The 52,765-nt window shown below is 74.0% G+C and carries 25 protein-coding genes; 7 read left to right on the top strand and 18 right to left on the bottom strand.

Annotation, left to right across the window (positions count from 1 at the left end):
- The first annotated feature begins 489 nt into the window (after window positions 1–489).
- Window positions 490–1,134 (top strand): FMN-binding negative transcriptional regulator, encoded by a 645-nt coding sequence (locus ACIBCJ_RS15510; protein WP_362103158.1) that lies wholly within the window; start codon window positions 490–492, stop codon window positions 1,132–1,134.
- A gap of 76 nt (window positions 1,135–1,210) precedes the next feature.
- Here the strand turns inward: ACIBCJ_RS15510 and ACIBCJ_RS15505 are convergent, their stop codons facing one another.
- On the bottom strand, window positions 1,211–1,891 hold the full coding sequence (locus ACIBCJ_RS15505; protein WP_362103159.1) for an LmbU family transcriptional regulator: 681 nt from the start codon (window positions 1,889–1,891) through the stop codon (window positions 1,211–1,213).
- Between the two features lie 726 nt (window positions 1,892–2,617).
- Here ACIBCJ_RS15505 and ACIBCJ_RS15500 point away from each other — a divergent pair.
- Entirely contained in the window at window positions 2,618–3,760 is a 1,143-nt protein-coding gene (locus ACIBCJ_RS15500; RefSeq protein ID WP_365981515.1) for a transposase, read from the top strand.
- Between the two features lie 64 nt (window positions 3,761–3,824).
- Here ACIBCJ_RS15500 and ACIBCJ_RS15495 read toward each other — a convergent pair whose 3' ends face one another.
- The 9 genes from ACIBCJ_RS15495 to ACIBCJ_RS15455 all read right to left on the bottom strand — a co-directional run bounded on the left by ACIBCJ_RS15495 (window position 3,825) and on the right by ACIBCJ_RS15455 (window position 14,432).
- Window positions 3,825–6,065: an MMPL family transporter gene (locus ACIBCJ_RS15495; protein ID WP_362103161.1), complete on the bottom strand. Its 2,241-nt coding sequence runs from the start codon at window positions 6,063–6,065 to the stop codon at window positions 3,825–3,827.
- Window positions 6,066–6,144: 79 nt separating this feature from the next.
- Window positions 6,145–7,371 (bottom strand): ABC transporter ATP-binding protein, encoded by a 1,227-nt coding sequence (locus tag ACIBCJ_RS15490; RefSeq protein WP_365981516.1) that lies wholly within the window; start codon window positions 7,369–7,371, stop codon window positions 6,145–6,147.
- A complete protein-coding gene (locus tag ACIBCJ_RS15485; protein ID WP_365981517.1) occupies window positions 7,368–8,543 on the bottom strand; it encodes a cytochrome P450 in 1,176 nt (391 codons plus the stop codon). The genes ACIBCJ_RS15490 and ACIBCJ_RS15485 overlap by 4 nt, the downstream gene beginning before the upstream one ends.
- 337 nt (window positions 8,544–8,880) lie before the next feature.
- A complete protein-coding gene (locus ACIBCJ_RS15480) occupies window positions 8,881–9,645 on the bottom strand; it encodes an alpha/beta fold hydrolase (protein ID WP_362103164.1) in 765 nt (254 codons plus the stop codon).
- 146 nt (window positions 9,646–9,791) lie between these two features.
- Window positions 9,792–10,790: a 3-oxoacyl-[acyl-carrier-protein] synthase III C-terminal domain-containing protein gene (locus ACIBCJ_RS15475; RefSeq protein WP_362103184.1), complete on the bottom strand. Its 999-nt coding sequence runs from the start codon at window positions 10,788–10,790 to the stop codon at window positions 9,792–9,794.
- 22 nt (window positions 10,791–10,812) lie between these two features.
- The gene (locus ACIBCJ_RS15470; protein ID WP_365981518.1) at window positions 10,813–12,999 is read right to left on the bottom strand and encodes a 2-oxo acid dehydrogenase subunit E2; all 2,187 of its coding nucleotides are present in this window, start codon (window positions 12,997–12,999) and stop codon (window positions 10,813–10,815) included.
- Window positions 12,996–13,226 carry an acyl carrier protein gene (locus ACIBCJ_RS15465; RefSeq protein WP_362103166.1) on the bottom strand — a complete coding sequence of 77 codons (231 nt, stop codon included), beginning with the start codon at window positions 13,224–13,226 and terminating at the stop codon, window positions 12,996–12,998. Before ACIBCJ_RS15465 ends, ACIBCJ_RS15470 begins: the two co-directional genes overlap by 4 nt.
- A complete protein-coding gene (locus tag ACIBCJ_RS15460; protein ID WP_362513590.1) occupies window positions 13,223–14,170 on the bottom strand; it encodes a thiamine pyrophosphate-dependent dehydrogenase E1 component subunit alpha in 948 nt (315 codons plus the stop codon). The genes ACIBCJ_RS15465 and ACIBCJ_RS15460 overlap by 4 nt, the downstream gene beginning before the upstream one ends.
- 43 nt (window positions 14,171–14,213) lie before the next feature.
- A complete protein-coding gene (locus ACIBCJ_RS15455; RefSeq protein WP_362103168.1) occupies window positions 14,214–14,432 on the bottom strand; it encodes an MbtH family protein in 219 nt (72 codons plus the stop codon).
- A 386-nt stretch (window positions 14,433–14,818) separates the two neighbouring features.
- Between ACIBCJ_RS15455 and ACIBCJ_RS15450 the strand changes: the two genes are divergently transcribed.
- The 4 genes from ACIBCJ_RS15450 to ACIBCJ_RS15435 are packed head-to-tail and all read left to right on the top strand — an operon-like array spanning window position 14,819 to window position 18,143.
- Window positions 14,819–15,091 (top strand): acyl carrier protein, encoded by a 273-nt coding sequence (locus ACIBCJ_RS15450; RefSeq protein ID WP_362103169.1) that lies wholly within the window; start codon window positions 14,819–14,821, stop codon window positions 15,089–15,091.
- A gap of 28 nt (window positions 15,092–15,119) precedes the next feature.
- Window positions 15,120–16,073 carry a chlorinating enzyme gene (locus ACIBCJ_RS15445; RefSeq protein WP_365981519.1) on the top strand — a complete coding sequence of 318 codons (954 nt, stop codon included), beginning with the start codon at window positions 15,120–15,122 and terminating at the stop codon, window positions 16,071–16,073.
- A gap of 30 nt (window positions 16,074–16,103) precedes the next feature.
- A complete protein-coding gene (locus tag ACIBCJ_RS15440; protein ID WP_365981520.1) occupies window positions 16,104–16,820 on the top strand; it encodes an alpha/beta fold hydrolase in 717 nt (238 codons plus the stop codon).
- 9 nt (window positions 16,821–16,829) lie between these two features.
- Complete coding sequence (locus ACIBCJ_RS15435; protein WP_362103172.1) at window positions 16,830–18,143, top strand: cation:proton antiporter; 1,314 nt, start codon at window positions 16,830–16,832, stop codon at window positions 18,141–18,143.
- A gap of 416 nt (window positions 18,144–18,559) precedes the next feature.
- On the opposite strand, the gene ACIBCJ_RS15430 is transcribed toward ACIBCJ_RS15435, so the two are convergent.
- The 7 genes from ACIBCJ_RS15430 to ddaH form a co-directional block, all read right to left on the bottom strand.
- On the bottom strand, window positions 18,560–21,415 hold the full coding sequence (locus ACIBCJ_RS15430; protein WP_365981521.1) for an amino acid adenylation domain-containing protein: 2,856 nt from the start codon (window positions 21,413–21,415) through the stop codon (window positions 18,560–18,562).
- Between the two features lie 77 nt (window positions 21,416–21,492).
- Window positions 21,493–23,541 (bottom strand): alpha-hydroxy-acid oxidizing protein, encoded by a 2,049-nt coding sequence (locus tag ACIBCJ_RS15425; protein WP_365981522.1) that lies wholly within the window; start codon window positions 23,539–23,541, stop codon window positions 21,493–21,495.
- Window positions 23,538–29,987, bottom strand: coding sequence for a type I polyketide synthase (locus ACIBCJ_RS15420; protein WP_365981523.1), 6,450 nt, complete (start codon window positions 29,985–29,987; stop codon window positions 23,538–23,540). The genes ACIBCJ_RS15425 and ACIBCJ_RS15420 overlap by 4 nt, the downstream gene beginning before the upstream one ends.
- Before the next feature lie 22 nt (window positions 29,988–30,009).
- The gene (locus ACIBCJ_RS15415; RefSeq protein ID WP_365981524.1) at window positions 30,010–42,981 is read right to left on the bottom strand and encodes an SDR family NAD(P)-dependent oxidoreductase; all 12,972 of its coding nucleotides are present in this window, start codon (window positions 42,979–42,981) and stop codon (window positions 30,010–30,012) included.
- A gap of 82 nt (window positions 42,982–43,063) precedes the next feature.
- The gene (locus tag ACIBCJ_RS15410) at window positions 43,064–44,227 is read right to left on the bottom strand and encodes a cytochrome P450 (RefSeq protein WP_362103177.1); all 1,164 of its coding nucleotides are present in this window, start codon (window positions 44,225–44,227) and stop codon (window positions 43,064–43,066) included.
- A 26-nt stretch (window positions 44,228–44,253) separates the two neighbouring features.
- Entirely contained in the window at window positions 44,254–45,417 is a 1,164-nt protein-coding gene (locus tag ACIBCJ_RS15405; RefSeq protein WP_362103178.1) for a pyridoxal phosphate-dependent aminotransferase, read from the bottom strand.
- 362 nt (window positions 45,418–45,779) lie between these two features.
- On the bottom strand, window positions 45,780–46,616 hold the full coding sequence (ddaH, locus tag ACIBCJ_RS15400; protein ID WP_362103179.1) for a dimethylargininase: 837 nt from the start codon (window positions 46,614–46,616) through the stop codon (window positions 45,780–45,782).
- A 647-nt stretch (window positions 46,617–47,263) separates the two neighbouring features.
- On the opposite strand from ddaH, the gene ACIBCJ_RS15395 reads away from it, so the two are divergent.
- The gene (locus tag ACIBCJ_RS15395; RefSeq protein WP_362514262.1) at window positions 47,264–48,469 is read left to right on the top strand and encodes a cytochrome P450; all 1,206 of its coding nucleotides are present in this window, start codon (window positions 47,264–47,266) and stop codon (window positions 48,467–48,469) included.
- Window positions 48,470–48,638: 169 nt separating this feature from the next.
- Here the strand turns inward: ACIBCJ_RS15395 and ACIBCJ_RS15390 are convergent.
- On the bottom strand, window positions 48,639–52,765 hold a 4,127-nt coding region (locus ACIBCJ_RS15390; RefSeq protein ID WP_365981525.1), incomplete at its 5' end, for an amino acid adenylation domain-containing protein.

The raw sequence follows: 52,765 nt of genomic DNA, 5'->3' as shown, positions 1-52,765 counted from the left end.
CCGCCCGCCGCGCGCCCCCCCCCGCGCCCCCCCCCCCCCCCCCCCCCCCCCCCCCCCCCCCCCCCCCCCCCCCCCCCCCCCCCCCCCCCCCCCCCCCCACGGCTGTTCGCCGTCCGCCGTGTCTGCGGGGACCGCGGACGAGGCGGGCGGTGCGTGTGCCGTCACGACCATGCGGGAGGCGCGGTCCGGCGGGGCCGCCGCGTGCGCCGCGAAGGCGGCGTCGTCGGTTCCCGTCCGACTCGGCCCGGCCGACGGTGCGGCCGGGCCGAGTCGTTCTCGACGCCGGCCTGCCCGATATCACTTTTCGCACACTCTTAACGGCGCCATTTCAGTGCGCGGCACCTTCCGCAATTGAGGTCCGGGGCCGATGCTTCTTCAATTGCCCCCGGCGACCGAGCGGGCCACAATGAAGCGCGCACATGTCCCGCCGACAGGACAGTACTGCGACATTGCCGAGCACTCACTACACCGTTGAAAGGTGGGTTCCGCATGTTCGTCCCCAGCCATTACCGGCAGCCGGAAACGTCGTGGATGGTCGATCTGATGCGCTCCAACCCGCTGGCCCTGATGGCCAGCAACGGCACTTCCGAGGCCGGACCGTTCGCCACCCACCTCCCCGTCATCTTCGACCCGGAGGGCGGGACGGAACCGGCCGACGACCTCGCCGGACTGCCGCTGCTGGGGCACATGAACCGAGCCAATCCGCACTGGTCGGCACTGGAGGACGAGACGGTCGTCCTTCTCTCCTTCACCGGCCCGCACGCCTATGTCTCGCCCACCGTCTACGATGTGACCCCCGCCGCCCCCACATGGAATTTCACCTCCGTCCACGTGCACGGAGTGGTGGAGAAATTCGATTCGATCGAGGAGACCCTGGAGGTCGTCCAGGCCACCGTGCGGGCTTTCGAGGAGAAATTCGGCGACAACTGGGACATGACCGAGTCCATCGACTATTTCCACAAGATCGTTCCCGCTGTCGGAGCATTCCGCATTCGCGTCACCAAGGCCGAGGGCATGTTCAAACTCAGCCAGGAGCAGGATCCGGAGATCCGGGATCGCGTGGTCCAGTCGTTCGCCGGGCGCGGCTGCACGCGGCACTCCCAGACGGCCACGCTGATGAGCCGCCTGCCGTGACGGTGCCCTCCGACACGAGGGGTCCGCATCCCCTTCCGGATGTGCGGACCCCTCGACCGGTGACGCCGGCGTACCGTTACTCCAGGGCGGCCTGCCGCAAGCCGCCCTCTTTCAGCACCCGGTCGGCCGCGGCGTCGAGGGTGTGCATCACCCACTCCGCCAGCTCGGCGCCGGACTGCTCCGCCGCCTTGTGCCACCACTGGAGCCGGTTGTCGGGCACGGCGAGGCGGCGCGTCGACGCCTCGCCGGCGTCGGCGGCGGGCGGGGTGCCGTCACGGTGGGCGCGGAGCGCGTTGCGCAGTTGCTTGGTGCTCCACTTCATCCGCTCGGCGCGGTCCAGCCACGTCTCCTGCTCCTCCAGGGGCAGGGACGCCAGCTCGGCATGGTGCTGGAAGCTGAGCGCGGAGCGCCGGCGGTACAGCTCGAAACGGCGGGACACCCAGGCGTAGTTGCGCAGCGTCTGGTACTGGAGGCCGGCGGCGCGGATCCCTCGTTCGTAGCGGTCGGCGTAGTGGTCCTTGCCGTAGACGAGCCAGTCGCCCAGCCACCAGGACGACGAGTTGAGCAGTCCGGACAGCTGGCGCCCGGCTCGCTCCCACTCCTCGAAGGCGAGTCCGGCGGGTATGTGCAACCCCACGTTCGTGGTGAGCACCTGGTCGCGGCGCGACTCCGGCGCTCCGGCAGTCCGCGCCTTCTGCGCGGCCCGGCCGAACGGCAGCGCCCTGGAGCCTTCTACTTCAGTGACCTGATTTCTCATCACGCCCTCCATAACAACGCCTTCGTCAGCCGTACCGGTTCGCGGTGGCTCCTTATCGCATACAGAAAGCGTTCACCCCGTCTTAATCGGACAGCACCGAAATCAGTGGCCACGGTCGGGCACCAGGGGTAGACACCCCTGCTCCAGCGGAACCCCGCGTACGACGCCCCGGCCAGTCCGGTTGCCCAAACGCCGCGCTTCTCGAGTAGATCCCGACACCGGATCCAAATTCAAGGATCTTGGCGCCACCGAGCGCGACTTTGCGGAGTCCGAGCTTCCTCTCGACTCCAAAGGTCCAGTCCACTGACTGGCGGGTTTCGTTCGCCCCGCCGGTTCGGCCGCACGCCGCGGGCCGAGGTCGTCCGCGACGGAGCGCCTGCTGCGGGGATACGGTGCTTCACCTCGAACGATCAAGGAAGTTGCAGTACAGGGAGGCGCCGAGGAGGACGGCGCTCGCACCCGCACCCCGGACGGGCGACCGGGCCCGGACGGTGGCCGGAACGGAATCCGGTCGTCCTCGGCCACTCCGACGTCCTGCTTCCTTGCGCCACCGCAGGCGCCAATACAAGCCAGGCCCCCACCAGGGAGTGGCGCCATTGCGACACGCCGCTTAGACTGCGCCGCATCACCGCTCGGTAACATCGGGGGAGTTATTGCGGCATGGATATGGCTTATGCAGGCATGTCACCAAGATCAAATCTTGCCCCACGCGACAGCAATTCTGCATTGTCACTGGCCGATTTCAGCTCGACGATATTCCGTAGTTTACGTCGGGCCGACCAGCGCAAGTGGGCCTACACCTATCTGCACGGTCTGCTGATCACGCCCGGGAAGAAATCGGTGCGCCGGCTGGCGGCCGCCGCCTCGAGCGATCCGTCCGTCGCGCAGGCGCTGCGGCAGTTCGTCAGTCTCAGTCCGTGGGACTTCGACGCCGTGATGGAGGAACTGACGCACTGGGTGGAAGGCCGTGCGTCCGAGCCGGTGTGGAACCTCGGCCGGGCGGTCCTGCCCAAGCGCGGCAACCGCTCGGTGGGAGTCGACCGGCACTTCGACCTGGAGTCGGGCCGGTCCGTCAACTGCCAGCTGGGGCTGGGCGCGTTCCTGTCCGTGGGCGCCGTCCAGTTCCCCGTCGACTGGAGTCTGTACCTGTCCCCGGCCTGGGTGCAGGACCCGGACCGGCGCAGCGACGCGCGCATTCCCGACTCCGAGCAGTACCGTCCGCTGTGGGCGCTGGCACTGCGTCTCGTCGACCGGCTCGCGGCCCGGACGTCGTCGTCCCCGGTCGTCGTGGCGGACATGGGCGACGAGCCGGACGTACGGTACCTGCTGAGCGGACTCGCCAAGCGACGGTGCGACTTCGTCGTGGCCGTGCCTCCGCACCTGCCGGTGCTGCCCGTCGGCAACATGGCAGCCACTCCCGCGCCGGTCAGCGCGAGAGCGAGGCTCTCGGCGCAGAGCACGGAACCGGCCGTGGTCACCGCACCCGACGGGCGGCAGCGCGCCGCCTCCTTCCAGACCTCGCTCGTCCACGTGCCCGGGCTGTCGCAGGGCCACTCCCCCGGTCCGCCCTACCGGTTGTTCGCCGAGATGCGCGAGCCCTCGGTCACCGGTCCGCTGTGGATCACCAGCCTCGCCCATCACGGCCTCCCCGAGGTCGCCTCGATCGCCGCCGCGCACACCGGGACGGCGGACGCCGTGGCGCACTTGGAGCGGGACTTCGGACTGCTCGACTTCGAAGGGCGTTCGTTCCCCGGCTGGCACCACCACATGGCCCTCGTCTCCGCCGCGTACACCTATCGGCATCTCGGCGCGCCCGCCGCACCCGCCCGCTCCGGCAAGCGGTGCGGAGCGGCCGGGCGGGCGCCGTAGCGCCCGGGCCGGAGCCCGCCTGCCGGCCGTGGGGCCGTCCCGGACCGGGACGGCCCCACGTCGGTCAGCGGCTGTACTCGGGTTCCTGGGTCCGCCTCGGGTGGGGCGGGGCACCGAGTCGGCGCGCAAGCTTCCCGCCCTCCACGTCCATGTTCGGCAGCACCCGGTCGAGCCACTTCGGCAGCCACCAGGCCCGGTCGCCGAACAGGGCGAACAGGGCCGGGATGACGGCCATGCGCACGACGAACGCGTCGAAGAGCACGGCGAGGGCCAGACCCAGGCCGACCATCCGCACGAAGTCGTTGTCCTCCATGACGAACCCGGAGAACACGCTCGTCATGATCAGGGCGGCCGCGGCGACCACCCGCCCGCTGTGCCGGAAGCCGGTGACGACGGCCTGGTGGGTGGACTCGCCGTGCACGTAGGCCTCGCGCATCCGCGTCACCAGGAACACTTCGTAGTCCATGGCGAGGCCGAAGACCACACCGATCATGAAGATGGGCATCGTGGACATGATGGGCCCCGGCTGGTCCACGCCCACGATGTCGGCGAACCAGCCCCACTGGAAGATGACCACGACCACGCCGAGTGCCGCGGAGACCGACAGCAGGAAGCCGAGGGCGGCCTTCAGCGGGACGAGGAGCGAGCGGAAGACGAGGATCAGCAGGACGAAGGCGAGGCCGACGACGAGCGCGAGGTACGGCACCAGCGCATCGTTGAGCGTCCTGGAGAAGTCGATGAACATGGCGGTCTGACCGCTCACCAGTACCTCGACGTCGTCGGCCCGCCCGACGTCGTGCAGGTCGCCGCGCAGGGTCTTCACCAGCTCTTCCGTCGTGCCCTCCGTCGGCCCGGTCTCGGGTACGACGTTGACGATGGCGGTGTCACCGGCCTCGTTGGGCGTCGGGGAGCCCACCTGGGCGACACCGGGCCGGCCGGCGAGTTCGCCGGCGACGTCCTCGGCCACGGCCTTGGCGTCCTCGGCCTCGACGGTCACCAGCAGAGGGCCGTTGAAGCCGGGGCCGAAGGACTCCGACAGCATGTCGTAGGCCTTGCGCTGGGTGGTGTCGGGGGCCATGGTGCCCTCACCGGGCAGGCCCAGTTCCAGCCTGGTGGCGGGCGCGGCGACGGCGCCGAGGCCCAGCACCCCGAGCAGCAGGACGGCGGCGGGGCGGCGCAGCACGAGTCCGGCCCAGCGGGCTCCGAGGTTCGGCCGCTGCCGGGCCGCCCGCTTCTCGCTCTTGCGGCGCTGCCGGGCGCTCAGGCGCTTGCCGGCGATCCGCTTGCGCTCCCGGCGGGGCAGCACCCGGTAGGGGGCGAAGCCGAGCAGCGCGGGCACCAGGGTGACGGCGACGAGGACCGCGATGGCGACGGTACCGGCGGCGGTGAGGCCCATCTTGGTGAGTATCGGGACGTTGACGACGGCGAGGCCGGCGAGGGCGACGATCACGGTGAGGCCGGCGAAGACGACGGCGGATCCGGCGGTGCCGACGGCCCGTCCCGCGGCATCCCCGCGGTCCCGGCCCTCGGCCATCTCGGCACGGTAGCGGGAGACGATGAAGAGGGCGTAGTCGATCCCGACGGCCAGGCCGATCATCATGGCCAGCGTGGTGGTCGTCGAGGACAGACCGAGGGTGCTGCCGAGCGCGCCGATCGCCGAGATGCCGATGCCGACGCCGATGAGCGCCGTGATCAGCGGCATGCCGGCCGCCACCAGCGAGCCGAAGGTCAGGACGAGGATGACCGCGGAGACGCCGATGCCGATGAGCTCGGCGGTACCGCCCAGCGCCTGGTCCACGGGGACCGCGTCACCGCCCATCTCCACCGTGAGCCCGTCCGCCCTGGCGTCGGCGGCGGCCCGGAGCAGCGCGTCGTGCGCCCGGTCCGAGACCTCGGCGGCGGCCACGTCGTAGGTGACGACGGCGTAGGCCGTCGTGCCGTCCTCGCTGACGGCTCCCCCGGCGAAGGGGTCGGAGACCCGGACGACCTCCGGGGCCTCGGAGAGGTCGGCGACGAGGGCGGCGACCTCCTTGCGGGGCCCGGTGTCGGAGATCTTGCTGTTCTCCGGGGCGCGGACCACCACCCGGGCCGAGGCGCCGTCGGCGCTGGCCGCCGGGAACTTCTCCTTGAGCAGGTCGAAGGCCTTCTGGGACTCCGTGCCGGGCATGGAGAAGGTGTCGGCGGGCGGGGCGGGCGCGGTCGAGGCGGCGAACGCGGCACCGCCGAGTGCGAGCAGCCACAGCAGGACGACGACGCCTCGTCGCCGGAAGGCGAACCGGCCCAGTTTGTACAACAGGGTGGCCACGGTGCATCAACTCCAGGTGTGTCATGGGGGAAAGCGAGGTGGGCGAGGAGCGGGACCGGCGGCTCGGGCTGCGCCCCGGTCAGGGCGGCCCGGCCCGGTCGGGCGACGGGGCGGTGCGGCGTCGCCGCGGTCCGGCGCGGGCCTGGGTCGTGAGGAGCGGCACGGCGCACAGCGCGATCACCGGAAGCGCGCCCAGCAGCACGCGGGGTCCGGCCTGCGCGAAAAGGGCAAGGGTCAGCAGCACCGCGGCCGTCACGGGCAGGGCACTGTGCCGCCGCCACCGGTCGCCGCGGGTCTCCCCGTCGGCAGCCGCCCGTCCGGCGGGAACGGCACGGCCCGCGGGCGGTGCGGTGGTGAGCGCGGTGACGGCGTCCTCGATGCCGGGGCTGCGCACGGACAGCCGACGGGGGACGAGGCGGGCGTCGTCCAGGACGTCGAGGACGGCGCGCACCAGGCCGGCGCTGCCGTCGCCGGGGATCTGCAGGCTGAGCGCGGCGGGATCGAGCTCGGCGGTGTGCAGCCGGAACAGCCCGGCCGCGGTGGCGAGGTCGGCGGCGGTGGCGAAGTGGAGCCGGACGTGTCCGCCGGGCACCAGCCGCAGCAGTTCCTCCCGGGTGCCCTCCGCGACGATCCGGCCCCGGTGCAGTACGCCGATCCGGTCGGCGAGGCGGGCCGCCTCGTGCGGGCAGCGCGTGGTGAACACGACGGCGGCGCCGTCGGCGGCGAGGTCGCGCACGACCCCGCGCACGAGCCGGCGGCCCACCGCGTCGAGGCCCTCGGTGGGTTCGTCCAGCAGCGCGACCTCGGGTTCCCCGGCCAGCAGCACCGCCAGCGCCAGCCGGCGCCGCAGGTCGGCGGAGAGGGTGGCCGCGGGTACGGCCGCCGCCCGCGCCAGTCCGAGCTGTTCGACGAGGCCGGCGGCCCTGGCCCGGGCGCTCGGCGCCGACAGCCGCCGCAGCCGGGGGGTCAGGAGCAGGTTCTCTTCGGCGGTGAGGCGGCCGTCCACCGCGGGGGCCCGGCTGAGCAGCCCGGCCGCGTCCCGCACGGAACGAGGGTCGGACACGGGGTCGTACCCGGCGATCCGTATGCGGCCGCCGTCCGCTGGGGTGTGCGCCGCCAGGACGCGCAGGGCGGTGGTCTTGCCGGAGGATCCGGTGCCCAGCAGTGCGAAGGCGGTGCCGTGCGGGACGCTCAGGTGGAGACCGTCGAGGGCGGTGCGACGCCCGTACGCCTTGCGCAGCCCGCGCACCAGGACGGCCGGCGCGTCCGTGCCGGACGGCCCGGGACCGGCCCGGTGACCGCTCACGCCGCCCTCCCGCCGGTGAGCAGCGGCAGGAGCCGCGGTCCCGACACCTGCGGGGAGGACAGGAAGACGGGCGGGTTGTCGGGGTCGGTGCGCAGCCGGGGGAAGCGGTCCAGGAGGGCGCCCAGCGCGATCCTGCCTTCCAGCCGGGCCAGCGGGGCGCCCAGGCAGAAGTGGATGCCGCGGCCGAAGCCGAGGTGGGGGTTGGGATCGCGTGCGGGGTCGAACACGTGCGGCCGGGAGAAGACCTTCTCGTCGCGGTTGGCCGCGCCCAGCCAGAGCGCGACGATCTGACCCGGCAGCAGCCGCTGCCCGCCCAGTTCGACGTGCTCGGTGACGACGCGGTGGAAGACGGCGAAGGGGGTCATCAGACGCAGGGACTCCTCGATCGTGGCGGGAATGCCGCTGCGGTCGGCACGCAGCCGGGCCGTGTGTGCGGGGTGTGCGTCGAGGCAGAGGGCGGTGTTGCCGAGGAGCAGGGCGGTGGTCACGTATCCGGCGAGGAACAGCAGTTCCACGAAGGCGGTCAGGGCCGTGCCGCTCAGCCGTTCCCCGTCCGTCTCCGCGTGGACGAGCCGGCTGAGCAGGTCCTCTCCGGGGCGCCGGCGACGTTCGTCGATGTGCGCCGCGAAGTATTCGCTCATCCGCCGGGACAGGTCGTACGCGGCGTCGACGTGCCGGTTCTGCTCCGGGTTGCCGCCGACCGACGGCGGCTCGGTGCCCGGGAACAGCTCGTCGGCCCACTGCCGGAACAGGGCGTGGTCCTCACGCGGCACACCGAGCAGGCAGGCGATGACGGTGATGGGCAGCGGCTGGGCGAAGTCCCTTATCAACTCGATCTCGCGCCGGCCGTCCACGGCGTCGAGCAGCTCGCGGGTGAGCGAGGCGACGCGCGGCTCCAGGGCGGCGACGGCCCCCGGAGTGAAGGTCTTGCCGACGAGCCGGCGCAGGGCACGGTGCTCGGGCGGGTCGAGCTGGGTGAGCACGCCGTCGACGTCGTAGTCGTCGGGCTCCGGCAGGAAGTGCCGGTTCGTGTCGGAGGAGAACACGCCCGGGTCGGAGAGGACCCGGACCGTCTCGGAGTGTCCGTAGACGTTCCACACACCCTGGCACTCGTCGAAACCGACCGGCCGGGCGGGCCGGTCACCACGGAGCCAGAAGTGCTGTTCGGGCACTCCCCATCCGTCGGCGAGCCGGGCGATCGGAGAGCGCGGCAAACACGGAGGAGCCATAGCGCCATCATGACATCACATGGCGCCATGACCAAGCGGGCGCGGGTCACGATGGCGCACAGTGTGCGGTTCACGGCCGAAAGGGCGCGCATTTCCTTCCGCATTCAACAGCTACTACCTGGGAAGCAGCAGGTCATCGAGGGTCGGGCAACGGGCGAGTCAGAATGACGCCATTGTGGGGCCGCTTCGTCCGTCGACTGGCGCCGTGCGGCATACGTGCGACGACCCGGGTCCTCGTGGAAGCAGGACCCGGGTCGTCGGGAGGTCGTCGGTGGCGGTGTCAGCCCAGTCGGGCGCGGACCAGCTCCGCCACCCGGCTCCAGTGGGAGGCGAGGTAGAAGTGCCCGCCCGGCAGGACCGTCAGCTCGTGCCCCCCGGTGGTGTGCGTGGCCCAGTCGCGCGCCTCGGCCGGCGAGAACTGGGGGTCGTCGTCGCCGGTGAGGACGGACAGGGGGCACCGCAGCGGCGGTCCCGGCGTCCACCGGTAGGTCTCGGCGGCCCGGTAGTCGGCCCGCATCGCCGGCAGGATCAGCTCCAGCAGCTCCGGGTCACCGAGGATCCGGTCGTCCGTGCCGCTGAGCCGGGCGAGGTGCGCGATCAGCGCCTCGTCGTCCGCCCGGTGGACGCCTTCGTCGCGGACCATGCGCGGAGATCGCCGGCCCGACACGAACAGGGCCGCCGGAACAGCGCCCTCCGCTTCCAGCCGCCGCGCCACCTCGAAGGCCACGGAGGCGCCCATGCTGTGGCCGAAGAGGGCGAGGGGGCGGTCCTGCCACTGACGCAGCTCCCTCACGACGGCGTCGGCGAGGGCCGGGACACTGTCCACGCACGGCTCGCCACGGCGGTCCTGGCGCCCGGGATACTGCACGGCGAGCACCTCGGCGCCCGGCGCCAGGGCGGCCGACAGCGGGAAGTAGAAGGAGGCCGCGCCGCCCGCGTGCGGGAAGCAGACCAGCCGCGGCGCGTCGGTGTGTGCGCGGTGGAACAGCCGCAGCCATCCGGTTCCGGCCGCCGGCATGGTGGTGCCCGTCGCTGTCTCGCTCATGTGGGTCCTCTCGTCCCGACCGCGCCGTACGGTCTCGTCGTCCGCTCGTCTCGTGTGCGCTCGTCTCGTGTGCGCTCGTCTCGTGTGCGCTCGTCTCGGGTGCGCTCCCGGGTCGCCGGGAACGGGCAACGCCGCGCCCCGGCCGGTCAGCACCGCACGACGGTGCATCCCCAGTGCATGCCGCGGCCCATGCCGGCCAACGCCACCAGGTCCCCGTCCCGCAGGTCGCCCGACGCGACGTGGTGAGGCAGCGTGAGGAGGTGGTCCGCCGCGCCGAAGTGGCCGTGCTCCATGGAGAAGTCGAGATTGGTGCGGTCCAGTGGCACGTCGAGCCGCTCGGCGAGCGCGGTGAGCGTCTGCCGGTTGTCGTTGAGCAGGACGACCCGGGCCAGATCTCCGGGGTCGACGCCGGCCCGCTTGCAGGCCCGGGCGACCACCTCCCGCACCCGGTCGTTCATCAGGTCGATGAACGCCTCGAAACGGTCGGAGTCGTAGTCGAAGAACTCCATCATGTCCCAGGCGTCCCGCGCCGCCGGGCTCTCGTCTCCGGGGGTGAACGGCAGGGCCGCACCGCCCTGTTCCATCAGGAAGAAGTCGGCGTAGCGTCCGTCGGTGATCACCTCGCTCGCCAGCCAGCGGAACCGGTCGTGGCCGCGGTCCGCGACCGTGGCCGCCGCGCCGTCGGAGAAGAGCAGCGAATGCGTCGCCATGCGGTTCCAGTAGGTCTCGCAGGTGCGGTTCGCGCCGACGAACAGGGCCCGCCGGTAGTCCGGATGGGTCGCGAACCGGCCCGCGAGCGTGTCGAAGCCGGTGATACCGCCGTGGCAGCCCTGGCTGATCAGGACCGCCTCGGCGCGGTGGGCGCCCAGCCGGGCCTGGAGCTCGGCCGCCGGGTCCCAGTACAGGTACTCGGGGACGTCGGTGATCGCGAGCACCAGCAGGTCGAGGTCGGCCGGGTCGGTGCCCGACTCCTCCAGGGCGCGGCGGGCCGCGTCCTCCGACAGGTCGGTGAGACCGACGTCGTCGCCGGCGCGGTGGACGGCGCGGTAGCCGTACGCCAGGACCCGTTCCACGTCAGGGGTGTACTCCGACACGACGTCGGCCACCGGGACTCGTTCCCCGGTCGCCGAGCCGAACGACATCATCCCGAACACCGCAGCTCCCTCGTCATGGTCGGTCGCTCCCGTCGTCGAGCAGGGTCCGCAGCTGGTCCGGCTGCTCCAGGCGTTCCTTGAGGCGGGTGAGGAACAGGACGGCCTCCCGGCCGTTGACCACCCGGTGGTCGTAGGCGAGCCCGAGGTGCACGGTACGGACGGGAGTCGGTGTGCCGTCCTGCCCCGCTCGGTACTCCTCGCCGACGGCGCCCACCGAGACCATGCACAGCTGGGGCCACAGCACGATCGGGTGCACCAGGACGACGCCGGGGTCCGGGTTGAGCGAGACGGAGATGGCACCGCCGTCCAGTTCGGCGGCGGAGAACCCCTGGGTCAGCGCCTTCATCCGGAAGTCCATCAGGGTGTCGGCGATGTCGGCGAGGGACTGCCGGGCCGCGTCGCGGACGACCGGTACGTACAGCCCTCCGCCCGCGTCCACGGTGACCCCGACGTGCGGGGCGTCGGCGACGACGACGGTGCGCTCGTCCACCAGCGAACCGAAGAAGAGGGGAAACTCGTCGTACGCCGCGGCCACCGCCTTGATCACCGCCTCGGCGAGTCCGAACGCCTCTCCGGTCTCCTCCTCGATCCGGCCGAGCGTGTCCAGGGCCGCGTCCACCTCGGCCCGGACCACGGTGAACCCGGCCGGTACCTCGCGATGGCTCTTGGCGACCACGGCGGCGGTGCCCTGCTGGGCACGGTCGAGCGTGTGGACGGCGCCCGGTCCCGGCGGCCCTGCGGCGGGCGTCACCTCCGGCGCCTCGGCGGCGGGGGCCGCGTCCGGCGCTTCGGCGGCGGGCGCCACCTGCGGCGCCTCGGCCCGGGGGGCCGGTGCCGCCTGGCCGGGAGGCTGCGGCAGGAGGAGGCCCAGGAGCGCGCCGACGCCCCGTTCCTCCCCTTCGGACACGCGTTGCCGGAGGTAGCCGGAGACGGGCGCCGTGACGTCCTCGATGGCCTTGGAGGTCTCCAGGGACACGACGGGGTCGTCCTCGTCGACCCATGCGCCGTCCTCGGCCAGCCATTCCACGACGAGGTAGGAGGTGTCGTTGTTGTTGAGCTTGGGCACGCTCAGCGCGACGCCGTCCGCCGCCTCGTCGGTGGGCCGGACCCCGCTCGGGGCCCCGTCCCCGGCTGCGGCCGCCGGTGCGACGTCCCAGCCGGCCGCGGCCCGCACGGCGGCCTCGATGTGGTCGCGGCCCAGCAGCACCCGACTCTCCAGGTGGGCGGCGGTCGGAATGATCGAGTCGGCGGAGTTCAGCAGGATCACCGGTCCGGTCAGCGACGACCAGATCCGCTCGTACAGCAGGCGTGCCACCTCGGCGCCCCAGGTCCCGCCGGCCGTTCCCTCCTCGACGACCGCGATCCGTCCCGCCCCGGCGAGCAGCGGCAGCACCGGGTCCAGGTCCAGCGGGTACAGCCGGCTGGGGGTCAGCAAATGCACCGACCTGCCGTAGCCGTCCCGCAGCGCGCGGGCGGCGTCCAGGGCGCGGTGGGCCATGCCGCCGGGGGCGATCACGACGAGGTCGGCGGTGCCGCGCTCTCCCTCGGGGAAGGTGTGCGCCCAGCCGGTGCCGGCCGTGCCCAGCATCTCGTAGCGGTAGTCGTCACCGGCCCGGCCGTCCTGGTACATCCGCCGGGTGTAGAGCACCTTGTCCTCGAAGAAGACGGCGGGCGCGCCCTGTTCGAAGGCGGAGTCGAGCACGGCGCCGGCATCGTGGTAGGGCGAGAGCTCGTAGAGGGAGAGGTTGGGGATGCCGACGAAGTGCTTCTGCGGGCTCTGGCTGTGGGTCGGCCCGTAGCCGCGGTTGCCGCCCACCGGGCAGCGGACGACCAGCGGCACGGGGACCTCGCGGCCGTACATCGACACCGACTTGGAGGCGAAGTTCAGCACCTGGTCGAAGCCGAGGGCGATGAAGTCGCCGAACATGATCTCGACGATGGCCTTGTCACCGGCCAGGGCGAGCCCTCCGGCCACGCCGAGAATGCCGCCCTCGCTCAGCGGGGTGGACAGCACGCGGTCCGGGAACCCGGTGGAGAGACCCTTGGTGATCTTGAATGCGCCGCCGTACGGGTCGGACACGTCCTCGCCGAGCAGGTGGAGCCGCTCCTCGCGGCGGAACAGGGCGTGCAGCGCGCGATTGAGGTGCTGCGCCACACGGGGCGCGACGGTGCCGACGGCGTCGGCCGCGACGGTGGTCATACCAGATGTCCTCTCTCCGCCAGGACCTGGCGCAGGTCGCCCACGGTGCGGCAGGAACGGGCCTGCCGGGGGGTGAGTCTCACCCCGAACTGCCGGTTGACGGCGGCGACGATCTGCACGTGCCGGAGGCTGGTCCACTCCGCGTTGACGGCCGGCCCGGTGTCGTCGGTGATCTCGTCCTCGCCGATGCCCAGCACCTCGGCGACGGTCCTGTTCAGCGTGCTCACGCGGCGGCCCCCGGGTACGCGTCGACCAGGCCGGGCCACCGCGACGGCGGCCGGGCGGACACCTCCGCCACCAGATCGGCCATCAGGGCCTTGGCCCGGGCGTCCGCCGCGGCGAACCGGTCGCCGTAGTGCCTCGCGTACCGCGCGCTCCACTCCCGGGCCCGCACGTCGGCCAGTTCGGCCTCGGAACGGGTGTCGTCGCCCTTGCTGTGCGGGCCGAGCCGCAGGCAGTGGAAGTGCACGACGGCCGGGACTCCCCGTCGCACGTCCGCCACGACCGGAGCGAGTTCGGCGCGAATGGCGTTGACGTCCGTGCCGTGGATCGAGTGGTACTCGACGTCGAACGCCCGGGCACGGTCGGAGACGGTGCCGGCCAGCTGCCGCTCGGTCGGGGTCGACTGGGCGATGCCGTTGTCCTCCACGACGACCAGCAGGGGCGCCTGCCACAGGCGCGCCATGTTCAGCGCCTCGTAGACGGAGCCCTCGCCCCAGGTGCCGTCCCCGATGTGCGCGACGGCGATGCGCTCCTCGCCGGTCCGCCGGTAGTGCAGGGCGACGCCCACGGCCACGGGCAGGCTCTGCCCCTGCACTCCGGTCGACAGGAAGCCGTCCCGGTAGATGTGCTGGCTGCCGCCGACGCCGGCGCACACCGCGCCGGACCGGCCCATGATCTCCGCCAGCAGCCCGGCGGGGTCCCGGAACCGGGCGAGGTAGTGGCCGTGACCGCGGTGGTTGCTGAAGACGAAGTCGTCACGGAGCAACGGAGCCAGGGCGACCGGCACGTACTCCTGCCCCAGGCAGGTGTGGGTCGTACCGTTGAGCTGGCCCGCGGCGAACAGATCCAGCAGAGCCAGCTCGAAATTCCGTATCAACAGCAGGAGTTCGAGGTCGTCATCGGCCAGCTCGGTGATTTCCGGCGCCATCTCGGCCGCCTGAACACGCATGTCTTCTCCGCTTTCTCGACAATGTGGCGGGATGCGAGGCTGTTCAGGCCAGGTCGGCCGCCATGGCCTCGGCCAGGCTCTTCGGACGCATGTCGGTCCAGTTCTCGTTGATGAAATCGAGGCAGGCCTGACGGCTGTCCTCACCCTTGGCGACGGTCCAGCCGGCGGGTACGTCGGTGAAGGACGGCCAGAGGGAATACTGCCCCTCGTCATTCACGAGCACCAGATACACGCCGTTTTCATCCTCGAAGGGATTCGCCATTTGTTTCCCCTTCCCAGAAGGAAGTCGTCGGTAAGTCAGGCGGGTTCTCGAAGGCTATACGGCCTTCGAACGCGGTGACCATCCTCGGCCCGGCGGTGTCCTGGCGACGGGACACCCGGCGTCGGTGCGGGCCTTGAAGCACCTGCGTCCGCCGGTCTAGCGTGACGACGCCACGTTCTCCGACGACGGCGACGATTCCGCTCCGGAAGCGTCCGGGCCGCGTCATTCACGGACACCGGACTTCGCGGCCGAATTCCTTGCCCCCGGCAGGGCGAGTCGCGGGGCCGACCGGCACCACCACACCCGTCCCGGACTCCGGGCGACGCATTTTCGGCACGCCCGCAAGACCTTTGAACGCACCTGCGAGAACGACAGGAGGAACTCCCATGCAGGTTTCCGCGGCGAGCGACGAGACGGCCGGCGAATACAGCCGGCCGGACATCGAGCGCTCCGTCGTCGAGTGGCTGCGCGCCGAGCTGGACGATCCGGAAATCGTCGGGTCCGACAACTTCCTCGACATCGGAGGTCATTCGCTGACCTTCGCGCATTTGAACAGGTACCTCGGCGACACCTTCGGCATCGCCCTGGACAACAGGATCACCTACTCCGAGCAGCTCAGCACGGCCGTCGCGCAGGCGCGGCCGGCCGAGCAGGGCTGACCGCGAACCGCAACTGAGGGGGCAGGACATGACCACCACCGCACGGAGCGAATTCTCCCTGTCGGACGAGGAAGTGGCGTCGTTCCACAAGAACGGCTACATCGGCCCGCTGACCATCTACACCCCCGAGGAGATGGACGAGATGTGGAAGGAGGTCCGGCGCGAGTCGCTGGACCGCACCCACGCCGCCTATCCGGAGGTGGACAAGGGCGTCGGTGCACCCAACATCTTCAACTACGACCGGCACCTCGACGTCGACCTGCTCGCCCGGCACGCGTGCAACCGCCGGATCGTCGAGCGCGTGGCGTCCCTGCTGGGCCCCGACCTGCTGTGCTGGCGTTCGGAGTTCTTCCCGAAGTACCCGGGCGACGAGGGCACCGACTGGCACCAGGCCGACACCTTCGCCAACGCCAGCGGCAAACCGCAGCTGCTGTGGCCGGGCGAGACGGAGGACAACTTCGGCGCCGGCACGCTGACGGTGTGGACGGCGTTCACCGACTCCACCAAGGAGAACGGCTGCCTCCAGATCATCCCGGGCACGCACCGCCAGATGAACTACGACGAGACCAAGCGGATGGACTTCGACGAGAGCCGCATCAACTCGGAGGTCAAGGACGGTGTGCCGCGCGGCTTCTTCGGCTACGACTACCGCCAGCTCCAGCACGACCCGGACTGGAAGCCCAACGAGGAGGACGCGGTCTCGCTGGTCATGGAGCGCGGCCAGTGCGTGATCTTCCTGTCGACGCTGATGCACGCCTCGCTGCCCAACATCAGCACGGGCAAGAAGTACCGGATGGGCTTCGCCACCCGCTATGTGCCGACCAAGGTGCAGATCTACCCCGGTACCGACCACATCGAGGAGTACGGCGGCAGCATCTCGCTGGAGAAGTGGTCGGCCTTCCTGGTCAGCGGCCGTGACGAGTACGGCCACAACAAGATCACCGACAAGACGCTGCGGGGCACCCCGATCCACGAGGCGTGAACCCCGTACGCGTCGGATGATCGGACGTCCATGACACAGGAGCACCGGCCGGTGGTGGCCTTCGTCCCGCCCTCGTGCTGCGGCACCGGCTACTTCCGGCCGCTCAGGCGTGCCCTGGGCGACCGGATCGAGTTCCGGCCCGTGGAACTGCCCGGACACGGCCGCAGGTTCGAGGAGCCGTGCCTGGTCACGGCGGACGACGCGGTGCGCGACGCGGCCGGGCAGCTCGGCGGTCCGGTCGACGCCGTGTACGGCGAGAGCCTCGGCGCGTACGTCGCCCTGGCGGTGGCGGCGACGCTCCGGCAACCGCGGCCGCCGCTGCTGTTCGCCGTGTCCAACTCACCTCCGTCGGCCCGTGAGCCGCTGGACCCGGCGGAGGTGACGTCCATCGAGTCGGCGGTGGCCGTGCTGACGGCCATGGGCGGTGAGATCCCCGCGGAACTGGTCGCGGACCCGGTGCTGGCGGCCGGAGCGTTCCCGCTGATCCGGGACGACCTGCGCCTGGCCGGCTCGTTCGTCGCGGCCCACCGGAACACCCGCTCACCCGGTGACATCCAGGTCGTCGCCGGGCTCGACGACACCGCGTCCTCGGACCTCGCCGCGTGGTCGCGGCACACCGAGGCGGGCTGCTCGGTGCTGCGGCTTCCGGGCGGGCACCTGCTCTCCGCCGTCAACCCGTCGGGCGTGGCCAAGGCGGTGCTCGACGCGCTCTCCGGCCGGACGGCCGAGGCCTTCCCCCAGGTATGAGGACGAGAGATGACGACAGCGTTAGCCGCCGGGGCCGTCCCCGCGATCGGCCACCACCACCTGCTGCTGCTCCTCACCCAGGTCTGCGTGTTCCTGACCGCCGCGGTGGTGCTGGGCAGGCTGGCGACCCGGCTGGGGCTGCCGGCCGTGGTCGGCGAGCTGAGCGTGGGCGTGCTGCTCGGCCCGTCGATGTTCGGCGATCTGCTGCCCGGTCTGTCCGACTGGCTGCTTCCGCCGGACGCGGACCAACGGCATCTGCTGGGCGCGGTCGCCCAGCTGGGCGTCCTGTTGCTGATCGCCGTCACGGGCGCGCACATCGACCTGGGCCTGCTGCGACGCCAGGGGCGGGCCGTGGGCCTGGCCAGCGCGGGCGGTGTGCTGCTGCCGCTCGCGCTCGGCTTCTGCCTCGGGCTCCTGACGCCCGGTTCGCTGATGGCGCCGGGCGCCGAGCGCGTCACCTTCGCCCTGTTCATCGGCATCGCCCTGGCGGTCAGCGCACTGCCGGTGATCGCCAAGACCCTCCTGGACATGAACCTGCTGCACCGCAACGTGGGGCAGCTGATCATCGGCGCGGCGGCCGTCAGCGACATCGTGGGCTGGCTGCTGCTGTCGCTGGTGTCGGCCATGGCGACGGCGGGTGTGCACTTCGGCCTGGTGGCCAAGAGCATCGGCTACCTGGTCGCCGTGCTGGCGTTCACCCTGTGGGTGGCCAGACCGGTCGCCGCGCGGGTGCTGCGGTACGCCGCCCGGCCGGACAGGCCCGAAGGGACGACGGCCGCGGTGGTCGCCATGATCATGGCCTCGGCCGCGGCGACCCACGCCCTCGGCATGGAGCCGATCCTCGGCACGTTCCTGTGCGGCATCGTCATCGGCTCCCTGGGGCCGGCCGGCCGCGCGGCCCTCGGCACGCTGCGTCCGTTCGTCATGGCCGTGCTCGCCCCGCTGTTCTTCGCCACCGCCGGGCTCCAGGTCGATCTGACCGCGCTGGCCCGCCCGGAGGTGCTGGCCGCCGCGGTGGTCGCGCTCACCGTGGCCACGCTGGCGAAGTTCGCGGGCGGTTACCTCGGGGCCCGCGCCGGCCGGCTCGGCCACGCCGAGGGGATGGCCATCGGGGCGGGGCTCAACGCCCGGGGCGTGATGGAGATCGTCCTGGCCGGCGTCGGTCTGCAACTCGGGGTGCTCACCAACGCCACGTACACGGTGATCATCCTGATCGCCGTCGTGACCTCGGTCATGGCGCCGCCCCTGCTGCGCCGCGCCACCCGCCACATGCCGAAGACGGCGGCGGAGACCGAGCGGGAGAAGGAGTTCAGCACGGCCTGAACCGCCCTGCGCGAGGACACCGGCCGCGGGGGGGGGGGGGGGGGGGGGGGGGCGGGGGGCGGGCGGGGGGGGGGGGGCGGGGGCGGGGCGCGGGGGGGCGCGCGGCCCGGTGCGCGGTCTGCCCGCCCCGCCCGCGCCCCCCCCCGGGGGGGGCCCCCCCCCCCCGGGCGCCCCCGCCCCCCCCCCCCCCCCCCCCCCCCCCCCCGCCGCGGTGGTCCCGGTGCGACGTGCACCCGCGCTCGCGCGGCACGGGACGACCCCGCGACGGACGCAGGCACGGGCGCGCGGCACGGGTACGGGACGACTACTTGGCGGCAGACGCACGCGCGGGCACGGCACGGGGACGGGCACGGCATGAGGACGGGCACGGCCCGTGCGGCCCGCACCCCCGGGGTGCGGGCCGCTCGGGCGGAAGGTCAGCGGGCGGCCGGGTCCGGGAGCGCCGACCGGTCGAGTTTGCCGTTGGGGGCGAGCGGGAGGCGGGGCAGGGTGACGAACGCCGCCGGGATCATGTAGGCGGGCAGCCGCTCGGCCACGTACCGGCGCAGCGTGCGCGCGGACGGTGCCTCGGGGGCGCCGTCCGGGCCGGCGAGGACCAGATAGGCCACCAGGCGGCTGCCGCCGGATCCCGGATCCGGGCGCAGCGCCACCGCGGCCTGGGCGACACCCGGGTGCCGTGCGAGAGCGGCCTCGATCTCGGCGGGTTCGATCCGGAAGCCGCGCACCTTCATCTGGCCGTCGCCGCGCCCGACGTGCTCCAGGAAGCCGTCCGCGTTCCAGCGGGCCAGGTCCCCGGTGCGGTACATCCGCGATCCGGGAGGTCCGAACGGGTCGGCCACGAAGCGCTCGGCCGTCGCCCCGGGCCTGCCGTGATAACCGCGGGCGACCGACCCGGCGACGTACAGCTCGCCGGTCACGCCGGGGGGTACCGGAACCAGGCCGGGGCCGAGGACATAGGTCCGCATGTTGTCCAGCGGCCGGCCGATGGGCACGCCGGCGCCCCGCCAGCCGTCCGGGACGGTGAACGCGGTGGCGTAGAAACTCTCGGTCTGGCCGTAGGCGTTGACCACGCGCGCCCCGGGGACCGCGGCGCGCAGCCGCTCCACCAGGTCCGCGGGCAGCCGCTCACCGGCGAACATCAGGACGTCGGCGTGGACTCTCCCGGCGATGCGGTCGGTGAGTCCGGCGAACACCGACGGCACGGTGTGCAGCACACCGCCCCGCCAGCCGCTCCGCTCGCCGAGCACCAGGACGTCGCGCACGACCTCCACGGTGGCGCCCGTGGTGAGCGCGGTGAACACCTCGAACACGGAGACGTCGAAGTTGATGGAGGTTCCGGCCAGTACCCGGGTGCCGGGCCGGACACCGGCCACGGCCGCCAGGCGGGTGACGCCGTTGACGATGTTGGCGTGGGTGACGGCCACGCCCTTGGGGACCCCCGTCGAACCCGAGGTGTACATCACGTACGCCAGGTGGCCGGGCCCAGCGGAGACCCGGCGGCCCGTCGCCACGGGATCCCGGAGCGCGAGGTCTTCCATGAGACACACCGGGGCGGTGGGGTCCGGGAGGTCCCCGGCGGTCTCTCGGTCGGTCAGCACGAGGTCCGGTGCCGCGTCGCGGAGCAGGAAGGACAGCCGCTCGGCCGGGTAGCGGGGGTCGACCGGCAGGTACGCGGCGCCGGACTTCAGGATGCCGAGCAGGGCCACGACCAGGTCCGCGGAGCGGGGCAGGGCCAGGGCGACGAGGGACTCCGGGCCGGCGCCGGCCCGGAGCATCCGTGCCGCCAGCGTGCCGGCGCGCTCGTCGAGCTGCCGGTACGTCAGCGACTGCGCGCCGCACACCACGGCGACCGTGTCCGGGGTGGCCGCGGCCTGCCGGGACACCAGGTCGGGCAGCGAGCCGTCCGGGGTGGGTGCCCGGCGGCCCACCAGTTCCTCCAGCAGCAGTCGGTGTTCGGCGGGATCGAGGACCGTCGCCGTGCTCACCGCGCTCCCGGGGCGGTGGGCGAGCTGCCCGAGCACCCGGGTGAAGCGGTCCGCCAACGCCTCGGCGCCGGCCGGGTCGAAGAGGTCGGCGGCGTACTCGAGCCGGCCCGCCGGCGCCCCGTCACCGGCCCCGAAGCCGTGCGGGAAGCGGAGCACCAGGTCGGGCACGGGGTTGCCGGCGAGGCCGCGGTCCTCGGTGATCGACAGGCCGGCCGGCACCCGCCCGGACGGCCAGCCGACGGCCTCGCCGGTGGTCACCGTCACCGGGAAGAGCGGGTGCCGGTCCGCGGGGGCCTGCGGGGTCAGTTCGGCGACCAGCCGGGCGAACGGCACCCGGGTGTGCTCCCGTGCGGCCTTGGTCCGTTCCAGCACCCGGTCGACCAGGTCGGCGAAGGAGGGGTGGCCGGACACGTCGGCGCGCAGCACCCAGGTGGTGCCGGGCAGATCGGGCGCCGCCCCCGAGGCGATGTGGACCCCGACGGGCAGGTCGGTGCCGGCGCCGAGCTGGTGCAGCAGGGCGCACAGGGCCGCCTGGATCACCATCGCGGGGCTCGCACCGCGGTCCGCCGCGACCTTGTGCACGGCTTCCGCGACGCGCTGGTCCAGGACCAGCGGCACGCTGCCGGTGCGGCCGCTCGCCACCGCGGGGCGCGGGTGGTCGTACGGCAGCGGCAGCGTGTCCGGCGCCTGGGCGAGCGCCGCCCGCCAGTGGGCGGCCTCGGCCTCGACGACGGCGTCCGTCCCGGCCGGGGCCGGTCCGGTGCCGGCGCCGTGGGGTCGCGCCGTGTCGCGGCCCGGGCGGGCGGCGGGCGGCTCCTGGCCGGCGCAGCGGGCGGCGAGGGCGTCCGCCAGATCGCGCACCAGCGCCGCGGCGGGCCGGTCCTGCACCGCGAGGGGATGCAGGACCAGGACGAGGACGTGCTCGTCGGCGGCCGTGCGCAGAATGCGGGAGCGCAGCGGCGGTTCGGCCGTCAAGTCGAACGGGCGCTCACGCAACTCCCGTACCGCGTGCGCGAGATCACGCGGGGCCACGGCTTCCACCCGCGGGCGCGGACCGGCCTTTGCCGGGGGCGGCACCCGCCGGGCGGGAGTCCCGGAGGCGTCCTCGCACAGCAGTGAGCGCAGGATGTCGTCGCCGGCCGCCGCGTCGGCGACCGCTGCGGCCAGGGCGGCGGCGTCGAGGTGTCCGCTGAGACGCCACACGAGAGTGGTGTGCCGGGCGCCCTCCGCACCCTGCGGGCTGCGGGCGGACCGCAGGCACTGCTGCGCGAACGACAACGGGATCATGCGTACCTTCTCCTTCGGCGTCCTGCTGGTGTCGTCGTCCGGCCGCGGCCCACCGCCCGCCGCTTCCGGCGGACCGGTCAGTCCTGTCGGGGCGCGGCCGCCTGACCCGGCACGGCCGCCTGACCGGGCACGGCCAGGGGACCCGCCGGGGCGAGCAGTTCGGGCGTCAGGTCGCGGACGCTGCCGCAGCCGCCGAGCGTCAGCGCGAGATCGAGTTCGGCGAGCAGGCAGCGCAGCACGTGCCGCACACCGTCGCGGCCGTCCAGGGCCAGGCCGTACAGGTAGGGCCGGCCGAGGAGCACCGCGTCCGCGCCGAGCGCCAGCGCCTTGACCACGTCGGCGCCGGTGCGCACACCGGAGTCCACGAGCACCGGCGCGCCGTCCCCCACGGCCGCGCGTACGGCGGGCAGGCAGTCCAGGGCGGCGACCGTGCCGTCGAGCTGCCGGCCGCCGTGGTTGGAGACGATCACGCCGTCGGCGCCGTGCTCCAGGGCCGCGCGGGCGTCGTCGGGGTGCAGGACGCCCTTGACGAGGAGGGGCAGGTCGGTCAGCCGCCGCAGCCACGGCAGCCGGTCCCAGGTGAGCGCGGGGTTGGCGGAGACGGCCGCCCAGTGGGCCACGGCCTCGCGCGGCCCGGCCCCCGGGGGCAGCGCCGCGTTGAAGACCGGATCGGAGGTGAAGTTGGCCAGTCCGGCACCGTGCAGGAAGGGCAGGTAGCCGTGGTCGAGGTCGGTGGGGCGGTAGCCGAAGGCGGGGTTGTCGACGGTGAGGACCAGTGCGCCGTAGCCGGCGGCCTCGGCGCGCCGCACCAGGGACTCGGCGAGCGTCAGGTCCGAGGGCCAGTACAGCTGGAACCACCGCGGCTGTGAGCCGGCCGCCGCGGCGGCCTCCTCCATGGAGTGGGAGGAGAAGGACGACAGCACGAAGGGCAGGCCCACGTCGGTGGCGCCGCCGACGGACGCGAGTTCACCGCTGGGGTGGACGACGGTCTGGGCGGCGACGGGCGCCAGCAGCACCGGTGCGGCCAGGTCCTGTCCGAACAGCCGCACCCCCAGGTCGCGCCGGGTGATGCCGCGCAGCATCCGGGGCACGATCCGCCACCGGTCGAACGCCTCGCGGTTGCCGCGTCCGGTCGCGCCGCTCCCGGCGTCGCCCACGACGTAGCCGTACGCGGACGGCGCCAGCACCTGGCGCGCCGACTCCTGGAGGGTGGTGAGGTCGGTGGAGAGGCGGGACGACCGGCCGTCCGGTCCGGCGAGGTAGATCTCCCGCACCAGGTCGGCCGGCGGGCCGGCGGTGCGGACGGCCAGGTCCTCGCGGATCCGGCCGGCGAGCAGCCGTGCGCTCTGCCCCGCCCGTTCGGTCAGTGCGAAGTGGCCGCCGGGATGCACGGCGAGAGTGTGTGCGGCGGAGGTGTGCCGGGCCCAGCCGCGCATCTGGTCGGCGGTGTTCTTGGGATCGTCCTCGGCGAGCAGGACGGTGAGGGGGACGCCGAGCGCGGTGTCCGGATCGCACCGGTAGCGGCGCAGCATGCGGTGGTCGGCGCGCAGCAGGCGCAGCACCTCGGCTCGCAGGTCGGGTTCGGCGAGCAGGGCTTCGGGCACGCCGCCCAGTCGCCGCAGCCCCGCGACGACCGCCTCGTCGTCGAGGCTGTCGAGGTCCGGCTCCTGCCAGTCGTCGGCGGGCGGCCGGGCGGCGGAGACGAAGAGGCGGGCCACGACGGACTGCCGGGCCAGCAGCCGGGCCGTCTCGAAGGCGGCCAGGGCGCCCATGCTGTGGCCGAGGAGGAACAGGGGGCGGCCGGTGTACGGACCGAGCGCGGCGGCCGTGGCCTCGGCGACCTCGGTGACGTCGGCGGCGCAGTCCTCGCCCCGGCGGTCCTGGCGGCCCGGGTACTGCACGGCGAGCAGGGCGATGTCGTCGGGCAGCGCCGCGGCGAGGTCGGCGAAGGCGGTGGCGGTGCCGCCCGCGTGCGGGAAGCACACCAGGCGGGCGACCGGGTCCTCGTCGGCGGGGAAGGCCCGCAGCCACCGGGAGGACCCGGTGACGGACCCGCGGCGGGCGGCCGGGACCGCGGGAGCGTCGGTGCGCGCGGGGCCCAGGGTCGCGGTGGTGCGTTCGGTCATGTCCTCGGTGTCCCGTCCTCGATGGTGGTGGGCAGCTGGTCCAGCAGGTGGCGCAGGCGCTCTCCCAGCCGGGCGCGTTCGGCGGCCGCGAGGGCGTGGCCGGCGACCAGTGCCTCGACGCCGGCCAGCGCGTCGGACAGGGGGTCGTCGGCCGTCTCCCCGGGCAGTTCGGTGCGCAGGTGGCCGACCAGCTCGCGAGGTGTGGGCCAGTCGAAGGTGAACGTGGCAGGCAGGCGCACTCCGGTGGCGGACGCGAGGCGGTTGCGCAGTTCGACGGCGGTCAGCGAGTCGAAACCGATCTGGTCGAAGACGCTGTCCGGGCCGACCTCCGCCTCCGAGGTGTGGCCGAGCACGGTCGCGACCTCGCGCAGGACCAGACCCATGAGGTCGCCGCCCGCCGTGCCGTCCGGCGTACCGGGATCCGGCGCGGCGGGCGCCGCGGGGGACGCCGTGTCCGGCCGGGCGCCGGCGGCCGGGGCCGCCGCGGGAGGCGCCGCGGGGGGCGCGACGTCGTCGAGCAGGGCCGGCAGGGTCCCGTCGCGGCGCTGCTCGGCGAGCCGCTCCCGGTCCCACCGGGCGGCCACGGCGACGGGCGTGCGCTGCTCCAGCGCGGCGTCCAGCAGGCCCAGGCCGCGGGCGGCCGCCAGCGGCCGCACTCCGAGCCTGGCCATGCGGGCGACGTCGGCGCCGGTGAGGGCGGCGCCCATGCCGCCGGCCGTGTCCCACAGCCCCCACACCAGGGACGCGCCGGGCAGGCCGTCCGCCCGGCGGCGCTCGGACAGGCCGTCCAGGAAGGCGTTGCCGGCGGCGTACGCGGCCTGTCCGGCGGAACCGAGGGTGCCGGCCAGCGAGGAGTAGACGACGAACGCCGACAGGTCGCGCCCGGCGGTCAGTTCGTGCAGGTTGACCGCCGCGTCGACCTTCGGCCGCAGGGCGCGGTCGAGTTGTTCGAAGGTGAGGGCCGACAGCAGCGCGTCGTCGACGACGCCGGCGGCGTGGACGACGCCGCCGATCCGGATGCCTTCGGCGTCGAGGCCGTCGAGGGCGGCGGCCAGCGCGTCGCGGTCCGCGGCGTCGCAGGCGAGGACGCGGACCTCGGCACCGAGGCCGCGCAGTTCTTCCAGGTCGCGGGCCGCTTCCTCGCCGGGCGCGCCGCGTCCCATCAGCACGACGTGGCGTATGCCGTGCCCGGCGACCAGGTGGCGGGCGGTGAGCCGGCCGAGCCAGCCGAGTCCGCCGGTGACGAGGACGGCCCGCTCGGTGTCCCAGACGGGGCCGGGCAGTTCGAGGACCACCTTGCCGATGTGCCGGGCCTCGGCCAGGTGACGGAACGCCTGCGGCGCGTCGCGCAGGTCCCAGGCGGACACCGGCGGCGGCCGGAGCGCGCCGGACTCGAAGAGGGCGAGCAGCGCGCGGAGCATCTCCTGGATGCGGTCGGGTCCCGGTTCGCGCACGTCGTAGGCGCGGTAGCGGACGCCGGGATGCTGCCGTGCGACCTCGGCCGGGTCCCGCCGGTCGGTCTTGCCCATCTCCAGGAAGCGGCCGCCGCGGGGCAGCAGGCGCAGCGAGGCGTCGGTGTAGGGCCCGGCCAGGGAGTTGAGGACGACGTCGACGCCCGCCCCGCCGGTGGCGTCGAGGAAGCGCTGCTCGAAGTCGAGGTCGCGGGAGGAGGCGATCCGGGTGCCCGGCAGACCGGCGGCGCGCAGCGCGTCCCACTTGCCGGGCGAGGCGGTGGCGTAGGCCACGGCTCCGAGGTGCTGGGCGAGTTGCAGGGCGGCCGTGCCGACCCCGCCCGCGCCGGCGTGCACCAGGACCGACTCCCCCGCGCTCAGCCCGGCCAGGTCCACGAGGCCGTAGTAGGCGGTCAGGTAGGTCACCGGGACGGCCGCGGCCTGCTGGTACGTCCATCCCCGGGGGACGGGGCAGACCAGCCGCCGGTCGGTCACGGTGATCGGTCCGATGCCGGAGAAGAGACCGAGGACCCGGTCGCCGGGGCGCAGGTCGCTGACTCCCTCGCCGACGTCGAGGACCACACCGGCGCCCTCACCTCCCTGGCCCCGGTCGCCGGCGTCGGGGTCCACCGAGGGCGGGATCACCCCGAGGGAGAGCAGGACGTCCCGGAAGTTGAGGCCGGCGGCCCTCAGCCGCACCCGGACCTGGCCGGGTCCCGGCGGCCGGTCCGCCTCCGGCCAGGGTTCCAGGGACAGGTCGGCGAAGGACTTCTTGCCGACGTAGTCGAGCCGCCAGGTGCGGGTTCCGGCCGGCGGGAGCAGTCCGCCGCGTTCCGGGGCTTCGGAGAGCAACGGCCGGTGGGCGGTGCCGTCGCGCAGGGCGAGTTGCGGCTCGCCGGTGGCCACGGCGGCGGGCAGGGCGGCGCGGGAGGCGTCGCTGCCGTCGTCGTCGACGAGGACGAAGCGGCCGGGGTGTTCGGCCTGCGCCGCACGCACCAGGCCCCACACGGTGCGGTGGGCGAGCCGGCCGGGTGCCCCCGTGCCGGTCACGGTGACCGCCTCGCGGGTGCGGACGACCAGACGGGTGCCGGCGAGCCGCTCGTCGTGGATCAGGAGCCGGGCGGCGTCCACCACCGCGTGCAGGACGCCGCGTACGGCGGCCGGGTCGCCGTCGGCGTCGGCGCAGCCGAGCAGGACGACCTCGGGGGCGGGGGCTCCCGCGGCCAGGGCGTCCGCGAGGGCGGCCGCGTCGGCGAGGGCTTCGCCGGGGCCGACCCGCGTCCAGCGGCCGGTGTCCGCCGAGGGGAGCGGCTCGGTCAGGGAGGTCCAGCGCGGCAGCAGGAGGCCGGCGGCCGGTGCTGCGGGGCCCGAGGGGAGCGGGCGCAGGCTCAGCGAGTCGACCGAGGCCACCGGCCTGCCGTCGGCGTCGGCCACGTCGACGGCGACCGCGTCCGCCCCGGCGGGTGTCAGCCGCACCCGGAGCGGTCCGGTCGCCGCCCGGTGGACGCGCACACCGGACCAGAGGTAGGGCACCAGGCGCCGGCCGTCCTCGGCGATCCCAGCCGCGGCGAGGGGGTGCAGGCAGGCGTCGAGCAGGGCGGGATGCAGGGCGTACCGTCCCTCGGGCCACCGCTCGGCGGTCGGCGCCACCTCGGCGAAGACCTCGTCGCCGCGCCGCCACATCGCGCGTACGCCCCGGAAGACGGGTCCGTACTCCAGTCCTCGCGCGGCCAGGTCCTCGTACAGCTCGCCGGGCGGCACCGCGACGGCTTCGGCACCCTCGGGCGGCCAGTCGACGAGGGGGGCGTCGTCGCCGGGCCGGGCGGGGGCCGGTCCGGCGAGCGTCCCGTGGGCGTGCCGGATCCATTCCCCGGGTTCGGGCCCGTCGGCGCGGCGGGCGTGGACGGTCACGGTCGTCGTGCCGTCGTCGGCGGGTGCGGCCAGCAGCACGCGGAGCTGGATCTCCGCGTCGCGGGGCACGGGCAGGGGTGCCTCCAGGACCAGTTCGCCGACCGGTCCGCGGTCCTCGTCCCGGGCGGCGCTCGCCACCAGGTCGAGCAGTGCGGTGCCGGGCAGCAGCACCTGTCCGGCGATCCGGTGGTCGGCCAGCCACGGGTGGGCGGCGAGGGAGAGCCGCCCGGTGTACACGGTGCCGGCCGGCGGGGGCAGCTCGGCGGTGGCGGTGAGCATCGGGTGGTCGCATCGGGCGAGCCCGGCCGCGCCGACGTCGCCCGGGGTGTCCGTCCGCTCGATCCAGTAGGTGCGGCGCTGGAAGGCGTACGTCGGCAGCGGGACGCGACGGGCTCCGCGGCCGGCGAAGACCGCCGCCCAGTCGGTGGGGGTACCGCACGCGTGCAGCCGGGCCAGGGCGGTCAGCGCGGCCGCCGGTTCGGGCCGTCCCCGGCGCAGGGCCGGGACCAGGGCGTGGGCGGCCGGGTCGGCGAGGCAGGCGGAGGCGGTCGCGACGAGGTCTCCGGCGGGCCCGAGGTCGAGGAACCGGGTGCAGCCCAGTTCGCCCAGGCTGCGCACGCCGTCCTGGAACCGGACCGTCTCGCGGGCGTGGCGGACCCAGTACTCGGGGTCGGCCAGGTGGCCGGAGGGCACCGGTTCGCCCGTCAGGTCGGAGACGACGGTCAGGTGCGCCGGGCGGAAGGTCAGGCTTTCGACGACGCGCCGCAGTCCGTCGAGGGCGGGCGCCATCAGGGGCGAGTGGAAGGCGTGGCTGACGGGCAGCCAGGTGGCCTTGCCGCCGGAGGCCTCGAACCGCTCGACGAGGCGCACCAGTTCGTGCCGGTCGCCGGAGAGCACGGTGGCGGCCGGGCCGTTGACGGCGGCGAGGGAGACGCGTTCGGTGTGGCCGGCGAGGAGTGCGGCCGCCTGTTCCTCGCTCGCCCGCAGCGCGACCATGGCGCCGCCGGCCGGCAGCCGCTGCATGACCCGGCCCCGGGCGACCGCCAGTTCGGCGGCGTCGGCCAGCGAGAGCACGCCGGCGGCGTGGACGGCGGCGATGGCTCCCACCGAGTGCCCGAGGACCGCGTCCGGCCGGACGCCCCAGGATTCGAACAGCCGGAAGAGCGCGACCTCGCAGGCGAACAGGGCGGGCTGGGTGTACTCGGTGCGGTGCAGCAGCGCGGCCTCGGCGGAGCCCTCCTGCGCGAACAGCACGTCGCGCAGGGGGCGCTCCAGCCTGGCGTCCAGTTCGGCGCACGCGGCGTCGAAGGCCTCGGCGTAGGCGGGGAACTCCGCGTACAACTCGCGCCCGGCCCCGATCCGTTGGGAGCCCTGCCCGGCGAAGAGGAACGCCGTGCGGCCGTCGGCGGCGGTGCCCCGGACGGCGGCCGGGTGGTCGGTGCCGCCGGCCAGCGCCCGCAGGGTGTCGCGCAGCTCCGCCTCGTCGCGGGGCAGCAGCACGGCGCGGTGCGCGAGGTGGGCGCGCGTGGTGGCCAGTGAGTGGCCGAGGTCGACCGGGCGCACCGGGCGCCCGCTCACCCGGTCGAGGAGCCGGGCGGCCTGGTCGCGCAGCGCGGCCTCGCCTGCCGCCGACAGCGGGACGGGGACCACGGGCAGCGGGGCGGCACCGTCCTCGTCGGCGGCGGCAGGGGCCGGTTCGACGTCCTGTTCCAGGATGACGTGGGCGTTGGTGCCGCTGATGCCGAAGGACGACACGGCGGCCCGGCGGGGGTGGTCGTGTTCCGGCCACGGGGTGGCCTCGGTCAGCAGTCTCAGCGCCCCGTCGGACCAGTCGACGTGCGGCGTGGGTTCGTCGGCGTGCAGGGTCCGGGGCAGTACGCCGTGCCGCATCGCCTGCACCATCTTGATGACGCCCCCGACACCGGCGGCGGCCTGGGTGTGGCCGATGTTGGACTTCAGCGAGCCGAGCAGGAGCGGGTGGCCGGCGGGGCGGCCGGCGCCGTAGACGGCCTGGAGGGCCTGTGCCTCGACGGGGTCGCCGAGGGAGGTGCCGGTGCCGTGCGCCTCGACGGCGTCGACCTCGCCGGCGGGCACGCCGGACGTGGCCAGGGCGTCGGCGATGACGCGTTCCTGGGCCCGGCCGCTGGGGGCCGTCAGGCCGTTGCTCTCGACGCTGTGGTTGACGGCGCTGCCCCGGACGACGGCGAGCACCCGGTGGCCGAGGCGGCGGGCGTCCTTGAGCCGTTCCAGGAGCAGCAGGCCGGCCCCCTCGGCCCAGCCGGTGCCGTCGGCGGACGCGGCGAACGACTTGCAGCGGCCGTCGGCGGCGAGTCCGCGCTGCCGGCTGAACTCCACGAACGGCATGGGGGTGGACATGACGGTGGCCCCGCCGGCCAGGGCGAGCGAGCACTCGCCCCGGCGCAGTGCGGCACTGGCCAGGTGCAGGGCCACCAGGGAGGAGGAGCAGGCGGTGTCCACGGTCATCGCGGGGCCGCGCAGGCCGAGGGTGTAGGCGACGCGTCCGGAGGCGACGCTGCCGGCGCTGCCGAGTCCGAGGTAGCCCTCGTACTCGGCCGGGGCGGGATCGAGGCGCGAGCCGTAGTCGCCGTACATGGTGCCGACGAAGACCCCGGTGCGGCTGCCGCGCAGGGCCGACGGGTCGAGTCCGGCCTCCTCCAGGGCCTCCCAGGCGGTCTCCAGCAGCAGCCGGTGCTGCGGGTCCATGGCGTGGGCCTCACGCGGGCTGATGCCGAAGAACTCCGCGTCGAACCGGGCGGCGTCGGCGAGGAATCCTCCCTCCTTCACGTACGAGGTGCCGGGGGCGTCGGGGTCCGGGTCGTAGAGGGAGGCCAGGTCCCAGCCGCGGTCGTCGGGGAAGGGCCCGACGGCGTCGACCTCGTCGGCGACCAGCCGCCACAGGTCCTCGGGGCCGGTGACGCCGCCGGGGTAGCGGCAGGCCATGCCGACGATGGCGATCGGGCCCGACGTCTGCCCGGTGTCGCGGGCGGCCGCCCTGAGGCGCTCGTTCTCCTTCAACGCCGCCCGCAGCGCGTCGACGACTTGCTCGTGGGATGTGGCCGTCATCGTGTCTCTCCGTAACTCGCTGCTAGAGCTGTTCGGGGCGGGCCTCGCCCAGGGCCAGGCGGACCAGTTCGTCCGTGCTCATCAGGTCCACGGCGCTGCCGTCGTCGCCGGTGGCGGACTCCCGCGGCTCGGTGCGCGGGGTGAGGTCTTCGCCCAGGCGCTCCGCCAGCGCGCCGGGGCTCGGGTGGTCGAAGACGAGAGTGGGGGGCAGCCGGACGCCGGTGACCGAGGTGAGCCGGTTGCGCAGTTCGAGGGCGGTCAGGGAGTCGAAGCCCATGTCCTGGAAGCGCCGGTCGGCCGGGATCCGGTCCTGGGTGACGTGTCCGAGGACGGCGGCGACCTCGGACCGTACGGCTTCGAGAATGATGTGGCGCCGTTCCGTGTGGGGTGCCGAGGCCAGCCGGTCCTGGAGTCCGTGGGCCGGGGCCGCGGCAGGAGCGGGTGCGGCGATGTCGGGCCGCAGGCCCCGCAGGACGGGCGGTGCGGTGCCGGGGTCGAGGTCGCGCAGGTCGAAGCGGCCGGGTGCGAGGACCGGCGCACCGTCGGCGAGGGCGGCGTCGAAGAGGGCGAGCCCTTCCTCGGCGGTGAGGGCGCCGACGCCGGACCTGGCCAGCCGGCGCAGGTCGGTCTCGTCCAGGCCCGCGGTCATGTCGCCTTCGCCGGCCCACAGCCCCCAGGCCAGCGACACGGTGGGCGCTCCGTCGGCGTGCCGGGCTCCGGCCAGGGCGTCGAGGTAGGCGTTGGCCGCCGCGTAGGCTCCCTGTCCGGCGGTGCCGAGGGTGGCCGCGAGGGACGAGAACAGGACGAGCGCGGTCAGGTCCAGATCGCGCGTCAGCGCGTGCAGATGGACGGCCGCGTCGGCCTTGGGGGCGAAGACCCGGTCGAGGCGGTCCGGCGTGAGGGTCTCGACGACCTGGTCCTCCAGGACTCCGGCCGCGTGCAGCACACCGGTCAGCGGCCGGTCCCGGGGGACGCCGTCGAGGACGGCGGCCAGGGCGGTCCGGTCGGCCGCGTCGCAGGCGGCGATCGTGACCTCGGCACCCAGAGCCTCCAGCAGGGCCGCGAACTCCTCGGCGCCGGGGGTGCGCGGGCCGCGGCGGCCGGTCAGCAGCAGCCTCCGTACGCCGTGGCGCTCCACGAGGTGGCGGGCGAGGAGCCGGCCGAGCGTGCCCAGGCCGCCGGTGATCAGGACGTGGCTGTGCTCGTCGAAGGGCGCCCGGCGCGAACCGGCCGGCGGGCTCGGGTGGCGGCGCAGCAGCGGCACCCGCGTGCGGCCGCGGCGCAGGGCGACCTGGGGTTCGGCCGAGGCGAGTGCGACGGCCAGGGCCCGGCGGGAGCCCGGGTGGTGGTCGGTGTCGAGCAGGGTGAACCGTCCGGGGTGCTCGGACTGCGCGGACCGGATCAGGCCCCAGACCGCGGCGCGGGCCGGGTCGGGGCGGTCGCCGCTCTCGGCGGGAACGGCACCGCTGGTGACGAGGACCAGCCGGGAGGCGGCCAGCCGCTCGTCGGAGAGCCAGCGGCCGAGCAGGTCCAGGGCGGTGTGCAGGGGTTGGGTGTCCGCCCCGGCGGGCCGCCCGGGTCGGGCGGTTCCGCCGGAGGCGAGGGAGCCACGGGATGCCGCAGTTCCGGAGTGTCCTTCCGCTCCGCCGGGTGCGGCGGAGGTGCCGGACGTGGTGGGACCGCCGTGTGGCTCGGTCGCACCGGGCAGGGGGGCGACGACGAGCGCCGGTGGCGGCGCTCCCTCGTCGAGTGAGCGGATCAGGTCGTCGAGTCCCGGATGGGCGGTGGTGCGGACGCCCGAGGCGCGGACGGCCGCGCGGATCTCCTCGGCGTCGGGCCCGAGGACCGCCCAGGGTCCCTCGGGCAGCGGTGCGTCCGGGTCCCGCTCCGTCCAGTCCACGGTGAACAGGGCCGCGCCGTCGGCGGGCCGGTCCTCGGCGCCGGTCAGCTCACGCAGGTCGAGCCGGACCACGTCGAGGACGGGGGTGCCGTCGCCGGCGGCGATCAGGAGGGAGTAGGTGTCGCCTTCCTCGCGGCGCAGACGCACGCGCAACGGGCCCTCGCCGGCCGGCCGGTGCAGGGTCAGACCGCCCCAGGCGAACGGCACCAGCAGGCGGGTGTCCGCACCGGCCGCGCCGAGCAGGGTGTGCAGCGCCGCGTCGAGGGCGGCGGGGTGCAGCGCGAAGCCCTCCGGGGCGGCGGGCGGCGTGACCTCCGCGTAGAGGTCGGTCGCGCCGCGCCACAGGGCGCGCAGGCCGCGGAAGGCGGGGCCGTAGGCGTAGCCGCGGTCGGCGAGGCGGTCGTAGAAGCCGCCCAGGGGCACGGGGGCGGCGTCCGCCGGCGGCCAGACGCCGAGCGGGGCGGCCTCGTCGCGGGCGGCGGACGCGTCCGTGCCGGTGGGGGCCAGGGTGCCGCCGGCGTGCCGGGTCCAGGGGGCCGTCGGCGTGCCGGCGGGCCGCGCGTACAGGACGAGGTCGCGGCTGCCGTCGGCGCCGGGGGCGCCGGCCATGAGCTGGAGATCCGCCGCCTCGGTCAGCGGCAGCGGCTGCTCCAGGATCAGTTCGGCCACCCGGTGGTCCCCGGTGGTCCGGCGGGCCGCGTGCAGCGCGAGGTCGGCGACGCCCGCTCCGGGCAGGCGCGGGGAGCCGGCGATCACGTGCTCGGTGAGCCAGGGCCGGGTCCGCGGATCGAGCCGCCCGGTGAACAGGGTGCCGGAGCCGTCGGCCAGTTCGACGCCGTCGTCGAGCAGGGGGTGGGTTCCGGTGAGCCGGTCCGGGGCCGGCCCGTCCGGTTCGCTCAGCCAGTACCGTTCCCACTGGTAGGCGTAGGTGGGCAGGGGCACCGTGCGGGCCCCGGGGTAGAAGCCGCGCCAGTCCACGGGGACGCCGTTGACGTGGGCGCGGGCGAGCGCGGTGGTCAGGGTGCGGGTCTCCTCGTGACCGCGGCGCAGCAGCGGGGCGGCCACCGGCACGCCGGTGTCGTCGTCCGCCAGGCTGCCGCGGACCATGGCCGTGAGCACCGGGTCGGGGCCCAGTTCGAGCCAGACGGAGGCCCCGGCGTCGACCAGGGTGCGTACGCCGTCGTGGAAGCGGACGGTGCCGCGCAGCTGACGCACCCAGTACTCCGGGTCGCCCAGCTCCTCCGCGGTCGCCACCCGGCCGGTCACGTTCGACACCAGCGCGATCCGCGGCGCACGGAACACCAGCCCCGCGACCACCTCACGGAACCGCTCCAGCACCCCGTCCATGTGCGCCGAATGAAACGCGTGCGACACCCGCAACCGCGACGCCCGACGCCCCCGCTCCTTCCACAACCCCGCCAACCGCAACGCCGCGTCCTCGTCCCCCGTCACCACCACCGCCGACGGACCGTTCACCGCAGCCACATCAAGACGCCCGCCCAACCCCGCAAGCGCCCCCCGGACCTCCTCCTCCGTCCCCTCGCACGCCACCATCGCCCCACCCGACGGCGCCTCCTGCATCAAACGACCCCGCCACGCCACCAACGCACACGCATCCGACAGATCCAGCACACCCGCCACATGCGCCGCCGCCACCTCACCCACCGAATGCCCCAGCAGATGATCCGGCACCACACCGAAGTGCTCCAGCAACCGGAACAACGCCACCTCCAGCACGAACAACACCGGCTGCGTGTACCGCGTCTCCTCCAGCAACGCCGCCCGCGCACTCCCCTCCCCCGCCAGCAGCAGATCCCGCACCGAACAACCCACCAGCGGATCGAGAACCGCACACACCTCCTCCACCGCCGCCGCGAACACCGGATACCGCTCGTACAACTCCCGGCCACACCCGGCCCGCTGACTGCCCTGCCCCGTGAACAGGAAGACCGTGTGGGAACGTCCCTCGTCCCGGCCGGTCACCACGCTGTCGGTGTCCCGGCCCCGGTGCAGGGCGTCCAGACCGGCGAGGAGTTCGTCGCGGTCGGCGGCGAGGATCACCGCGCGGTCGGTGAGGGCGGAGCGGGTGACGGCGAGGGAATAGCCGACGTCAAAGCGGCGGGGGCCGTCCTCGGCGAGTTCCGCGGCGAGCGGTGCGAGGCGGGCGGCCTGGGCGCGCAGGGCGTCCTCGCCGCGCGCCGAGACCACCCAGGGCAGCAGGCCGGGCACGTCGGACGCGCGGGGCCCGGGGTCCGCCGCGCCTTCGGGTGCCTGTTCCAGGATCACGTGGGCGTTGGTGCCGCTGACGCCGAAGGAGGAGACCCCCGTCCGGCGGGGCCGGCCCGTCTCCGGCCACGGCCGCGCCTCGGTCAGCAGCGACACCCCGCCCGCACTCCAGTCCACGTGCGAGGTCGGCTCACCCACGTGCAACGTCCGCGGAAGCACACCGTGCCGCATGGCCTGAACGGACTTGATGATCCCGCCCACACCCGCCGCCGCCTGCGCATGACCGATGTTCGACTTCAACGACCCCAGCAACAGAGGCCGTTCCGGCTCCCGGCCCTGGCCGTACGTCGCCAGCAGCGCCTGCGCCTCGATCGGATCACCCAACCGCGTACCCGTCCCGTGCGCCTCCACCGCGTCCACCTCCACCGAAGACAGACCGGCGCTGTCGAGCGCGTCACGGATCACGCGTTCCTGGGAGGGGCCGTTGGGCGCGGTGAGGCCGTTGCTGGCTCCGTCCTGGTTGATCGCGGAACCGCGCACCACCGCCAGCACCTCGTGCCCGTGGCGCCGGGCGTCGGACAGCCGCTCCAGCAGCAGCACCCCCACGCCCTCGCTCCAGGCGGTGCCGTCGGCCGTGTCGGAGAAGGCCTTGCAGCGGCCGTCGGGCGCCAGTCCCCGCTGCCGGCTGAACTCCACGAAGGTGCTGGGCGAGGCCATCACCGTGACGCCTCCGGCCAGCGCCAGTTCGCATTCGCCCGCCCGCAGCGCCTGGGCGGCCAGGTGCACGGCCACCAGGGAGGACGAGCAGGCGGTGTCCACCGTGATGGCGGGGCCCTTCAGGCCGAGCGTGTAGGAGACCCGGCCGGAGACGACGCTGGGCGAGGTGCCGACGAACCGGTAGGCCTCCACGCTGAGCGGGGTGGTGTGCAGCCGTGAGGTGTAGTCGCTGTACATGACGCCGCAGAAGACACCGGTGCGGCTGCCGTGCAGCGTCGTCGGGGCGATGCCGGCGCTCTCGACCGCCTCCCAGCTGGTCTCGAGCAGCAGCCGCTGCTGCGGGTCCATGCCGACGGCTTCCCGCGGGCTGATCCCGAAGAACTCCGCGTCGAACAGGTCGGCGTCGTACAGGAAACCGCCGTGCCGCGTGTACGACTTCCCGGGCCGCTCGGGGTCGGGGTCGTACAGGTCGTCGACGTGCCAGTCGCGGTTCTCGGGGAACGGGCCGATGGCGTCGACGCCGTCGGCGACCAGCCGCCACAGGTCCTCGGGGGTGTGGACGTCGCCCGGGTACCGGCAGGCCATGCCGACGATCACCACCGGGTCGTCCTGCTCGGAGCGGGCGGCGGGGACCGGTGCGGTGCGGGTCTCGGGCGCGGCGGGGGCCGACGCGATCCGCTCCATCAGGTGGTCGAGGAGGGCCTGCGGGGTGGGGTGGTCGAAGACCACGGTGGCCGGCAGGGTGACGCCGGTGGCCGTGCCGAGCCGTCCGCGCAGTTCGAGCGCCGACAGGGAGTCGACGCCGAGGTCGCGGAAGGCGGCGGTCAGGTCGACGCTGCGGGGGCCGGGCAGGGCGAGGACGGCGGCGACCGTGCTGCGGACCAGGTCGGTGACGGCCCGGCGCCGTTCGGCTTCCGGCAGGTTCGCGGTGCGCTGGGCCCAGGAGGCGGCGCTCTCCCCGGTCGCGGCGCGGCGGCGGGCGCGGGGGGCGAGGGCACGCAGCAGCGGGTGCGGGGCGGGGTCGGCGTCGCGCAGCGCGGTGACGTCGAGGGCGGCGGGGACCAGCAGGGGTTCGTCGGAGGAGAGCGCCGCGTCGAACAGGCGCAGGGCGTGCTCCTCGGTCAGCGGGCGTATGCCGCTGCGCTTCCAGCGGGCGGCGTCCGCGGTGTCCAGCCGGGCGGCCATGCCGCCGGCCGCGGTGTCCCACATGCCCCAGGCCAGTGAGGTCGCGGCCGTTCCCCGGGCGCGGCGGTGCTGGGCCAGGGAGTCGAGGTAGGCGTTGGCCGCGGCGTACGCGCCCTGGCCGGGGGTGCCGAGGAGTCCGGCGACGGAGGAGAAGAGGACGAACGCGGCCGGCGGCCGGTCGGCGGTGAGTTCGTGCAGATGGCGGGCGCCGTCCGCCTTGGCGGCGAGGACCCGGTCGGCGTCCTCGGGGCGCAGGTTGTCCAGGGTGGCGTCGGCGAGGATGCCCGCGGCGTGCACGACGGCCGTCAGCGGGTGGGAGGCGGGTATGTCCGCCAGGACCCCGGTGAGGCGGTCGCGGTCCGCGGTGTCGCAGGCGACGACGGTGACCTCGGCGCCCGAGTCGGCCAGTTCGGCGACGAGTTCGGCGGCGCCGGGGGCGTCCGGTCCCCGGCGGCTGGTCAGCAGCAGGTGCCGGATGCCGTGCCGGACGACCAGGTGCCGCGCGAGGCGGCGCCCGAGGCCCCCGGTGCCTCCGGTGATCAGGACGGTGCCGTCGGGGTCGAGGACGACCGGCCCGGCCGGTGCCGCTCGGCCGCGTGTCAGGCGGGGCGTCAGCATCCGGCCGTCGCGCAGGGCCAGTTCCAGGCCGTCGGCCACAGCGGTCGCCGCGGCGGTGCGCAGGTCGTCGGCGCCGGTGGTGCCGGCCTCGTGGTCGCGGCCGGTGCCGGCGTCGGTGGTGCCGGCGCCGGTGGTGCCGGCCTCGTGGTCGCGGCCGGTGCCGGCGTCGGTGTCCAGCAGTGCGAAGCGTCCGGGGTGTTCGCTCGCGGCGGTGCGCACCAGTCCGCGCACCGCGGCAGCGGGCAGGTCGTGGACGTCCTCGCCGGGGACGGCCGCGACGGCGCGGTGCGTCAGGAGCAGGTACCGGGTGGCCGCCAGCCGCTCGTCGCCGAGGCAGTGCCGGATCACGCCGAGCATGTCCCGGACGGCGGCGCGCGCCCCCGCGTCACGCTCCCGGTCCGTGCGGCAGGTGAGCACCAGCACCTCGGGAGCGGGTTCACCGGCGTCGAGGGCGGCGGTGAGGGCGTCCCGGTCCGGGTGGACGGTCTCGGTGAGACCGGGCACGGCGGCACCGAGGGCCGCCCACCGCCCGGGTGCGGTCCGGTCCGCGGGGGCAGGCAGCCACTGCCACTCCACCCGGTGCGGAACGTCGGCGGAGCCGCCCGTGTGCCCGGTGATGCGCTCGGCCGGCACCGGGCGCAGTGTCACGGAGTCGACGCTCAGCACCGGCTGTCCGGCGGGGTCGGTGGCCGTCAGGGTGAGGCCGTCACCGGTGTTCCGGGTGAGCCGGACCCTGAGCCGGGTGGCGCCCGAGGCGTGCAGGGTCACCCCGTCGTAGGCGAACGGCAGCCGGACCGTGCCCTCGTCGCCGGGTTCGGCGAGCAGCAGGGTGTGCAGGGCGGCGTCCAGGAGCGCCGGGTGCAGGCCGTACTCGGCGGCCTCGGAGTGCAGGTCCTCGGGCAGTTCCACCTCCCCGTACAGGTCGGTGCCCGACCGCCAGGCGGCGACGAGGCCCTGGAAGGCGGGGCCGTAGGCGTAGCCGCGGTCGGCGAGGCGGTCGTAGAGACCGTCGAGCGGCAGCGGGCGGGCGGCCGGGGGCGGCCAGGAGCCCTCCTCGGCGGGGGCCGTCCCGGCGCGCGGGGCGAGCACTCCCGAGGCGTGCCGGGTCCAGTCGCCCTCCTCGTGACTGGAGTGGAGTGCGACCGGCCGGCCGCCGTCACCGTCGACGGGTCCCACGGTGATCTGGAGACGGACGCCGTCGGCGGGCAGCGGCAGGGGGGCTTCGAGGACGAGTTCGCGCAGGGTGCCGCAGCCGGCGCGGTCACCTGCGGCGACGGCCAGTTCCACGAGTGCGGCGCCCGGCAGCAGTTCGGTGCCCGCGATGAGGTGCTGGGCGAGCCAGGGCCGGGTGCGCGGGGAGAGGCGGCCGGCGAACAGGAGTCCGTCGCCGTCGGCGAGGCCGGTCATCCCACCGAGCAGCGGATGCCCGGCGGGGGCGAGGCCCACGTCCGCGGCATCGCTCACGGCGGCGGCGTCGAGCCAGTACCGGCTGCGCTGGAAGGCGTAGGTGGGCAGTGCGGTCCGTCTGCCGCCGGGGAAGAGCCGCTCGGTGTCCGGCTGGACGCCGTGCAGGGCGAGCCGGGCGAGGGCGATGGTGAAGGTGCGGGTCTCCGGCCGGTCGCGGCGCAGGAGAGGGGCGAGCGCCGGGGCGTCCTCGCCGAGGCAGGCCCGGACCATGGCCGTGAGCACCGGGTCGGGGCCCAACTCCACGTACGCGGTGACGCGTCGGTCGACCAGGGTGCGTACGCCGTCGTGGAAGCGGACGGTGCCGCGCAGCTGACGCACCCAGTACTCCGGGTCGCCCAGCTCCTCCGCGGTCGCCACCCGGCCGGTCACGTTCGACACCAGCGCGATCCGCGGCGCATGGAACACCAGCCCCGCGACCACCTCGCGGAACCGCTCCAGCACCCCGTCCATGTGCGCCGAATGAAACGCGTGCGACACCCGCAACCGCGACGCCCGACGCCCCCGCTCCTTCCACAACCCCGCCAACCGCAACGCCGCGTCCTCGTCCCCCGTCACCACCACCGCCGACGGACCGTTCACCGCAGCCACGTCAAGACGCCCGCCCAACCCCGCAAGCGCCCCCCGGACCTCCTCCTCCGTCCCCTCGCACGCCACCATCGCCCCACCCGACGGCGCCTCCTGCATCAAACGACCCCGCCACGCCACCAACGCACACGCATCCGACAGATCCAGCACACCCGCCACATGCGCCGCCGCCACCTCACCCACCGAATGCCCCAGCAGATGATCCGGCACCACACCGAAGTGCTCCAGCAACCGGAACAACGCCACCTCCAGCACGAACAACACCGGCTGCGTGTACCGCGTCTCCTCCAGCAACGCCGCCCGCGCACCCCCCTCCTCCGCCAGCAGCAGATCCCGCACCGAACAACCCACCAGCGGATCGAGAACCGCACACACCTCCTCCACCGCCGCCGCGAACACCGGATACCGCTCGTACAACTCCCGGCCACACCCGGCCCGCTGACTGCCCTGCCCCGTGAACAGGAACGCGGTGCCGCCGTCGGGACACGGCGCCGGGCCCCGCAGGACGTCGGGTGACTGCTCCCCCGCGGCCAGCGCGGCAAGGCCCCGCAGGAAGCCCTCCCGGTCCTCGGCCACCACGGCGGCCGCCTCCGGGAAGCGGGTGGACGAGGTGGCGAGGGTCAGGCCGATGTCGGCCAGGGGCACGTCGGGGTGCTCGGCGACGTGGTCGCGCAGCCCGGCGGCCCGGGCGCGCAGCGCGTCCTCGCCGCGCGCGGACAGGAGCCAGGGGCCGGGCACCGCGGCGCCGGACGCGGCCGGTGTGCCGGGGGAGGGTTCCGGGGTCTCGGCGGGTTCGGGTGCCTGTTCCAGGATCACGTGGGCGTTGGTGCCGCTGATCCCGAAGGAGGAGACCCCCGTCCGGCGGGGCCGGCCCGTCTCGGGCCACGGCCGCGCCTCGGTCAGCAGCGACACCCCGCCCGCACTCCAGTCCACGTGCGAGGTCGGCTCACCCACGTGCAACGTCCGCGGAAGCACGCCGTGCCGCATGGCCTGGACGGACTTGATGATCCCGCCCACACCCGCCGCCGCCTGCGCATGACCGATGTTCGACTTCAACGACCCCAGCAGAAGCGGCCGTTCCGGCTCCCGGCCCTGCCCGTACGTCGCCAGCAGCGCCTGCGCCTCGATCGGATCACCCAACCGCGTCCCCGTCCCGTGCGCCTCCACCGCGTCCACCTCCACCGAAGACAGACCGGCGTCCGCGAGGGCCGAGCGGATGACCTGCTCCTGCGCCGGACCGCTGGGCGCGGCCAGGCCGTTGCTGGCCCCGTCCTGGTTGATCGCGGAACCGCGCACCACCGCCAGCACCTCGTGCCCGTGCCGCCGCGCGTCCGACAGCCGCTCCAGCAGCAGCACCCCCACGCCCTCGGCCCACCCGGTGCCGTCGGCCGTGTCGGAGAAGGCCTTGCAGCGGCCGTCGGGCGCCAGCCCCCGCTGCCGGCTGAACTCCACGAACAGTCCGGGGCTCGACATCACCGTCACCCCGCCGGCCAGCGCCAGGTCGCAGTCGCCCTGGCGCAGCGCCCTGGCCGCCAGGTGCACGGCCACCAGGGAGGACGAGCAGGCGGTGTCCACCGTGATGGCGGGGCCGGCCAGACCGTAGGTGTAGGCGACCCGGCCGGAGAGCACACTGGTGAAGTTGCCGGTGAGCAGGTAGCCGCCTGCCGTGTCGTCCGCCTCGTGCAGGCGGGGGCCGTAGTCCTGGCCGATGGCTCCCAGGTAGACGCCGGTGTTGCTGCCGTGCAGGTCCGCCGTGCTCACCCCGGCCCGTTCCAGGGTCTCCCAGACGGTCTCGAGGACGAGCCGCTGCTGCGGGTCCATGCCGACGGCTTCCCGCGGGCTGATCCCGAAGAACTCCGCGTCGAACAGGTCGGCGTCGTACAGGAAACCGCCCTGCCGGGTGTACGACTTCCCGGCCCGTCCGGGCTCGGGGTCGAAAAGGGTGTCCAGGTGCCAGCCGCGGTTGCCGGGGAAGTCGGAGACCACGTCCTTCTCGTCCACGACGAGCCGCCACAGGTCGTCGGGGCTGTTCGCTCCGCCGGGGAAGCGGCAGGCCATGGAGACGACGACCACCGGGTCGTCGGTGCCGGCGGAGCGGCGGGCGGCGGGCGCGGCGTGCGGGTCGGCACCGGTGAGCAGGCCGGCGAGGTGATCGGCGAGCCGCTGCGGGGTGGGGTGGTCGAACAGCACGGTCACCGGCAGGCGCAGGCCGGTGGCCGCGACCAGCCGGTTGCGCAGTTCGACCGCCATGACCGAGTCGAGGCCCAGGCCGCGGAAGGCGCCCGTGGCGTCCACGTCGGTGTCCGCGCCGAGGCCGAGTGCCAGGGCCGCCTCGGCGCGGATCAGTTCCAGCATCCGGTGGGCCGTCTCCTCCCGGTCCGCGCCGTCCGGCCGCCCGGCCGGGGCGGGGCCGGCGGGGGCCGGGTCCGGCACGTCGCGGGGCACGTCGGCGGGGACGGTGCCGGGCCCGTACGCGGGCCGCCAGTCCACGGGGACGCCCGCGGTGTGCAGGCGTCCCAGTGACGTCAGGAAGCGGGTGGCACCGTCCTGGTTGCGGCGCAGGGTCTCCGACACGACGGCGGGCGACGCGACGTCGTCCAGAGTCTGCTGGAGCGCCATGGTGAGGACCGGGTGGGGGCTCACCTCGACGAAGGCGTCGTGGTCGGCGAGTCCGCGGACGACCGGGGCGAGCTGGACGGTGCCGCGCAGGTTGGCGTACCAGTAGTCGGCGTTCAGGGCGGAGGTGTCCAGGACCGTGCGGGTCAGGGTGGAGTGGAAGGGCACGCTCGACGTACGCGGCCGCACCGGCGCCAGCCCGGCGAGGATCTCCTCGCGCATGAGCTCGACGAGCGGGGAGTGGGCGGCCACGTTGACCGGGATGCGCTTCGCGTCGATGCCGTCGGCGGCGAACTCCTCCAGCAGCAGGTCGACGGCCTCGGGATCCGCGGAGAGCACGACCGATGCCGGGCCGTTGACCGCGGCGACGGCGACCCGGTCGCCCCAGGCGGCCAGCCCGGGCTCCAGGTCGGTCACGGCCGCGGAGACGGACAGCATGCCGCCCCGCCCGGCCAGGCGCGCCTGGGCCTTGCTCCACAGCGAGACGACGCGTGCGCCGTCCGCCAGGCTCAGGGCGCCGGAGACCACCGCGGCGGCGATCTCGCCGTTGCTGTGCCCCACGACGGCCGAGGGGCGCACACCGAACGAGGCCCACAGGTCCGACAGGGCCACCATCGTGGCGAACAGCGCGGGCTGTACGACGTCGTCCCGGTCCAGGGAGGCGGCGCCGGGCGCGCCGCGCAGCACCTCGTGCAGGGACCAGTCGACGAAGGGTGCGAGGGCGTCGGCGCAGGCGTCGACGGAGGCCCGGAACACGTCCGAGGTCTCCAGGAGTCCGGCGGCCATGCCGGCCCACTGGGAGCCCTGGCCGGGGAAGACGAACACGGTCCGCTCGCGGCTTTCGGCGACCGCGTCGATCCGGGTGGTGCTGCGTCGTCCTTCGGCGAGCGTGCGCAGTTCGTCGTCGAGCCGCTCGTGTGTGTCGGCGAGGACGACGGAGCGGAACGGCCCGTCGGCGCCGGCGTCCGCCATGGCCAGTCCGAGGGCGGGCAGCGGCGGACGATGCGCGTCGGCGTGCGTGCGCAGCCGCGCCGCACGCTCCCCCACGGCGGCACGATCGGCGCCGGACAGCGGCACCGGCACCGTCGTGCCGCGGAAGGCGGGGGCGGCCACCGGCGCGGCGAGGAAGGCCGTCAGGTCCTCGGCGGTGCGCAGGGTGGCACGGGCGCGGTGGCCGAAGGCCTCGGCCCGGTCGGCCGGGCACAGCATCAGGGCGGTGGCGCCGGCGGGTCCGTGGGGGTCCGGAGCGAGCAGGACCAGGACGGTACGGACGGCGCCGGTGTCCAGGGTCGCGGCCGCGAGGTCCACGGCCTGCCGAACCCGACCACCGGGCACGGTGTGTACGGGGCCGCGCAGGGCGAGGGTGTCGGCGGTCTCCCGGGCGAGGGCCTGCCGGTCGTCTGCGCCGCCCGCCAGGACGAGCCCCACCGGCTCGTCGGCGGCCCGTCCGGCATCGGCGAGGGCCGCCCGGCCCAGACCGCTCAGGCGGTCCCGTGACGCGGCCGGCTCGTCGGCGGTCACGCGTTCGGCGGCCGGCTCCTCGGCAGCCGGGTGTTCCGTGTCCGCGGACGGAGGCGGGGCGGTGCGGGAGCGGCGGAGGGGCTCGGTGAAGGCCGTGCCGACGACGTCGAGCGGCGTCCAGGCGGACCCGGCCTCGGTGCGTGCGTGCTCTGCGGACACGTGTTTCTCGCTTCGGGTCTGGGCACGTGCCTGGGGGGCGGCACGTCCGGCTGGCGTGGGTGACGGCGGCGCTCGGCGGGGGTTACCAGTCGACGAGGAGGCGGGCCAGCCCGCGGGTCGCCAGCCCGTCCTTCCAGATCACGGGGGTGTCGACGGCCGCGAACCGCAGGGTGGGGAAGCGGTGCAGCAGCCGTTCGAGGACGGCGCGGACCTGGAGCCGGGCCAGCGGGGCCCCCAGGCAGCGGTGCACGCCGTGGCCGAAGGTCAGGTGGACCCCGTCCTGGCCGGCCAGGGCGAGGGACTCCGGTTCGGCGAAGACCTTGGCGTCGCGGTTGCCGTGCAGCAGCGCGACCATGACGGCCTCGCCGGCCTGGACCGTGACGGTGCCCAGCCGCACCGGCTGGAGGGCGACCCGGGGGAAGGCCAGGGGGGTGGCCGGGTTGACGCGCAGCAGTTCCTCCACGGCCGGCGCGATCGCTTCGGGCCGTGCGACGAGTTCGCGGTGCGTGACGGGGTCCGACAGCAGCGACAGGACCGACAGGCCGAGCTGTCCGACCGTGGTCTCGTAACCGGCCATCAGCAGCGTGAGGCCGAGGGTGAGCAGTTCGCTCATGGTGAGGTCACCGCGGTCGTGGGCTTCGATGAGGCTGGAGAGCAGGTCGTCCTGAGGCTGCCGCCGCTTGTGTCCGACCAGATCGGTGATGTACGCGGCGAGTTCGACGCGCCGGCGCGCCTTCTCCCGCGGCTCGCTCGCCGAGATGTCGAAGAGGACCTCGACCCAGTCCCGGAAGCGGGCGCTGTCCTCGGGCGGGATGCCGAGCACCGAGCACAGTACGGCCAGCGGAAGCGGCGCGGCGAGGTGCTCGACGAGGTCGGCGCCCGGTCCGTGCGCGGCGATCGCGTCGAGGTGCCGGTCGGCCAGTTCTCCCACGAAGGGGCCCATGGCGGCGATCCGGCCGGTGGAGAAGGCCCCGCTGACGATGCGGCGCAGCCGGGTGTGGCGGTCGCCGTCCATGCTCATCATCGAGTCGGGGGTCGGCTGGGCGTCGTTGAACTTCGGTGCCTCGGGTGCGAGGGCGCCGGCCCGGCTGAACCGCTTGTCGGTCAGCACCGCGCGCCCCAGCGCGTAGTCGCGCACCAGCCACATCTTGTCGCCCGCGGGCGTGACGATGCGGGTGACGTCCTCGGTTCCCTCCAGCAGGAAGTCCGGAAGCGGTCCCAGCTGACCAGCCGTGTACTGACTCATTCGTTCTCTCCCCCAGCTCGTCGGCGTCAGTCGCCCAGGACCCGGCGTCCGACCTCGTGGAGGAGGTCGGTCCGCCGGTTGAACGCGATGCGTACGTACTGCTCGCCGCGGGCGGGGTCGGCGAAGAAGGAAGCCCCGGGCACGATCAGCACCCCGGCCTCGTCGAGGAGTTCGAGGACGAACCGCCGGCCGTCGTGGCGGCCGCCGGTGAGGTTGCCGACGTCCGCGAAGAGGAAGCAGCCGCCTTCGGACGGGGCGAACTTCATGCCCTTGCGGGAGAAGATCTCCTGGGCCAGGTCCCGGCGCGCTTCCATCTCCCGGGACGCGGTGTCCGTGTCGACGCTGAACGCGGCCATGCCCACGGCGACCTGGAGCGGCGTGGCGGCACCGTTGGTGGTGACCTCGTGGACGCGCCGGAGCACCTCGGTGCGGGCTGCGTCGGCGCGCAGGAAGCCCAGGCGCCAGCCGCTGATGGCGTGGCTCTTGGAGAGGGAGCCGACCACGATGCTCCGCTCGGCGAGGCCGGGGACCTCCGTGACAGACAGGTGGGGCCTGCCGTCGAAGACGAAGGCGCTGTACACCTCGTCGCAGATCACCGTGGCGTCCCAACGCTCGCACAGCGCCGCGATCTCGTCCAGCTCGGTGCGGTCCAGTACCCGGCCGGTGGGATTGGCCGGTGAGTTGAGCAGGACGGCCCGGGTGCGGGGGCCGAAGGCGGCAGCCAGGTCGGCCGGGTCGTGGCGCCAGGAGGGCGGCTGGCACGGCACGAAACGGGGCACCGCGCCGGCCAGCGCGATCGCGGCGGTGAACTGCTCGTACCCCGGGTCGAGGAGGACGACCTCGTCGCCCGGGTCGACGGTGGCGAGCAGGGCGACGCACAGCGCCTCGGTGGCGCCGACGGTCACGGTCAGCTCGGTGGCCGGGTCGGTCGGTGTGGTGAGGGTCCGCGCGATCCGTTCGCGCAGCGGCAGGTCGCCGGAGGGGTGGTCGTACTGGTTGCGGCCGCTCCGTGTGGCCTCGGCCGCGGCGTCGATGATCTCGGGGGCCGGCTCGGGATAGCCCGGGGTACCGACCGCCAGGTCGATGGCGCCGCGTTCCCGCGCGAGCAGGAAGAGTTCTCCCAGGCTGTTGCCCCGCAGCAGCGCGGCCCTGGACGAGATACGGGGCCGGCGGGTGATGGAATGCGCCATTTTCCCTTCTCCTGCACGCTGGTTGTTCACGAGGTCGGAATACGCCCGGGACATTTCTGGAACCGGGCGGGAGGAGTGCGTTGAATGGTCCACGGAAGAGGTTCTGAAGCTCCTCCGAATGAACGGCCGGGGTGCGGGGCGGCACCTTTTGAAATTCAGGACCGCCGTGAATGTCGGCGTGCGCTCCCCGGTTCTGGTGAATCCTTCTCCGCCGGTCGTCGCCCGAGTGGATTCGGCCGCTTCCGAACATACCTCCCGACCGGCGGCCGGTGAACCGGGAAACAGCGTGTGCGGGGGCGGGGCGCTCGGCAGCCCGCCCCCGTCCCGCCGACAGGACGGCGGGGCTCCACGCCCGGGGTGTGTCAGTCGCGCAGTTCCAGGGTGCAGCACTTCACGCTGCCGCCGGCCTTGAGGAGTTCGCTCAGGTCGACGCCGACCGGCTCGTAGCCGCGCTCGCGCAGGCGGTCGGCGAGACGGGCGGCCTGACGCGGCATGAAGACACGCCGGCCGTCGGAGAGGGCGTTGAGCCCGAAGACCTCCGCGTCCTCGGGCTCGGCGAGGACGGCGTCCGGGAACCGCTCGGCGAGGACCGCGCGGCTGCTGGCGGAGAACGCCTCCGGGTAGTACATGACCTCGCCGTCCCCGAGCACCGAAAGCGCCGTGTCCAGGTGGTAGAAGCGCGGGTTGACCAGCATCAGCGACACGACCTCGCGGCCGAAGAACTCACGCGCCTCGTCGTGGGCCCGCACGTCGCTGCGGAAGCCGGAGCCCGCCAGGAGCACGTCCCCGGCGCACAGGAAGTCGCCCTCGCCCTCGTTGACGTACCGGGCCTGCTCGACCTCGCTCCAGCCGCGCGAGCGGAACCAGTCGAGGTACTCCTGGGCCTCGTCGGCCCGCTGCTCGTGCCGGAACCGGGCGACGAGCACCTTGCCGTCGACGACGGTCGCGCCGTTGGCGGCGAACACCATGTCGGGCAGGCCCGCCACGGGTTCGATGAGCTGCACGTCGTGCCCGAGCGTGACGAACGTGTCGTGCAGCTGCTTCCACTGCTCGACGCCCACCTGGGCCGAACTGGGCTTGCCGGGCTCCATCCACGGGTTGATGGAGTAGGTGACGTCGAAGTACGTCGGACGGCACATGAGATAGCGCCGCGTGGTGGCCGCCTTGCCGCCGGGCACCGCCGTCTTTCCTTCTGACACGATTACTCCTTCGGTTGGCCAGATTGTGTCTGGTCTCGGATGCCGACACCGGTTTCACGCGGGTATCGGGTCGTCGAGGAAGCGTGTCCCGTCGACGGGACACGGTGGGCCGGAACGGGGCCTCCGGGTCAAGGGTTGCCTGGCCGTTCGGACTCTGCCGTCCTGGCGCCGGAGCGACGATAGCCGGAATGGCGCACCGCATCGTAGTGTGCTCGACATCGCAATTCGCGAGTCCGCCGGTCGACGCGGTCCCGTGAAAGCGATGACACGTCCTCGCTTCTTTCGGGCCGCCGTCCGGGAATCGTCCGACACCGTCTACGGAATCACTTCGCACCCAGAAGGGAAAGCCGTGTCCCCTCCTCTTCCCGTGGAATTGCGTGCCGAGCGAGTGAGCAACGCCGTCGGCGGCCGCACCGCGTCGCGCCGGGAGGGCCCGCCGGTGCGGGTCGCGCCGCCGGACCCGCGGACGCCGTCGGACCGGCCTGGCGTGGCCGGTCCGTCCTGATGACCGACGCCGCCCGTCCGCCGGCCGGCAAGGACGGCCGCGCCGCACGCCGCCGGTGCCCCGGGCCGGCCCGGCGAGGGCGTCACCTCGTCCGGCTGCCCGTCCGTATCCGAACCACCCACCCACCGAAGGGCTCCCTGACATGACAGAGCAGAACGCGCCGGTCGAGGACCGGATCCCGTTCACCCGGCAGTGCCCGTTCTCGCCGCCCGAGGCCTACGACCGGCTGCGGCAGCAGGAACCGGTCGCCCGGGTCCAGCTGCCCAACAACGACGAGGTCTGGGCGCTGACCCGCTACGAGGACGTGCGGGCCATGCTCGGCGACCCGAGGTTCAGTTCGGACAACCGGCAGCCCGGCTACCCGCTGTTCAGCCTGGAGAAGCCGACCGAGCAGCCGATCCAGACGATGATCAACCTGGACCCGCCGGCGCACGGTGAGGTCCGCCGCAAGGTGATCACCGAGTACACCGCCAAGCGCATCAAGGAGCTGCGGCCCACCGTCCAGCGGATCGTGGACGAGCGGCTGGACGCCGTCCTGGCCGGCCCGCAGCCCGCCGACCTGGTGGCCGAACTGGCCGTGCAGGTGCCCGCGCTGGTGATGTGCGAGCAGCTCGGCGTGCCGCTCGGCGACCACCAGTTCTTCCTGTCCCAGAGCACGCGCCTGGTCAGCATCACCACGTCGGAGAGCGAGCGCGACGAAGCGTTCGGCGCGCTCGCCGGGTACCTGATGAACCTGATCGCGCAGAAGGAGGAGGAGCCCGGCGACGATCTGCTGAGCCGGCAGATAGCCAAGGGCCGGGAGAGCGGTGACTACGACCGCATGTCCCTGATGGGCCTGGCCTTCCTCCTGCTGGTGGCCGGCCACGAGACGTCCGCCAGCACCATCTCGCTCGGCATCGCGCTGCTGCTTCGTCACCCGGAGCAGATGGAGCGCGTCCGGGCGGACCCCTCGCTCACGCCGGGGTTGGTCGAGGAGGTGCTGCGGTACTTCACCGTGTCGGAACTCGCGATGGTCCGGGTCGCGGCCGAGGACATCGAGATCGGCGGCAAGACGATCGCCGCGGGCGAGGGCGTGGTGGGCTTCGGTCTCGCCGCCAACCACGACCCGTCGGTGTTCGAGGACCCCGGCACGTTCGACATCGACCGGACGGCCCGCAACCACCTCGCGTTCGGGCACGGCCCGCACCAGTGCCTCGGCCAGAGCCTGGCCCGGCTGGAGTTCCAGGTGGTCTTCGACTCGCTGCTCGCCCGGATGCCCGGCCTGAAGGCGGCCGTGCCGCTGGAGGAGCTGCGCTTCAAGGGCGACCAGGGCGTGTACGGACTGTCCGAACTGCCCGTGGTCTGGTGACGAACCGGTGAGGACGCCCCCGCAGGGGGCAGCGACGTGAACGGGGCGCGGCCGTGGCCGCGCCCCGTTCACGTGCCTCCGGGCCGGCCTCCGCCGTCCGGTCCGCGCACCCGCCGTCCGGTCCGCGCGGCGGCCGCGCGGTGGGCACCGCGCGTCCGCCGCGTCGCCGTCAGCCGCCGGCGAGCTTGCGGTTGATGATCCGTGCGATCTCGGCGGCCGGCCCCGGGTCGCACATCTGCGGGTGGCCGGTCTCGATGTCGTACGAGTCGACGGTGCCGCCGACGTGGGGCGCCCAGTGTCCGGCGTCCCCGGCGTACAGGTCGTGCGGGTTCTGCGTGGCGTGGAAGAACACCGCGTCCCCCGCGTAGTGCGGGGAGGTGAACTTCTGGAGGATCGCCACGTGGTTCATGAGGGCGAGGGCCGAGTTCTCGAGGACGCGCCGGTACTCGTCCGCGCCCATCATGTGCCCGATGTAGTCCTCCAGGATGTGTTCGACGTCCTGCTGCGGCAGCATCTCGGCGTCGTCGAAGTAGTCGGCGGGCGCGCAGTCGAGCAGACCGAGCAGGCCGACCTCGTGACCGCGGCGGGCGAGTTCGGTGGCGACGGCGTGGGCCGCGGTGCCGCCGAAGGACCAGCCGAGGACGTGGTACGGCCCTTCGGGCTGGATCTCCCGCATCCGCCGGATGCAGTCGTCGACCACGTCCTCGACCGTCTCGGGGGCGGCCTCGCCGCCGAACACCTGCGCCTGGAAGGCGTACACCGGGCGGTCGGTGATGTGCGGGGCGAAGCTGAGGTACGACCAGCTCAGACCGAAGCCGGGCTGGATGAACCACAAGGGCTCGCGGTCGCCGCCGGAGCGGATGGTCAGCACGCGGGCGTACGGGTCCTCGAAGGCCGGGGCGCCGTCCTCGCCGAGCCGGACGGCGAGTTCGGCCACCGTCGGGTACTGGAACAGCGTCCGTATGGGCAGCTCGGTGCCCAGGGCGTCACCGATCCGGCCGGTCAGCTGGGTGGCCAGCAGGGAGTGGCCGCCCAGGGCGAAGAAGTTGTCGTCGACGCCGACCCGGTCGAGGCCGAGCACCTCGGCGAACAGCCCGGCCAGCAGCTGCTCCTCGTCCGTCTCCGGTGCCCGGTACGCCTCACCGGTGTAGGCCGGTTCGGGGAGCGAGGAGCGGTCCAGTTTGCCGTTCGGCATCAGCGGCAGCCGGTCCAGCGGGACGACGGCGGCCGGGACCATGTACGACGGCAGGCGCTCGGCCGCGTACCGGCGCAGTTCACCCGCGTCCGGCGCGGGTCGGTCCGCCTCGGGGACGACGTAGGCGAGGAGCCGGTCGCCGCGCGGATGGACCACGGCCCGTCCGACGTCGGGGTGGCCGGCGAGGGCAGCCTCGATCTCACCGGGTTCGACACGGAAACCGCGGACCTTCACCTGCGCGTCGGCGCGTCCGGCGTACGCGAGCTGTCCGTCGGGCGTCCACCGGGCGAGGTCGCCGGTGCGGTACATGCGCTCGCCCGCGGGCCCGAACGGGTCGGCGACGAAACGCTCCGCGGTCAGGCCCGGCCGGCCGTGGTAGCCGCGTCCGACGAGCCCGCCGACGTACAGCTCGCCGACGGCGCCGGGCGGGACCGGGGTGAGCGCGGGACCGAGGACGTACGCCCGCATGTTGCCCAGCGGGGCGCCGATGGGGGCGCTGTCGGCGCCGTCCCAGTCGTCGTCGGCGGCGAGCGTCCAGAGGCTGGCGTAGAAGCTCTCGCTCTGTCCGTAGCCGTTGACGACGCGGGCTCCCGGCATGGTGCTGCGGATGCGCTCCACCAGGCTGCCGGGCAGTGCCTCGCCGGCGAGCACCACCGTGTCCGCGTGGACCTTCCCGGCGATCCGCTCCACGAGTTCGGCGAAGGCGGACGGCACGGCGCTGATCACCCCGCCGTTCCAGCCGCCCCGCTCGCCCAGTTCGAGCACGTCGCGGACGATCTCGACGGTGCCTCCGGAGCACAGCGTGGTGAAGATCTCGAAGACCGACACATCGAAGTTGACCGAGGTGCCCGCGAGTGTCCGGACGCCCGGCGGCACACCCAGCGCCGCCATGAGTCCGGCCAGGCCGTTGGTGACCCCGCGGTGGGTGATCCCCACTCCCTTGGGGACGCCGGAGGAGCCCGAGGTGTACATCACGTACGCCAGGTTGTCCGGGAGCGGCGCCCGCCGGGGGCGGGCCGGCGGGGCCGCGGACGCGTCGAGGGTGTCCAGGCGGAGCGTGGGGACCTGGCCCAGGGGCAGTTGCCCGGCGGTGTCGGTGTCGGTGAGGACGAGCAGCGGCCGGGCCTGCTCCAGCACCAGTTCCAGCCGGTGGCTGGGGTAGGCGGGGTCCATGGGCAGATAGGCCGCTCCGGCCCTGAGGATGCCGAGCAGTGCCGCGACCAGGTCCGGCGTCCGGGGCAGGGCGAGACCCACCACGGACTCGGGACCGGCGCCCCGCCGGACCAGCTCGTCCGCCACCTCGTCGGCGCGTCGGCCGAGTTCGCGATACGTCCATGACGTCCCGCCGCTCTCGACCGCGATCGCCTCCGGGGTCCGTGCCGCCTGCCGCTCGAACAGCTCGGGGACGGTGAGGTCCGGCACCTCGGTGCCGGTGGCCGTCAACTCCTCCAGCAGCCAACTGCGTTCGGAGTCGCCGAGAGTGTCGATCATGTCGACGGGGCGGTCGGGGTCTGCCACCAGGGCCCGCAGGACACGCAGCAGCCGGTCGCCGACGCGGGCCACCGTCTCGTGCCGGAACAGCTCCGTACGGTAGTCCAGGCCCAGCTGGAGATGGGGCGCGGTCACGGCCATCACGGTCAGCGGGTAGTGCGTGCCGGAGAAGGGCCGGACGCCGGTGCACACCAGGCCCGCGGCGTCGCCGGCCTCGGCGATGCCGACGCGGTCCATCGGATAGGACTCGAAGACGACGAGGGTGTCGAAGAGGGCCGGGAGCCCGGTGCGCTGCTGGATGTCGGTGAGCCCGTGGTGATGGTGGTCGAGCAGCGCGGTCTGCCGGTCCTGGAGCCGCCTCAGCAGGTCGTGGGCGGTCTCGCCGGTGGTGTGGTGCACGCGGACGGGCAGGGTGTTGATGAACATGCCGATCATGGCGTCGGCGCCGGGCACCTCGGGCGGCCGTCCGGAGACGGTGGCGCCGAACAGCACGTCCTGCCGTCCCGTCAGCTGGCCGAGCACCAGGGCCCAGGCGCCCTGCACCAGGGTGTTGACGGTGACGCCCAGTTCGGCGGCCCGGCGGGTCAGCTCCCGGGTCTCCTCGGCGCCGAGTGCGATCTCGACGTGCCCGAGCCCTGCGGTGGTGGTCTGCGGCACGTCGGGCAGGGCCGGTTCGAGGAGGGTCGGTTCCTCGACCCCGTCGAGTTCCGCGGCCCAGGCGTCGGCCGCGGCGGCCCGGTCCTGCCGGGTCAGCCAGGCCAGGAAGTCCCGGTATCCGGCGACGGCGGGCAGGGCCGACTGCTCGCCCGAGGACGCGTAGAGCCGCAGCAGGTCCTGCATCAGCAGGGGGCCCGACCAGCCGTCGAAGAGGACGTGGTGCGCGGTCAGCATGAGTTCGCTGCGCTCGTCGGTCAGGCGGACGAGCGCCAGCCGGAGCAGGGGCGGAGCGGCCGGGTCGAAGTGGACGGTGTGGTCGCGGGCGAGGAAGGACTCCAGCTCCGCCTCCCTGTCCGCCTCGGAGAACCGGCGCAGATCCACTTCCTGCCAGGGCAGCTCCACCTCGTCGAGCACCAGTTGGACCAGTCCCTCGCTGGCGGAGACGAACGCGGTGCGCAGGTTGGCGTGCCGGTCCAGCAGCGCCTGGCCCGCCTTGCGCATCCGCTCGCCGTCCACCCGCCCGGACAGGTGGAAGACCAACTGCATCTGGTAGGCGTCCATGCCGGAGTCGTCGCCGTCGACGAGGGTGTGGAAGAGCAGGCCGAACTGGAGCGGGGTGAGCGGCCAGGCGTCGGACAGGCCGGGGTAGCGCTCCTCCCACCGTTCGATCTCGCTCTGGCCGGCGGTCACCAGCGGCAGGTCGGAGGGGGTCAGCCCGCCCGCTCCTGGCCGCACGGCATGCGCGGCCAGCGCACCCAGCGCCTCCTGCCACAACTCGGTCAGCCCGGCCACGTCCGTCTCGTCGAACACACCCGGGGCGTAGGAGAACGTCGTCTCCAGCACCGGGCCGTCCGGGCCGTCGGTGACGTAGGCGCCGATCTCCAGCGGGGACAGGGCCGGCATGCCCGTGTCGAGTCCGGCTTCGATCTCGTCGAACTCACCGACCTGCGTCC

Source organism: Streptomyces sp. NPDC051136, assembly GCF_044455745.1.
GTDB lineage: Bacteria > Actinomycetota > Actinomycetes > Streptomycetales > Streptomycetaceae > Streptomyces.
The sequence above is the reverse complement of the archived record's forward strand: the minus strand, read 5'-3'. Positions and strand labels throughout refer to the sequence as shown.

Excerpts from the sequence above, each read along its gene's own strand:
- ACIBCJ_RS15510 (WP_362103158.1), top strand. The coding sequence starts at position 490 with ATGTTCGTCCCCAGCCATTACCGGCAGCCGGAAACGTCGTGGATGGTC.
- ACIBCJ_RS15505 (WP_362103159.1), bottom strand. The coding sequence starts at position 1,891 with ATGAGAAATCAGGTCACTGAAGTAGAAGGCTCCAGGGCGCTGCCGTTC.
- ACIBCJ_RS15480 (WP_362103164.1), bottom strand. The coding sequence starts at position 9,645 with ATGAGCGAGACAGCGACGGGCACCACCATGCCGGCGGCCGGAACCGGA.
- ACIBCJ_RS15475 (WP_362103184.1), bottom strand. The coding sequence starts at position 10,790 with ATGATGTCGTTCGGCTCGGCGACCGGGGAACGAGTCCCGGTGGCCGAC.
- ACIBCJ_RS15470 (WP_365981518.1), bottom strand. The coding sequence starts at position 12,999 with ATGACCACCGTCGCGGCCGACGCCGTCGGCACCGTCGCGCCCCGTGTG.
- ACIBCJ_RS15460 (WP_362513590.1), bottom strand. The coding sequence starts at position 14,170 with ATGCGTGTTCAGGCGGCCGAGATGGCGCCGGAAATCACCGAGCTGGCC.
- ACIBCJ_RS15455 (WP_362103168.1), bottom strand. The coding sequence starts at position 14,432 with ATGGCGAATCCCTTCGAGGATGAAAACGGCGTGTATCTGGTGCTCGTG.
- ACIBCJ_RS15450 (WP_362103169.1), top strand. The coding sequence starts at position 14,819 with ATGCAGGTTTCCGCGGCGAGCGACGAGACGGCCGGCGAATACAGCCGG.
- ACIBCJ_RS15445 (WP_365981519.1), top strand. The coding sequence starts at position 15,120 with ATGACCACCACCGCACGGAGCGAATTCTCCCTGTCGGACGAGGAAGTG.
- ACIBCJ_RS15440 (WP_365981520.1), top strand. The coding sequence starts at position 16,104 with ATGACACAGGAGCACCGGCCGGTGGTGGCCTTCGTCCCGCCCTCGTGC.
- ACIBCJ_RS15435 (WP_362103172.1), top strand. The coding sequence starts at position 16,830 with ATGACGACAGCGTTAGCCGCCGGGGCCGTCCCCGCGATCGGCCACCAC.
- ACIBCJ_RS15430 (WP_365981521.1), bottom strand. The coding sequence starts at position 21,415 with ATGATCCCGTTGTCGTTCGCGCAGCAGTGCCTGCGGTCCGCCCGCAGC.
- ACIBCJ_RS15425 (WP_365981522.1), bottom strand. The coding sequence starts at position 23,541 with ATGACCGAACGCACCACCGCGACCCTGGGCCCCGCGCGCACCGACGCT.
- ACIBCJ_RS15420 (WP_365981523.1), bottom strand. The coding sequence starts at position 29,987 with ATGACGGCCACATCCCACGAGCAAGTCGTCGACGCGCTGCGGGCGGCG.
- ACIBCJ_RS15410 (WP_362103177.1), bottom strand. The coding sequence starts at position 44,227 with ATGAGTCAGTACACGGCTGGTCAGCTGGGACCGCTTCCGGACTTCCTG.
- ACIBCJ_RS15405 (WP_362103178.1), bottom strand. The coding sequence starts at position 45,417 with ATGGCGCATTCCATCACCCGCCGGCCCCGTATCTCGTCCAGGGCCGCG.
- ACIBCJ_RS15395 (WP_362514262.1), top strand. The coding sequence starts at position 47,264 with ATGACAGAGCAGAACGCGCCGGTCGAGGACCGGATCCCGTTCACCCGG.